Genomic DNA, 56,189 nt, shown 5'->3' on the forward strand with positions numbered 1-56,189 from the left:
AAATCCTCTTTGTGGAGTTCCCATTGGCTTTCGCCTGCATGTTCCCACGCCGCTACGTACATGTAGTTTTCGTCATCGCGAAGTGCCTCACCTTCTTCAGTTTGGTACTCTTCACGGAAGTGACCACCACACGATTCGTTGCGATTGAGGGCGTCGCGGCACATCAACTCACCCAATTCGATAAAGTCGGCCACGCGGCCAGCTTTGTCTAGTTCAGGGTTAAATTCATCGGCATCACCCATCACGCGCACATCAGACCAAAATTCCTTTTTCAATGCTTGGATTTCTGAGATAGCCTCTTTCAAACCAGCTTCGTTACGTGCCATACCGCACTTATCCCACATTATTTTCCCTAAACGCTTGTGGAATGCTTCTGGCGACGTTTTTCCTTGAATAGAAACAAGTTTCGTAATACGGTCTTTTACTTGTTTTTCAGCTTCCACAAACGCAGGGTGGTCAGTAGAAATCGCGTTGGTACGGATTTCGTTGGCCAAATAAGCCCCGATTGTGTAAGGAATAACGAAGTATCCATCGGCCAAACCTTGCATCAAGGCACTTGCACCGAGGCGGTTGGCACCGTGGTCAGAGAAGTTAGCTTCTCCCAACGCGTACAAACCTGGTACAGTTGTCATCAAATTATAGTCAACCCAAAGCCCACCCATGGTATAGTGAACCGCAGGGTAAATACGCATTGGCACTTCGTACGGATCCTCGCCTGTGATTTGTTTGTACATATCAAACAAGTTTCCGTATTTCTCTTTTACCACTGCCTTTCCTAATTCAGTGATTTTTTCAGCAGAAGCATCGTGGAGGTTCAATTTGTTTACTTCTCCTTTTCCGTAGCGCTGAATCGCCGCCGAATAGTCGAGATAAACCGCCATTTTCGACGTTCCTACGCCATAGCCAGCATCGCAACGCTCCTTGGCGGCACGCGAGGCAATGTCACGAGGTACGAGGTTACCAAAAGCAGGATAACGACGCTCCAAATAATAGTCGCGCTCGTCTTCTGGAATTTGGTCCGCAGGGCGGGTATCATTTTTCTTTTTAGGCACCCAAATACGACCATCGTTACGCAACGACTCTGACATCAACGTCAGTTTCGACTGGTGGTCGCCCGAAACAGGAATACAAGTTGGGTGGATTTGCGTAAAGCATGGGTTTCCGAAGAAAGCTCCTTTTTTGTGTGCTTTCCAAGCGGCGGTTACGTTAGAACCCATCGCGTTGGTTGAAAGGTAAAATACGTTTCCGTAGCCACCTGTACAAAGCAACACCGCATGACCGAAATGACGCTCTACTTCACCCGTTACGAGGTTACGAGCAATGATTCCACGGCATTTGCCATCAATCACTACTACGTCGAGCATTTCGTGACGCGAGTACATTTTTACCGTTCCCAATCCTACTTGGCGTTGAAGGCCCGAATAAGCCCCCAAAAGAAGCTGTTGGCCTGTTTGTCCTGCGGCGTAGAAAGTACGTTGTACTTGGGTACCACCAAACGAACGGTTTGACAACAAGCCACCGTACTCACGGGCAAAAGGTACACCTTGCGCTACGCATTGATCAATAATTGAAGCTGATACCTGCGCCAAGCGATAAACGTTTCCTTCGCGAGCGCGGTAGTCACCTCCTTTGATGGTATCATAAAACAAACGATAGGTAGAGTCCCCGTCGTTTTGGTAGTTTTTAGCAGCATTGATTCCCCCTTGGGCAGCGATTGAGTGCGCACGGCGGGCAGAATCTTGAAAACAAAAAGCTTTCACAGAATATCCTAGTTCGGCCAACGTCGCAGCAGCTGACGCTCCTGCCAAACCAGTTCCTACAACGATAATTTCTAGTTTCCGCTTGTTGGCGGGGTTGACGAGCGCTACCGTAGAGCGGTACTTTGTCCACTTACTTTCAAGCAGCCCATCGGGGATTTTGGCGTCCAATTTTGGTGATGTTGCCATATTTTCTAATTTGGAAATTGAGAAATTCGGTAATTTGAAAATGAGTTAATTGCGAGAACTTGATTGTGCTTCATTAGCACATTTTCAAATTCTCAAATGGGCACATTCATCATTACATGCTTTTGAAAAAGAAGTACAAAGGCATCAAAGCAAAACCAATTGGAATGAGGATACCAAATACCCCAACGCCCAAGAAATTGAGCAAAGGGTTGTACTTAGAGTGATTGATTCCCAACGTTTGGAAAGCACTCTTAAAGCCATGCACCAAGTGAAACGACACAGCAAACATAGAAAGCACGTAGAAAAGTACTAAAATTGGATTTTTGAACCCTTCCATTACACTACGGTACAAATCTTTCACGATTACCACGCGTGTTTGGTTTTCTTCACGTACAAATTCCTCCATTTTGCCTTTGATTTCACCTTCGAAAGGAGTTGCTACGACTTCACCAGTGACGAGGTTCTGCTCATACTGCGTGTAAGGCACGTATCCAAACTTGTATTCAAACCAGAAGTTTGACATGTGAACGACGATAAACACAAGCAAAATAGTACCAAGCAGCGCCATACTACGCGAAAACCACGAGCTATTTGCTTTTCCGTTGTAAACCACATAGCGCTGATTCCCACGCGCTTGGCGGTTTTGTTTTGCCAAATACAAACCTTCAAAGGCGTGCAACAAAATAAGTGCGTACAAACCGTACGAAACCGTTTTGATGAGGGGGTTGGTTGTCATAAAAACGGCATAGACATTGAAGGCCAAGCCGTCGTCATGTTTAAACAACTGTAAATTTCCACTCATGTGAACAATCAAAAAAGAGCATAAAAACAAGCCAGAAAGGGCCATTACCAACTTTTTTCCAATTGAGCTTGATAGTGTTTGAGTAACCCAAGACATATCTAAGTTTTTTAAATTAAAACGATGATTATTACTATTTTCAGCGGTCAAAAGTAGGTCTCAATTAATTTAGAAACAATCTAAAATTAAACTTTTTTTGCTAATTAGCAATAGTCATTTAAAGCACAAATTTGTAACTGAGTGTGTCATTTTTTTGTTTTAGCATCAAGCACAAAAAATACGTCTCTAAAAAAGAAAGCGGTGGAAAAAGCAATAAAATTTACACCATTTTCCTGAAATATTCGTTTTAAAAATACTATTTGCAGACCACTAGCTGCAATCGACACTGTACCCAATCATACCCCATAGTTACCCATGAGGAATTTGACACTACGTATTCTACTTCTTTGGTTGTGCATTTGTAGTGCATACTATTCTTATGCCACGCACGTTCGCGCGGGCGAGATTACGGCAAGTCGCATCTCCGACCGAGACCTTACTTATAGGCTAACCCTCACGACCTACCATGATGAAATTGGGGGACGAATGGCCAGCGAAGGCCAAAACGACGTGACGTTTTGTATTCGTCCTTTCAACGGAGGGGCAGGAACCACATTACTGGTTGAACGGACTGGACGAGCGCCCATCAACGTAGCAACTACGATAAACACTTTCAGTAAGCCGTTTACGTTTTCGTCGCCTGGGGTATATGTCATTTCGGTGGGTATCGAAAACCGCAACGATGGCGTAGTTAATATGTCTAACTCTGTCAATACGCCTTTTTATGTCGAAACAGTATTGGTCATCAATGCATCGCTCGGACTCAACCGAACGCCCGTCATGCTCAACCCTCCTTTGGATTCAGCACGTACTGGCCAAAAATTCTGCCATAACCCTGCGGCTTTTGATGCTGATGGCGATAGCCTTTCTTATCGTCTTTCTATTCCAAAACAAGGAACTCCTGGAACCTGTATCAACCGCAACGTCAATGGCTACCGTGACCCTGCTTTGGGGGTAGATCCTGATGCAAAAAACGAATTACAAAATGCCCCTGCTACCTTCACCATCGACCCCATTACGGGAGATTTGTGCTGGGATGCTCCTGCTAGGACAGGTATTTATAACGTTGCTTTTATTATTGAAGAATGGCGCGACGGCGTCAAAATCGGTGAGGTAGTCCGAGATATGCAAATTGTAGTAGCCGATGGCCCCAACCGAAGGCCACTGCTCGACCCCATTGCGAATGTGTGTGTAGAAGCAGGGCAAGTCGCCTCGCAAACAGCCCGTGCTACCGACCCCGACAATAATCGCCTGATATTTTCGGCATACGGAGGAGTTTTCAACTTAGACCCCCAAGGAAAACCTATTAGCCCTCCTTTGATTGCGACCGACTATGCCACATTTACCCCATCGGTGAGCCAATCGCAAGCCTCTCCTGCCGTAGGAACGTTTCGTTGGCTGACCAACTGTAGCCACGTTCGCGAAGCACCTTACGATGTCGTTATCAAAGTTGAAGATTTACCTGGACGTAATCAGATTCAATTGGCTTCGCTCGAATCGTTTGCTATTCGGGTTGTTGCACCCAGACCTTCTGGCCTTACAGCCACCCCATCCACGGGCGCAGCCGCAGGCTTTACGCTTACTTGGACTTCCTATCGTTGTCAGCTCCCTGGAGCTCAAATGGTCATTTATCGAAAAGAAGGTTGTTCGGGAGGAACATTCAGCGGATGTACCAACCCAGGTGACCCACTTGCTTTGGGCTATACTGAGGTGGGCCGAGTTCCTGTCAATGCTACTACTTTTACTGATGACAACAACGGTCTTGGTTTAAGAAGGGGTGGTGTTCAATACAGCTATCGTATTCGGGTAGCCTACGCACTTCCACAGGGCGGGTTCAGCCCCCTTTCGGACGAAACTTGCCTAGACTTACCCGCGCAAACACCTGTGCTCACCAACGTAACCGTGGATACAACCAGCACAAACCGAGGTGTTATTACGGTAAAATGGACTCGTCCGCCGTTTAAAGCAAGCGATGTCCCTGGCCCTTATCAATATCGCTTGTCGAGAGCAACAGGCTTGAATGGCACCGACTTTACCCTCATTGCGACTATCAATAGTAACTTAGACGCTACGGTTGACACCATTTATGTCGATCGTAACCTCAATACAGTTCAAAATGGATACCGCTACCGCTTGGAGTTTTTCCATACCCTCAACGGTACGCTCACGAGTCTCGGCGTTACGGAGGCTGCCAGCAGCGTTCGTTTATCCGTTGCTCCTGCCAACCAAGGTTTACGCCTCAACTGGCAAGCAGTAGTGCCTTGGCGCAACGAAAACCAACGTCACCGCGTGTATCGGGAAGTTAGAAATCGCCCAGGTACGTTCAACCTCATCGCGGAAGTGTCAGTGCAAAGTGCAAGCACCTTTACTTACACCGACGATGGCACCGACCGTTTTACGGCAGATGGCACACACACCATCAAACTCTCGACCGACTCTACCTATTGTTATCGCGTCGAGACGGTAGGCACTTACGATAGCCCTCGCATTAGAGTAGGGCAACTGTATAATTTCTCGCAAATTGTGTGTGCCGCTCCCGCCGACAGCACCAAACCTTGCCCACCTGTTTTGACCATTGATGCCCTCAATTGCGATAACCCTACAGGACTTGAATGTGCCTCTTCGGTAGTCAACAATACCCTCAACTGGACTTACCCAGTCAGCAACGCTAACAACCAAGAATGTGCACCTGCGGTTAGCTACAATGTTTATTTTACCCGTTATCCAGAAGACCCTTTTACAAAAATAGGACAAACTACTGCCCCAACAACCACTTTCCGACATACAGGGCTAGACTCCTACGCGGGCTGTTATTACGTGACGGCAGTCAGTCGTTTTGGTACCGAAAGTGCTAAGAGCAATACCGTTTGTAACGACAACTGTACATCACTAAGACTGCCAAACGTGTTTACGCCTAATGGCGACGGCAAAAACGACCTGTTTACTCCGCTTTCTTGTACGGCGTTCATCGAAACCATGACGTTTGTTGTATATAATCGTTGGGGAACGAAGATATTTGAAAGTAACAATCCAAATATCAATTGGGATGGCAAAACGTCGGATGGCCAAGACTTGCCTTCAGGAACCTATTACTACCAAGTAACAGTTACCTTCAAAACCTTACAAAAAACCAGCGAACCCCTCACTTTAAAAGGATGGATTCAGTTGATTAAATAGAAGCCTCGGTAGAGGCACAACATTTGTAGTAGCAGAAGGATATTTTTTGATTTTTGCTTCGGCGAAGCGTAACAAAGCAATAGGTTATGCTTCGCCGAAGCTACTTAAATAAGATGATGACGAAACCAAAGCTTTCAATTCGACACTCGTCATTCCCCCATTCGACACTCTTTTCCAATGGATATTATTTTCTTTGACGGAGTATGCAATTTTTGCAATGCAAGTGTCAATTTTATCATTGACCATGATTCGACACGTCGTTATCGTTTCGCATCACTTCAGTCCGAATTAGGGCAGAAAACGCTTCAAGAAAACGGTTATTCAACCGTTGAGCTAAACACTATCCTTCTGCTCCGCAGCGGAAAACTCTACCAGAAGTCAACAGCAGCCTTAGAAATTGCCCGTTACCTTACAGGCTGGTCATGGTTATATGGCTTTATTCTTCTTCCCCGCTTTATTCGAGACGCTTTCTATGGGCTTGTTGCCCGTAACCGCTACCAAATTTTTGGAAAATCAGAAAGTTGCCGCATTCCTACTCCCGAAGAACGCTCCTTGTTTATTGTTTGATAGTTTGGGGCAAGCCTTGTATGTTTGCACTCGCATTGCCCCATTCAACGATCAAACTAAACTCCCTCTTGGGGGCGGAGGGCTTCTAAAAATCAATGAAAGCATACGTATTTCCTGGCCAAGGTTCGCAGTTTAGCGGCATGGGCAAAGACCTCTACGAAAACAATGCTCAAGCACGCGCGCTCTTCGATAAAGCCAACGAAATTTTAGGATTTGAGATAACCAAGGTCATGTTTGAAGGAACCGACGAAGAACTCAAGCAAACCAATGTTACTCAACCTGCGATTTTCCTGCACTCCGTTATTTTAGCTTCGACTGTCGCCGATTTTGCCCCCGAGATGGTAGCAGGCCACTCGCTTGGCGAATTTTCTGCCTTGGTAGCAGCAGGTGCATTGTCGTTTGAAGATGCACTCCGATTGGTGGCACAACGCGCGGCCGCCATGCAGCGCGCCTGTGAGCTAACGCCATCGACCATGGCGGCCGTACTTGGGCTTGACGACGAAAAAATCGAGCAAATTTGCGCTTCGGTAGAAGGCGAAGTAGTCGTGGCGGCCAACTTCAACTGCCCAGGCCAAGTAGTTATCTCAGGCTCACACGAAGGAGTTCGTTTGGCTGGTGAAAAGCTCAAAGAAGCAGGAGCCAAGCGCGTGTTGCCACTTCCTGTAGGCGGAGCATTCCACTCACCGCTGATGGAACCTGCCCGCGAAGAATTGGCAGCGGCAATTGAAAACACGCAATTCAGCGAACCACGTTGCCCTATTTACCAAAACGTAAATGCCCAAGCCGCTACCGACGTCGCAACAATCAAAGCCAACCTCATTTCACAGCTCACGGCTCCAGTACGCTGGACGCAGTCGGTGAAAAACATGGTAGCAGATGGCGCAACCGAATTTGTGGAATGTGGCCCAGGTAAAGTTCTTCAAGGATTGGTTAAAAAAATCGCTCCTGAAGCGGCAACAGCGGCGGTTTAGTCAAAAAAAATATTCACACAAAACCACTGAATATCAAGCAAAAGGCGTTTTTTGAAAAATTTATTCTCATTTTTTTTCCAAAAAACGCTTGACACGTAACCAAGAAAGCCGTACTTTTGCACCACCAAAACGGAATTGGTGGATGGTGTAATGGTAACACAGAAGATTTTGGTTCTTTTATTCAGGGTTCGAGTCCTTGTCCGCCAACGAAACACTTTAAAACCCCTCAAATCAGCGAATTTGAGGGGTTTTTTCTTTCTAAAACTTCTCGAAAACTGAAAATCCAACCACCTTTTTCTAAAATTTCGCGAAAATGAAAACGACTGTAAGCCTCCTCAAAGGCTCTTACGTAAAGCAAAACGGCACCGTAGCGCTATACCTGTATATCTACGTTAATGGAGAAAAAGACCAACTTCCGCTAAATATCAGTTGGCCCAAAGATTTGGTAAGCGAAGAAGAAAATAAGGTACTACCTCGAAAAAAAAACGATAAAGAAGCCAATGATTACAACCTTATTATCACAGATCAAATAGCGAAGCTGAACGACATTTTCATCGTTTGCCGTTTGGCCGACAAACCACTTACGCTATCTGAAGTAAAAAAAGAATACCTGGAATACGAGAAACGTAAGGATTTTGTGGCCTATATGGAGAAAAAAATAAAGGAGCGTTTCTACAGAAAAAAAATTACGGAAGGTACCCGAAAATCACACAAAAACGCTTGGCTATGGCTGCGGGCGTACAAAAACACGATTAGTTACAACGACCTCACCAAAAAGCTGATTGAAAACTACGAAGCCTGGCTGCAAAAACAGACCAATAAACGAACCAACGATGACAAAAAGTTGGATAAAAATACCATCGCCAATCTCCTAAAATATGTACGCGCCTACATTAATCTAGCCATTAAAGACGGCATTTCTATCGACAACCCCTTTAAAAAAGCCGATGTAGTAACGAATCAGGATGAAAAGCAAATCGAACATTTGCTCCCAAATCAAGTGGCTGACTTGATGGATGTGTATGAGAATGAGAGCCTGCCAATGGGCGAAAAACTTACCTTGTGTCGCTTTTTGGTGGCGTGTACCCTTAGCCTACGTATTTCCGACATTCTGGCTTTCGATGAAAACAAAATAGAATATTACCGCGTAACTCGACGCCTGGCATTTCACCCACAAAAGCAGGTCGTGACAAAACGCCTTAAAACTATCTATGTCCCCATCGACCCGATTGCGATGGGCTACTTAGAAGACCTTATTTTCTTGCAAAATCAGGCCACGGCGCAAAATCTAAAAATATCGGAAGCCTACGGGCGAAAGGTATTAAAGAAACTATCGAAGCGTTATAAAATAAATATCGACGGCTACCACACGGGGCGCCACACGTTTGCTACAAATTATCTACGCGCTGGGGGAAAAGTACACGAATTACAGCAGATACTTGGCCACACAAATATTCAAACTACGATGCGGTATGTACACATTGTAGAAGACGATCAAGAATCTGCCATGCTTCAGCTTTCCAACTTCTATCAGGGCTTTAGAACAAATAAGCCCTGATAGAAGTTGGCTTGGAAATTAAACTTTTATTGACCTTAAATGTGCTATGTAAGTATCATAGGTAAGTTGAGCTCTCATCTTTGCGTTTTGAAGCTCTTCTTCTAACGCTTTAACCTTTGCCTCTAAGGCTTTTTCAGCCATCGACGCCTTTACGTAACTTTCAAGTAGTTACTCTGTGGTGGTTTTCATTGTTGTATTGTTTATTAGTTGACATAAATTTCATTGTAGTTCTCCATCATAATCATCAAGAACTCATGCTTTTGTTCTTCAAGCATTTCGCGCTGATGATTGTTGTAATTTTGGAGGCCATTAATTTCACGGTGGAGCCTGGCACGATCTTCGTTTAGCAGTATTCTAGTTTGCTTCAGTATATCTATTTGCTCCTCGTACTCTTTTAGTCGCCTATAAAGTACATCAATGGTCCCTTTGGCTTCTTGAAGTTCTTTCTTAACTTTGTCTAAGTTCTCCATTTCGGTATTTGTCTAGGTGAACGAGTTGGGGTAGCGTGCTGGTAACACGCTACCCTTTTTTGTTAGTTGTTGACAGACTCTTCTTCCATCATTTCTTCTACCAAAATCATCAGCGATTCTTTTTGGTCTTTGGTAAGTCGGTAAGATTGTTGCTGCTTCAATGTGTTAATTTCCTGCCAACGCACAAACTCAGGATTTTCCAATAAACGCATTTTTAGCCGACGGGCTTCTACTTCCAGCTCAGCACGCTCTTTTATGCTTTCTGTTAGGCTACGTACCTTAGCATGAAAGTGAGAATACAACGCATCGTAACATTCACGTTTGTACTGACGCAAATTCTCACGGGTCTCTTCGCTCATGGTGTTACTGTACTTAATGCTAAAAATCCAGCCGTAAATAAACTCCTCAGGCAAACAAGTAAATGCCCTTTTCTGCTTGTCAGATGGTAGCTGGGTTGTGTGTTCACACACCTCAGCTGCTAAATCTTCATCCTTTTTCAACTCTCTAATTTGCCAATCCGCATCTATTTGGAGGGCTTCACAAAGTGGGCGAATCAACACATAATTTACGCCATTATCTACCAAATAGTAAACAGGGCGATTTAAAACTAAAATCGACTTCAAAACTAACTTTTTCATAAATCATCTGTTGTTTAAGTGAACGATGTCACAAATATAAATTGTAAATAATCAAATAACCAAATATTATTTACAATATTATTTCAATCATAATTATAATAATCAAATAATATTTACATTTGCGACATAAATAATTTCACAAACTATGAAAAGAATAAGCGTTGATTTTGACGAAGAACTTTGGGGTAAGCTAATTTCGATTCAAGCCCAAGAATCAATCAAGACTCAAAAAAAAGTAAGCCTTTCTAAAATAATTACGGATATGGTAAAGATTGGCTTGGAGTCAAAAACAAAAAACCCCGCTGAGTAGCGGGGTTTTTCTTTACCAGTCTTTTTTCTCGAAAGATACATCAATACAATTTTGCTATCAAATTTACCCCGCAGCAGCTCCTTTAGAGGAATGCGGCCGCAAAAATATGCTATCAAAAAAAACAAGAACAACCTCCATCAGTGCCTGAGCCGCGTCGGTACCGATGGAGGTTGTTGAGAAAATGATAGCGTTTTTGATTAAAGTAGTACAGCTAAAATTTCGTTGGGGTGTTGAGATCCCATAAAAAACATTTTTTCGGTGAATGGTTCAGTCTCGGCCTTCTTGGCCTCGTAGATTATAGCCTTATCTAGCCTATTATCATACAACTGATAGAGCTCCTCGCCATCAATGGCTACCTCTTTGATTTTAAAAAAAAGTGGGGAGCGCTTAACCAGCTCTTGCCCACTTATTAGTTTATTGGTCATTTGAGTAGATTTGATTATAGGATTATTCTTCAATATTCTCAGGCCAGTTAAACCCGTAGTTTACGAGAATCACCCCCATTTGGTAGAAATACTTCTCTGGGATGCGACGCGCTCCTTTCGACTCTTTTGCCTTACGAATAGTGTCTTTCGGCATCCCTATTTCTGTCTCTAATCCGCGTACAGAAATGAGCGGGTGAGAGTTAAGAAAGGATAGAAAGTGATTTGAAAGGAAATCGCCTCCTTCGTCTTGTTGTTGTTTTTCCATATATTTGCCCTCGCGACGGAGGAATTTAAAAATGCTGTGTTCTTTTAACGAGAACTTAATCGTACCTGTCGTAATTGTTTAAATCCCCTTGACTGCAATCAAGGGGATTTTTTTATTTTGACATTTTCTTTTTTAGCAAATACGCTAATGCTACTGGAGGCAAAAAGCAGCTAACACCCTGAAAATCGCTCTGTTTTTTTATCTCAGAAAAGGGACGAATTCCCTCATAAAAACAAATGTCTCTTCCATGTTCCCTGATAAACGCTATGGCTTCTTTCCGAGATATTTCGACGTCAAAAACACTTAGGTAGTCGTCTATTCCATCATGAATCATTGAGACGATACACGAGAGAAATTTAACATACTGCTCAATTTTATCTCCATCGCTCGAGCCAGATATTTCGTCGTTTTGCTGGAACGCAGTCAGCCTAGGCAACTCTTTTTCGTAGTAATGCGCAGAATTGAAAAAAAACATGTCAGCCGTTTTCATTGTCGTAATTGTTTGATTTTTAAGTTTTCCCGCTGCAACGGGGTTGGTCACTCAACCAACGATACAAAGATAAGGGGTATTTTTTATTTGTCCTAATACTAGGACAATTATTTTTACAAAATCACACTATTTATTTTCATTCCAAACAAAAAAGCCCCCGCACTTGCAGGGGCTTTCGATAGCATTACGCCGCATCCTCCCTAATAAAATCTATAAAATCTCGGTACTTTTCAAATTCCGAATAATTAAACTGAATCGTTTGCCTTTGGTTGAGTTTGGCCGAAATCTCTTGCAACAGAGGTATAAGTACCTGCAAATCGCTCGTGTTTCCTCCAGTACCGCCCGTGGGCATTGGTTGTCCCTTGCGGTACATCTCTAACATAGATGCAATGTTGGCAATCACAGGGTTTTTCAGCATTGGATTGCTGATAATGTACTCTTTTCCCGCTTCACCAGCAATATAACTTCTCCTTCCAAGATTAAACAACGTTGGACCAGAGGTAAAACCTTGCGGCTGTCCGCTATTATCACCATATAAACTGCTAAAATCAGAAAAACCTCCAGTAGCTTTTTTTGCAAATGTCGGAGCGGAAGGAGTATCGCTACTAGAAATAATCGTTCTTGCTTTTGCAATATTGGTTGCTATTAAGGCTACATATCCCGCTATTTTTATGGCCATATCTATAGGTGTAAGGCTTGTAGAAGTTGCTGCCGCTACTGCTGCAGATATTGCTACACCAGAGTCAATAGCAATTTTTGCGAGTGCGACGGCCTTCTGAAACCCTGCCATTTCTTCTGTATTTGATGCTACCATGTCCAAAATAGCCCCAGAAGCATCTGCAAAAGAATATAACAAATCGGTTCTTTTTTGCGCAGACTCCTTGTCGTTTTCTTTCTTTAGAGCGTTTTGAGCAATATGATTTTTGGTTATCTGAGCTTCTATTTCAGTAGTTTCTTTCCCAAAAGCTTTCAGTAAATTCAACTGAGCTCCCAAGCGAGCCGCTTCATTGTCCAGTAAAGCAACATTCAAAAGCTCTTGACTTATGAGCTGATTTGCCTCTTTACCTTTCAAAAGATCCGCTTGTTCATCAAACACTTTATTGGTAAATGCCAGTGCATTGGCTAAATCGGTAGCTTTTTTATCAGCAGCCGCCTTCTGCAATTCCTCTTGTTTTTTTGCTATTTCACGTTCCACATTAAGTGTATCTTCTCCATACAACTCAGTAAACTCCTTTTTTTTCTGCAAAAAATCAAGCTCTTTTTGTAACCTTTGTTCTCGCAAATCATCCTCATTAAATTTTCCTTGCGCTGCTTTTTGCTCTATTTCTAAATAGTGCAAATCGTATTCATGAGTAAGGTCTTTTAGTAGGTTAGCCAAATTCGCTTTACGTTCTTTTTCTGCTTCATCATACACGTCATTCCAAGCCTCCATTTCGTCTTTTGTAGCCTCTATCCACGTTTTTGTGCTTACGCCAGGCGTTGTCGGAGCTTTCTTCTTTTTCTCCTTGCTTCCAGCGTCTCCACCTGTTTTTGGACTTCCATCGGTAGGTGGAAGTGGCGGTGGCGGTGTTTTTACGGGGCTTTGAGTTGTTGTTTTTTTGGTAGGAGTCTCCGTTTTTTTTGCGGGCTCTTCAAACCAAGAATTAACCCTGTCAATATTCTTTTGCCTATTTTTCATAAGGTTATCCATGTTAGCCGCTGGATTAATCTTAAACTGGCTACCAAAAAAGTTCATAACCTTCTTGCCGCTATTAATAAGCACGTCGAAATACCCAATCAACGTCGCCGTTTCGTTAATAACCACCACAACCGCCGCCGCCACTAACTTAAAAACCACCCCAATACCCTTGGTGACATCCATGGCCAGTTTGCCCGCATCTCCATAGCCTGTCATCGTAACCGTTAGCTCTCGAATGCTTACCAAAAGGTCGCCGATAACATCCACAATCCCAAAGACAATGTCCATAAAATTGTCGGAATCTTCAACCATTTCTCTAAGCGTAGTAAGCACCTCGGTAGCCCATTTATAAAGACCACGAAACGCCCCCGAAAGCTTCTCGCCGATGGCAACATAAAGTTGATTAACCGTAACGGAATACCGTTGTGCCTCGTAGTCTAAGGCCGACATATTTATTGCTGCCATTTTTTCGGCAGCGCCTTTATTCTCAATCTCTTTCGTCCATTTTTGCAACAATGGCATATTTTGAAGCAAAATATTGGCTCCAGCTACGTTTTCGGTATTAAACTGTTCAGTGATTTGTTTGACGCTCAAGTTCTTCTTTCCCAAGTTGTCTAGCGCTTTCATCAGCCCTACTACTTTCGGGTTGGTGTCGTCAGCACCTGCACCTAGTTTCAATAAAATAGCCCTAAGTTGCGTTCCTGCCATTTCGCCCGTCAAACCATTTTTCACAAATAGCTGAAGTACGGCGTTAGTTTCACCAAAGCTCACCCCCATTGTGTTTGCTGCAACCCCTGCGTATTTCATTCCATCCACGACCTGATTAAGTTCAGCAGCGCCGAGCGCAAACCCCTGAGACATCACATCTACAAAATGTTTGGCTTCTTGGGCATCTTTCCCGAATTGGTTGAGCATCATCGAAAGCGATTCCCCCGCATCAGGCAAATCGAGTTTTCCTGCCCTCGCAAACAGCATAGCGCTTTCCATCATCTCCTTCATGGCGTCGCTACTACCCACCAGCTCCGATTTTGCCGAGCCAATTTTTGTGGCAGCCTCTAAATACATCTCGGCAGTGTAGCCCATCTGTGGGCCTAGTTTTTTGGCTTGCTGTTCAAGGTCAGATAGCACTTCGTTGCTCATAAGCGTAGCCGACTGCAATCCTTTTGCGGCTTTTTCGTAGCTCATAAAAGCCGCTTTGGCCTGCTGGGCTATGCTTACTATTGCTCTTCCTGCTTGCTCAACGATATTTCCACCCAATACGCCCGCTGCAATCGTAGCCGACTGAGTTTTGAATTTATCCCATGCGCTTCTAACCTCTCCGATTGCCTGTTTTTGTCGGATATACTCCTCGGTTAGCGCCCTTTTTTTTGCAATAAGGTCTTTGTACAATGCAGGATTATCGGCCTCTTTCAAGGCTCGTAACTCCTTGGTAACGGCACTTACCGCCGTTCCTACCTCTTTTAGGCTTGTTTTCGCCCCTTCACCGTTGATAATTAGGGTGACGGTGCTCTTTACGTTATCGGTGTTTGGTTTTGCCATGGTGATTAGATATTGACGGTTACTTGAACATCGTCGGGGCTAATAAACTGCGCCGATAAGGCGGCCATTGCCTCGGCGGTAATTTCGGCCAATCGGTCTTTTTCAAAAACATATTGGGGAGAAAACCACGGTTTCGGTTTTCGTTTGTTTCCCGTCCCCGCACGGCCTTCAAAGAGCAATCTGCCCGTTTGGCGCTCCACGAGGGTAGTGCCCTTCCCTACACCCATATCGACGAATCGCCCGTAGAAATTGAAGGAAAGATTGGCGCTTACTACGCTGTTGCCCTTGCGGACGTTGAACCGAAAACTATCGTCCAAATCGCCTTCGTGGCCTATATTCATCGTGTCGATATTGCGCCGCAAACGCTCCACAAACACGGGCATAAACGCGCGCAAAATCTCCACGCTTTTGGCGGTGATTTGGACGTCGGGAATGACGTTATTAGGCACTCCAGGAATTACGTCGGATGCGCGGCTCAAGCCCCGCCAATTTCTTCTACTCATGGTTATGTTGGTACAACGAAATAATCTGGACTGGGTAACAAAGCCATAGTGATTTGCGTGGGTGGCTCTTGCTCGTTCTGGGCTTCGATGTAGTTCAACCAGTTGGCTTCGATAAGTAGTTCCGTGCCGTCCATGGTGGCGGTAAGTTCTTCTCTGCCTACGCCCATCGCGTCGTAGGTTGTTTTTTCGTAAAAAATCGTAAGCCCCGCCACGGCCTGTTTTTTGGATTGGTCTTGGCTGGTATAGGCGCGCACATAGACATCAATCAGGCTATCGTCTGTATGCAGCATAAATTCCATGCGTAGCCATACTATCGCATTAACGCCCGACGTATTGGGGCCAATCGCGCCTGGTAAGGTTGGATATGCGTACAGCTTCGCCTCTATCCAGCCATTTCGCCCAGGGAGTTTTGCCACGAGTTTTTCGATGAAAAATCGACTTAAAACCCTGTCACGTCCCCTAATACCTAGCTTTTTGGAAAGCGAAAGCCGCATAAACTCCGCCACTGGAAGCAGTAGCTTCAGCTGTGCGTTTCGGGTGTTTGCGAGAAAGGTGTAGAACGGCTTTTGGAAAACCTCGTAAACGCTCTTCAAATCGCGCGGATCGTCGGCAAGTGTGCCTATAATCGCCTGATTAAAATCATACCTCGAAGACGAAAGCATGGGGTACAACTCGCCGTTGGCATCTTTCTGCCATCCTCGGTACGTCATCAGCCGAATCGCAAAATCTTCCTTCAGCTCGGTGCCATCGAAGAACCCATCCGCCCCCGCGTACCGAAGCCCTTGGAAGTTACCAGGCTGTTTCGACACGGGCACAAGCCACGTGCCTAGTACGTCTTTCCCGCCCGCGTTGATTCTCACCCTTTTTCCCATCGCCACGGTGGCGACTTCGTCGGTGATGCTCTTGTCACCGTCGCCAATCGTTGCCGTCTCAAGGCGTTTGATTTCCTTGTCGATAAGGTCATCCCCCGCAAACTTGATGGTGTAACCTCGGTTTTTGGGTGGATCTAATACAATATCATCGGCGGTCGCCCACGTGCTTACGTCTATGGTATCGCCTGTGTTATTAATACCCACAAAGCTTTCTATCGTTACCTGCAAGTTCTTAGAACTTACGTCGATTTGCAGGCAAAAATGCTTTCTAATCGCCCTCAGAAAGTCTATTACTTTCATGCGGGGCAAGTGGTTGGCAATGGTCACAATCATGCCACTGTACGGGCGATCTAAGACCGATTCTAAGGCCACATTGTTGTAGATAACCCTGCGTCGAATCTCATCATCGGCCAGCCACGTGCTTTGCACCGATATACCCAACCACTCGAATATCTTCTCCATTACCCACGCCAAATACGGAAATGGTACCAGGTGATACCCCCACATATCGGCATTTACACTCGGGAAGCCTGGCAACGGGAATCTTACGCTGTAATTACCATCGACGAAGAAGCTCCCTGTTGTCTCCAGCATCCATTTTCCGTAATAGTTGACGTACGGTTGCCGCACAAAGCCACGGGCTTCGGGCTCAAAATCTTCCTCCAAAAATGCCTCGTTGTGGATTGGCGCAAATACCATCGGCTCGTTGCTGGGCATCGCATTGCAGAGCTGAAGTAACTTGGATTTTACTTCGTCAGCGGTTTTCCCGAGCGGGATTTGCTGCGTAAAAATATCCTGAAGGGTTTTGTTTCGCAGGTTCTTATTTACGAGGCTTTCGTCGAGTTTGAGATAGCCCGTTGCCTTATTCCCGTCTATTTTGTAGGACAAAAAACAGCTAGAAAAGAAGAAGTTGTAGAGCTGCACACTTACCTCCAGCTCCTCGTACAGGCGCTGCACTTTGTGGCGATGCTCTAAGAAAATGATGTTATTCGGCGACAAAGGAAACGTGATGGGGTACGTAAACGCCTTGCCCACGTCATCGTCAGCAAACAGCCAGCTGACCCATTCGATTTCGACTCCCGAATCGGGAGCAAGCTGTAATTCGTATCCGTTTCGGGTAATTCTTAGCATAATACTGCAATTTCCGCAGTATTACAGGACAAAAAAAGGAAACAAAAAACCTGTGTAACAGCGCTACACAGGTTTCCAACTAACCCATCAACTACAGCCATTTGGGGCGGAATATCTTGGCGGCCAGCCACATACCTAGCAAGACCGCAAACCCGACAATCGCCCAAATAAATTTCTTTTGCACGCTTTCGAGTGCTTCCACTTCTACGCGCTTCTGCTCAAGCTGCTTTTGCAGCTCTTCGTTTTGCTGCTTCAGCTTATAGTTATTCACTATCAGCGTCGTGTTCTCCGCCTCGTAGAGCTTCGATTTTTCAGCGAGCTTGGTGATGACAATCAAATCACCCCGATCGATGTCAATTTTTTGGGCGTGCGAGATACTGCAAACGACGACGTAAATCATCGTCAGAGATACCCCTATAAATACTGTCAATACGCGATTTTTCATAATTAAGAAATATTTGGTTGGTTTTGGTAACAGAATCAATTTTCGCAAAATCAGCCCGAAGGCCGTTGACCGCGCGGAGAATTTGGCGGTTGGTGGTGCAGGCCGTGGCGAGCAAAAGCAGGGCAAAAAATAGGGATTTCATATCGAAATGTAGTCTTGTTTTGGGGTTATTTTCGCTTTGGCCTGCGCAATGCTTAGGCCAAAAGTCTTCTGAAAATGCGGTAAATCGGTTTTGGGCTTGGCCCAATCTCCACCCCATTCCCACCCAAACGATTTAAAGATTTTTACGACTTCAATCCAGTCGGCAACGCCGTCCTTGTCGAAGTCGGCGACGCTGTCGAAGCTCACCATTTTGCCCGAAATATGCACGAGGCAAATATCAACCGCAAGGCCATAATTGTGCCACGAGTCTCCACCCCGCGCCCACGTTACCACGCGCCCTGGGCGGGTACGCCCCTGCGCAAACAGGTCATTTTGTTCCTGGAACGTTCGAAGCGTCCACGTAAGCCGTGGCTTCCATTCCCCTGTAAGCGCCTTCTCTGCTTGTTCGAGGATAGCAGTAAGCTCGGCACGCACTTTGGGATGCGCAAGCTGTATTCGATCTAAACTAATTTTGTCCATCGGTATTTGTGGGGTTAAGGTCCTGTACTCGACCCGAAGCATCGAAACGTTTTAAGTAGGCCAGAATCCAGCTCGGTATTAAGTTGGGCTTAATTGCCCCCACTTTTTCGAGAATCGAAATTGCTTCTCGAACCAGTATGGCCACGTAAAACATATTGTTAACCCACTGGAAGAAAGCCACTTCCCTGCCGTCTATCTTCAAGTGGGTTAGGACGTGACACATTATTAGGAATAGCGCGTAGATGATGTGTTTCTCGAAATACCCCGCAAATCCCTTACTCGAAAGTTGCTGATTTCTGAGGGCTAACCACACGCCTAAAATCGTGTCTATGTGGGTGATGATTAACAGGCTAATCACGAACTGCCAATCCGAAAACAGATATACGTTCACGATGTCCAGCACCGTTTTCAGTAAGCCCGTCAAGGCCATTGCGAAAATCAACGTGGGCTTGTGGCTGTAATAGTCAAAAAAATCGAGCATTTTTTTCATAATTGAAAGTGTTTCTAACGAGGGAAAGTAGGGTAATTAGAGTCATTTCGCTGCCTTCTCCACGTGATTTTGGTCTATTCGATTAAGTTGTTTCGCCACCCACGCCTCGAATTTTGAAAGCGTAAAAAGCTCCTTATTCTTCCCCAAAACTCTCGAAATAGAATCGTTTGGGTCGCCATATTGGTATCCGCGCTTACGTTTTCGGAATACGTCGTTTAGGAAATCCCCCCACGACACATTAATAACTACGTCGTAGATGTAGGCGAGATCAAAAAATAGTTCGCTAAGGCTGTCAATGAATACTCTACGCACGAAGGCGTAGAGTATTCCGACGGGGCACAATAAAAGTGCTACGTTGTAGGCGAGCAAGAACAATACCCACGCGATTGCAAGATTTAGGGCGCGTTTCATCCTAGTTCGACACTTTCTAGTTGCAAGTTAAACCCTTCCATACTCCCATAAAAAAGCGCGTTAAACGCCTCCAGCTGCGGGTTAATCGCCTCGATAATCACGGGGGTTCCGATGGCGCGGAACAAAGCATCCCACAAAACGTAAGGAATATCTTGCTCTTTTTCGTCCACCAAAATAGACGTTGCCATCGGGGCTTGGACTTCCACTTCCTGCTCCACAGGCTCGATTTCGCCCTCGGGCGTTACAAGCTGCGTTTCTTTCTTGCACCAATGGGTTGCTAGAAACTCGACCTTAATCCGCACGGTTTCGGCGGTAAGGTCTTGTATTTTTGTTATTCTCGCTCTCGTTACATTAAGTACGAGGCGAAAATCTTGAGGTTTGAGTGTCGCTAACATTATACGATATAAGGTATTAGTTCTACTGTTAAGATTGTCCCCACAGCTGCATTGTGCAGCAGGGTGTAATTTGTATCGGCAAGGTAAACACCATCACTCGGCGCGGTGGGTAGCGTTGCCGTGCCGTTCACGATTGCGAGCGTGAACGGGTACGGTCGGCGAATTGTGTAGGAAACTTGCGCTCCCGTGCCGAAGAAATTAATTTCCTGCCTAAGCAATTTTCTCCGAAGTTGCTCCATGTTCAAGAAAGCAACTTCGCCAAGGAAGCCATTTGGCTGCAATTGTTCGGACTTGTGCCCTGCTAAGTTCATGTCAATACGATGTTAGAGCTTGAAGTTGTGAGTCGGAAAGGGCATAAGGGTAGTAGTATAGGCGCTTGATATGCCCGTTCCAGTAGTGTTGACCATTTTTCGCGCCTATATACATGGCATTTATAAGCATGGCTGTGCTGTAATTACTCGTTGTTGCAACGTTAGACGCGTTAACGCATAGCCTTCTTCCAACACCAGACTGAAAGGCCATAGCGACCTTTTTCCAGTTTTCGGCAATATCTGTACCAGTAATACTAAAATAACTAGTACCATCGTTTGATTCGATAAGAGTAGGTCCAACGCGCCCAATTATCGCGTTAGACCCTGAGCTAATCACGACGCCAAAACTCTCGCGCCCACCTCGCGCTTCAACATAAAAAGTTCCCTGGTTTGCGTTATAGAAGCGAGAAAACGCACCCCCCACCACACTTGGCACATCTGCCGCGCGCGTTACTGTAGTGCTAGCTGTTGGAATGTAGGAAGTTGGGAAAGCGCCTTTTTCTAATTGTGCCCCCCACAAAAAGAACGTACCTGAATTTATTTCCGCGGCCCCTTCAGCTTCTGTGTCGATGCGACAATCGATCGAATTCTGCGTCGTGTAACCATTTACGGTAAGTGTTACACTGTAACGAGTCGGCACACTTGTCAGCATAAAAGTGGCGATAGATATATTAATTAGGGGGGACTTTATGAAGAGATATATGCTTATTTTAATCTGCGTGGGCGCCCACGCAAAAACGCTAAACGTATATTTATCTCCTTCTGCAAGTGTTAGATTAGTAGGGGGCGAGACGCGAATAAATTTATCTTCGCCCTCTTGAATATCTATCCTAATAGCAGAACTGCTAGCGTCGGGGGAGGTAATATTCTCGGTTATAGTTAATCCAGGCTTAAGACTGCGGGTTCCTAGATTATTGCTGTGCAATAGCAGATTTGTCCTACTCTCTTCACCCAACAAACCAAGGCACTCCCCTGTAAGCGGGTCGAAATCTATTCGAGGCACATTGGGCGCAGCTGTCCGCATTATACCTCTCGCATCGAAGTAGGTTGCGATGCTATTTCTTGCAAAGGTAATTTCTCTCGAAACACTTCGCGAGTTCGCGAAGTCTAGCATTAAGGTAGGGCGAACGCTAGGAAATCCTGTACTATTGCCTAGCGAAATCGCCTGCGCCGCCGCCGCACTTGCAGCAGCTTGTGTTTGCGATGCCGCCGCTTCGCCTGCTTTCGTTGTTGCAGTATTTGCGCTGGCGGCGGCTGCACTTGCCGATGCAGCAGCTTCGCCTGCCTTGTTAAGTGCCTGTTGCGCCGAAAGGGCAGCAGCATCCGCGTAGTCGTTTGCTAGTTCCTCAGAGGCATCTGCTGCACTTGCCGATGCAGCAGCTTCGACTGCTTTTATCGCAGCGATGTTTGCGGCGGTTTCGGCCGCCACCCGAGCCGAGTTAACAGCGCTATTCCACTGTGCTTCCGTTCCTGTATACCCATACTTATATATAGCAATCTCATAGGCACTATAGCCTCTGTATATACTCGCAAGCGTTGTATTCGAGGTAAGACCTGCCTCCGAAATATTTAGGGTAACGTTTAGGTCTATGACATCTTTCGTGCCCGCATCCTGCATCGCAAACGGGGACTCGAAGAAATATAGACCGTACGGTTTTGTGTGTTTTACGCGCAAAATCGTATCCGTAAGCGCGATTGTGAGCGGTATTCCCCCCGTAAAATTTCGGGTAACATTCGAGATAAGCTTAATAAGAAACACGCGCGGGTCGTCGGTAGCAACAACGCTTTCGTCTTCGAGCGAAGCCACCTCGCGGCCTTGCAATGCAGCAGTTATATTAATAATCCGCGCGGGGTCGTAGGTTTCGGGGAAGGTCACGCCGATGGTGACCGTGTCCCCCTTTATAAGGTCTGCCATTGCCCTAAATGTTATTAATTAGTTTCAAGTTAACCACCCCCGTCTCTGTGCCACCAGCTGTACTATTGTAATAGTTCAGCAACAATTCCCCCTGCCCAAAAACCATTGGCGCAAGCTGGAAAGTGTAGTTAGCGGCACTACTTCGATCGAGGCGCGTAACGGTTCCACTTCGCACTTCCTCTAAGAATTCGAGACAGGCTTCAGCTGCGTAGGCGGCTTGTGGTTCTGTCATCGACATCGCAAAGTGTATCCCCCGCCCGCCCTTCTTATACACCGCGCGGCATACGCGTTTGATGGCTTCTTTGTCGGGCATGGCGGTTGTAGAGACCTCACCCCAATGCCCAGGATCCATGCGGAACATATACATGTCCACATAGTCGAGCTCGCAATAGTAGTCTTTGTCTGCACCAAACGTTGGGACAAGACAGTCAAAGGCGCTGTATTTTTTGGAGTAATCACCATCCCATCCCATGTCGCCATCCGAATGGTAAAATCCATCCAACTGCGAGATAATCGGGTAATTGGAAGGCGAATTACCGTACCAGCCATTGGACTGCGCGCGGAAAAAATCCGCCACAAAATGGATAACGCGCACATTGCTATTTGCACTTTTGGCAGCGTTTCGGAAACCAATCACCACCTTTTCCATTTCCAGATTGGTGAATTTCGACCACGCAGTTCCCTTTTGGGTGGCGACCATATAGGCCACGCCCCAAACGCCATCCGCGTCCCAACTCGCAAATGGTATATTGGAACTGGCAGAACTTTCTCCCCACGGTGTTATACTACCATAGGTGTCGCTTAGGTATTTCCGCCAAGCGGCGACTGCCGTAGGCGAGAAATCGCCGTGGCTTTCGTAGTTATTTGGGCGGTCTGGGTCATCCCACAAATAGTTAAAAAACTCCTCTGTTTGCCCACAACTTAGCGACATATAATTTAGGCGACCAGGTGCGTTTTGGTTGAACCAGTTCACAATAGAATAGGCACAACCGTTTACGCGATTTCGGTAGGCTGTACTCGAAAATGAGCCAAGCCCATACACTCGATCCTCGAATTTTCCAGTTGCCCTTTTGCCGCCTTGAAAAACGACTACATCATCAACTGGGATAAATTGTTCTACTTTCCCGTCATGTCGAACCCCCCAAAAATCGATACAATATCGTGGCTTTTGTAAGCCCTTAGACGCATATATTGCGTCAATTTGTGCCATTCTGTTTGCCAATTTGTGGGTAGCATATACCCCTGGGTCTGTCTCGTATTCGTCCCAACGTACACACCAACGAATTTCTGTACAAGCAGCTGACAAGCCTCTAATTTTCCAAAGGAAATCATCCGAGTCGAAGTAGCCTGTCGTGTTCGTAAGGAAAATGAAATCGGCATTTTGAACTGCAGGTGGATTGCAGTTTCCTTCTTCGTTAAGCGTCTCTCGAAATTTCTCACGTAGCTGGTTATTAGCGGTGCGGCTTGTGCCATTGTAAGCTTCAGTAAATACGAACCCAAAAAAGTTCTTTCTTCTTGAGAGCCACATTATACAGCCTGTAGCGCTTGTGTGTGACACTTCATTATTATCTGTGTCAATATCAAGTCCAAAGCCATATCTCGTTTTCATTTCCAAACTCCCTAACATTTCCGTAGCGGCGCCAGTTTGGTCAGCTTCCATTGTTTCTATAGCCGCCTGACTAAGAATTCTAGTGTTATTATACACACCCTTTTTTAGCCACATCCGCATGAATTTCGTCCAGTCGGCAGCAGTAGTGACTAAGCCCGCATGAATCACTGGACTGGTAGGGTCAGGGAATGGAGGCATTGTATAGCCTGTGTTATTCATTCCAAGAGGCTGAAGGATTCGTGTTTGGCATAGAGTAATCCAACTCTGAGAGCTTGCGATTTCCGCCATTCGTGCAGCAACTGCCCAATGTACGCCCCCGTACTCGTACCTTGTCCCTGGCGTATGGAGCAATGGAACGTTTACCGCAATTTGGTTGACGACATCCTCTATTGTACTTCCAGTTTGACTTTCGTAGGCTTGGTCAGAGTTCGCTTTCAATCCTGATGTATGCGACATAAGCTGTGCAAGAGTAATATTGCCTTTTCCGTTTGCTTGCATCGCTGGAATTAGGCTACCTGCTGTTGTATTAAGGGAAAGTGCCCCTTCTTCAACAACCTTCATAATTACACTTGCCGCGAAGAATTTACTTAGCGAGGCTAAAGCAACTCGGGTATCATCTGCGTACGTTATATATCTCGAAAACAATATATTCGTACGAAATACGACAGCAGCAACTTTGTTGTTGTACCCCGAAATATTGCCATCAATTATAGCATTAATTTCGTCCATTTCTGCAGACGACAATACGTCATCACATGCGAGAGCCTTGCCAACCACAACAGAACTCCAAGCGGACGCATAATCACCAATAATAGCCCGAATTCTAAAATAGTAGTCAAAGTTACTCACCCAAGGCCCTGTATCATGAACTCTCTCTCCATTAGTGTATAATCCACCTTCAACAGGCGCAAAATCAACACCATTGACGGAATACTCAAGCTCAAAATTGTCTGGCATATTACCTTCGTAGGCCCATCCAATTCTTATTGTGCTAGAATTTGTCCCTTCTGCAGTTAGGTTCGTGGGAGTACTAGGCTTATTCTCCTGTTTATTGTTATGCACAATGTCGAATTCAAAGGGGTTACAATACCCCTCGCAAGTAGGGCATTGCGCTTTGAAATAGGCTTTCCCATCGTTTGTCACTGCGCCCAAATTAATTTCAAACAAGCTTGACATAGGCACGAGGCTACCGCTCTCGACATCTTTGCAACCTTGCTCCACATCCCACAAAATCTGGGAAACGTTAGCGCCGTGGAAGACCACCGTATAAATACTGCCTTCCTTATGTTTTATGGAGCTAATGCTCCATTGCGGACCGCAGGGGCCGCATAGTGGTAGTGTTGGCATGTTACCCTTCTAGGTCAATAAGGTGTTCGTAGATATTCGCGACTTCGGTAATGTAGTCGCCCTGTAGGCTGGTTTGCTGGCCATTTTCGGGGTTAACAACGTTCTCAAACCAATGTTGCGAAAGAACCGTATTTTGGTCTGGAAATAACGACCAAGGCAGTTTGCCAACGACCTCAATAGTCTTTTCTGCGGCGTTTTTGTACTGCGTCTCAAGGCGGGAGTTGGCATCAGCAATCTCTTGTTTCGTTTTCGCTTCGCCCATGGCTGCCTGTGCTTGTCTGACATCCGTAAGAGCGTCGTAGCGTTTAGCATCTATTTGCTCTTTCATCGCCTTTATTTCGAGTTTGAAATCCAAACTACCGCCTTTCATCGCGTATAGGCGAGTAACGGCGGGGAGAATTGTACTTCCCACAAGTGGTAGTTTAAGCACTGTTTTTACGGGTTCTGTTGTTTCAGTTTTTGTGTTTTTCGTTGCCATTTTGTATAGATATTAAGATTTATGAAGGTCCTGAGAAAGGTATGTTACAGCTGATTGATGTGCCATCCCTTAGAACGATTGTGATACTTAGCGTACCCGAACTATAACTGCCGTAGCAGCTACTTACGCCCTTTGGGTCTGTCTCGGTAATCGTTCTGTCTATATAATATCCATCATCGCGATTGAGGCGAATGAGGTGGTTGCCGTTAAGCAATTGCTGTGTAGCTATGTCGTATTGGTAAGATATAGGTAAGGTTACAGAGGCGTACCCCTGGCCCAAATTTCGTGTTTGAAAGCCTAGTGTAAGGTTTCGGCCAGAGATCGAAAACCAATGTGAGCTATATCCAAACGGGTCGTTTTCGCTTTGCAAGTATCGGCTATCGCTCTGGCTGCGCGTGTATATTGCGTCCCAAGTTGGGCGGTTATCTAAGGCAGGTTGCAAGCCCGTTATGTCGCTAATTGCGTGCGTATGTCCCCAAAGTGTTTTGCCATCCAAAGCACTTTGAAGCCCTGAAACATCGGGAATAGTATGCGTATGTCCAGCGTATGAGAATCCAGGTTTATTCGTGATATTATCCCAATGGACAGTACTTCCCCCTGAGGTAGTAAGCTGTCCTTGAGTGAAGTATCTGTCATCGTGATTGTGTCCCCAGGGAGTTTTTCCGTCTAATGCCGCCTGCAAGCCCGTCACATCACCAATTACGTGGGTATGTCCCCAAGGAGTTTTTCCGTCTAATGCTGTTTGCAAGCCAGAAATATCCCCGATTCCATGCCCGTGGATTCGGTCGGCGTATAGCAATGTGCTTAATGTTAGCACATTACCGCCGTTGTCGGTACCAAGCAGTGCTACAGGACTACCCGTCCAAGCAGTTGCCGAGTAGTAAGAATTAAATCGAAGTTTCCCATTTGAGTTCAACTCCATCAGGTAGCTAGCGCCGCCACCTGATCGAAAAAGTATTGGGGCTGAAGTCCCTGCATCGATATTAAGTGTACCCTGAGCCCGAATTGCGCGGCCACTTGGTACGTACATGGAGACGGCCGATGCGTCTCCATCTGAATAAATAGCACCACCTATAATACGCAACTGATACCCCCCTGAATCGTTACCCCCAACAGCTACCCTTCCAAAGATGTTTGTATCTCCGCCCACATTAAGTAGGCCAGTTGTATTGCTACTTGCAATATTTACAACGGTGCCATTATCTACAATTCGACTATCTCCCAAGGAGCCACTTCCCGTAAATTTCGGGACGTAATTAAGGGTACCACTACCCCCTATCTTTCCGCTCCAGGTACTTATGTCAGCTGTAGAAATAGCCTTCACGTAGCTTGGTACTGTAGGGTCTGTCTCTGTAAGCAGAAAGGCAGGAACACCCGTAACTTTTGCGTAGGGAACGGCCGAAATGCTCACCGTTGTACGGTTATTTGCCGAGCTGTCGGCGATCGCAAATTCTTGCGAAAAATTCAGGTTACTTCGCTGGTTCACAGGCAATGTATCTGCCTGTACAGTGGTGTAAGCTTGTAGCAAGAATGCAGGAACACCGCTTATTTGCGCCCAGGTATGCGTATGCCCTAAGAGTGAATAACGAGCATCGCCGCGCGCTGTAGTCCAATATAGATTTGTCCCTTCAGGAACATCTGTAGTACTCAAGCTCACTGCACCCGTTTTGCCGTTCACCGAAGTTACGGGAAAGGCAATAGAGGCGTTGGTTAATGCCGTAACACGCCCATAAGTGTCCACTGTAGGCACTGCCACTTGCGTGGAAGAACCTGCCGTTAATCCAGCGTGTACCGTAGCCAAGCCAACCGTCCAAGTGCGGTTAGAAATAAGGGATTGGCTACCGCCTGTTATGTCTATTTGTCCTGCCGCACCTAGAAACGAGAGCGTTCTAACGACAGGAACATATAGCCCTGCCAAATCGGGCTTATCAGTAATTTGCGCCCACGTGTGCGTATGTCCTAAGGGGGAATATCTCACATCGCCACGCGCATTTGTCCAATACAAATTCGTACCCTCTGGCACATCGGTGGTGCTTAGAGCTACCGCACCCGTTTTGCCGTTTACGGACGTAACGGGGAAGGCAATAGAGGCGTTAGTTAATGCAGTTACTCGACCATAAACGTCCACGGTCGGTACCGCCACCTGAGTCGTCGAGCCTGCCGTCAGCCCTGCGTGTATAGCTACCAGATCGACCGCCCAACTTCTATCCGCTGCGAGCGATTGCCTACCACCCGAAACAGCAATCCGCCCAGCGGTACCGCCCACGGTGAGATTACGCCCAATCGGTGCATATAAGCCCGCATGGGGGCCATAATTATATGCTGCATCCCACTGCGAAACTTTTGTGGGACTAATCGAAATCTTCCCAGTAATCGGGTCATACAACAGGGGCAAATCCGCCCCGAGTGATTGTGTCGTACCCGTCCAGTTGACGATAAAACCTTCGTCGGTCTGCACAACATTAGTACCAGTACCAGAAAGTACCTTGAATTTCGTATCGACCTGATTAGCAGAATATACTTCCACATCCTGATAACCGTTCCCTACGCCTCTTTTGTAGTAGGTAGGCACACGTACTTTCCCGTTAGAAAGTACATTTCCTGAAGTAGCCGAATACCAGCTACCCCACACTTTTGCCTCGCTTCTTTCGCGAAAAAACAAGGCGTCTGAGTTCACTGGATACCAGTATTGATGTACGACACAGCCCGCAATTTCGTTACGCAAAATACCTTTATTCTCGGTCGTTGGCGGCGATCCGATGCTGCCAGCCAAAAACTCAACGTGCGTATTTCCGTGCGTAAGCGTCGTATTGAAATTCACAACATCGACCCGCTTTCCGCGATTCATATAGGCATATTGGCGCACATGATCAGCCGAAAGAGTACGTAGTTTTGTGTCGTTTGCCTTTCCCTTATCGTAGGATCCTGGCACGGCTATTTCGCCAAATTTATACGTCTCGTTATTGCTAACGTAGTAGTTCCAAGATTCTGCAACACCCTCAATTACAATCAATTCTCCCACGCGCGATTCAACACAGCTTTCATCGCGCGTTTCATCGGCCACAAAGCGAATTTCTTTGGTATTTTCCGCCGTGACCCAAACCAAAAAATGCCCTTTTGATTGGAGATTCGGCGGGTTCTGTACACCGTCCCAACTTTCAGCATCGTAGCGCCAAGATCCTATACCCAATTCGACAACGTCGAAAGGAGCAACTATAACGCCCTGGTTGGCATAGGCAAATTCGCCCACATCGGCACGGAGGTCACGTGTCTCTTTCGAGGTGCCTTCTTGGTTAAGCGATATGTAGGTACGATTAGGCATTTAGCACGATTTCGTCGTCGATGTCCAACAATAATTCTGTTTCCGAAATAGCCACGCCCACAGGCTGCCATACGTGGCCACTCCCCTGCGCGGGACCAAAAAGAGAGATTCCGCCTGGCACGTTCGCGCTAAGAAAATAGCGTTTCCCTGCCTGTAATCCCGTAAAATGGGGGTTAATGCCTTCGTATCGTGGCACGAGTTCGCCACCAGCCGCCGCATTGCCTGTTACGAAAGCGTGTGCCTTCGTGCCTAGCGCCGTCGCGATGGCAGGCCGCATTTTAGGCGTGCCGTTGTCGTCGTAGATGTTAACCAACATGCCCGCCGCAAGCGACGAGCCCGCTTGCACGAAATCGCCCACGGGCGTGATGGTTTCGCCTCGTACTGCAGTAATTTTCAGGGAGGCAATTTGCCCTTGCGCTTTTCCATTGCTCACCCAAAAAACTACATAATGAGCCCCCGTAAAAGTTGGCACCCACGAGATAGCCACCGTGTTGGTATCTATCACCACTTGGCAGCCCGCAGGCGCGGCCACTAAGCTCACCGACGCGTTGCCCATCGAAAGTGAGAAGGTGGCGCGGGGAATGGATTTTGTATAGGTTGCGTAGCGTGTCGCCGTTTCGGCGGGTAGTGTGAGCGGGGCAGTAATGGCTAGGCCCAGAGCGGCGGTGAGCTGGGCTTCGGTGATGTAATCGCTAAGATCAACTGGCGTGCCATCTCCGAGTTCCATCCCCTCCAAAATACCCGAAATTGCTTCGCTTAGGTTGGCTTTTGTGCCATCGCCCAAAATAACTTGGTCGTTGGTCCCACCTCCAGAAATGAAGTTAGCAATTGCTTCCGCGACTGCGCCACCCGACACCGCATTGGTACTGCCTGCTACAACCGCGTTATCTACCACTACTCCCGTACTTTCCGTAGGAGGCTCTAAGCTGATCGTTCCGCTATTTTGGTAGCCAGGCGGAATAGTTTGGCCGTCTAAAAAGTCTGGCATTACAGTTGTCCGTCTTCGGTGAATAAGAATTTGTACTCAAAATCCCCAAAACATAGGGTATCGTCTTCGGCTGGCTCATCCCATTTCTGTGAAAGAATCCCGATTGGATATGCCGCCCCCGCCACAAAACGGTAGCGATAAGCCGAGATAAGAAAGTCGCGAAAAATGTTAAAATGAGACTTGCTATCAAGCTCAAAAAAGCACTTATACGACTGATGGAATTGCGCGTCGTACTGAAATTCTTCCGTGTCGCCTATTGAATAAGGAAACGGCAGGTTTTTGCTCACAGTCGCAAACGACAGGCTCGTTTGGCCGTCTTGTGCGCCCCATACCGTAAGGGTATCAACCGCCCCAAGTGAGTTTACGTAGGTGAAATACTTGCGGTACTGGTAAGTGTTGTCGTTTAAGATGTAGCGATATGTGTCGCTTATCACCGTTGCCCCTTTTTGCAGAAAAAGCTCGTAAGCAATCGGCGTTTTGCCGTTGTTTAGCTCGAAAACTCCGCACTGAACGGGTCCCGCTTCTACCAATAACTTTTCCCAAGCGCCCCACGTCATGATGAAACGGTTGTAGATTTCATTTGTATTGTCGTCGAAATACACCTTCATTTTCAACAACACATCGACCTGTACCGTCGATTGGTTGAGAAACGTTAGCCACTGTGGAGCGTCCTTAATAATAATGCGCGTGAGCTCGCCTAAGCGTAGCGCCTTGTATTTTCCTGAAGCAAAAAAACGACTTGGCACAAGGCTCAAACGCCCGTAACCGCTGCCCCCAAACGCCACGTAGCGCGTTGGCAAGGTGGTCATTTGTCCCAGCTGTACAGGGCTGCCGAAACCATCCGCAACCTGCAGGTAATAACCTCGAATAGAGCGCTTCGATTGTTGGTACACCATTCCAGCCCAGGCGGGCAACTCGGGCGTAAGGCACAAGTAAGGGTGCAAGATTTCGGCCACGTCGATGCTCACCCGACCCGCTTCGTCGGTGGGCAAGTTTTCCGAAAACACCATGTCGTAGGCATTGCCAGTGGTATTTCGCAAGAAAATCCGCACCAAAAGGCAGTGATTGAGCGCCCGCGTGCGGTCGGCAGCTTCTTGTATCCAACCTATCTTGCCCGACGTCCAGTCGAGCTTGCTGAAGTTGTATTTTTTACCCTTTTTCTTAGAAGTAAATACTAGCGAATGCTCTGACCCTACCATGGCGTAGCTCACCACGAAGTCATCCGAAAGAAATACATTCGATTGGAAATAAGGCACTAAGCTTTGTACGTAGCTTGCGCTGCCGTTGCCCGCTGGAAACTGTGCGCCTGACCCCGTTGGGCTAGTTTTCGCCGCAAAAGTCTGAACGCTGCCGTTCCATTTTAGGGGGATTTGCGTCTCTGCCGTCACTGCCGACGTAAACGAAACGTAATTGATAGCCTCCAGCCCCGCACTTTGCAAAAAGTTATCACTTTCCAAGTCGTAAACGATTGGGTCGAGCGATAAGCTAAGTTGCGAAGGCGATGAAATGACGGTTATCATGTCTCGAAATTACCCACATAACCGCCCCCCAAAAAGGAACAATAGCCTGCCTAAAACACAAAACCCCGCCAAAAGCAGGGTTTTGTAGTACGTTCGCGTTCCTATCCATCTCAAAAAAACAAGTGTTCTGGGTATCGCCACTTAAACGTGTACGCCCACCCGCTAAATGTATCTCCTATCACACCCAGACGCATACCATCAGCGTTGTCAATCACTTCGATTTGCTTCTCGCTCAAAACCCCCTCGTTAAGCGCGAAGGTGTCGCGCTTCATCTGCATTAGAATTGTGCGCGCCTTCGCTCGGCAGGAGCTTCGTGCCACACGAATCGACACAGGATTTCGAGTGTCAAACTTCGCGATGATGCTAAATGCTCCTGAAAGCACGCCAGGCATTGCATCATTCATATCAATCTGATCATCGAACGTGTCCAAAATCATCGAAAAGCCTTCAGGACTGAGCTTCGAGCGGATGGCATCATTAATTTCCGATAGCGAATCAATGAAATTATTCACGTAGAAATGTGGCTTGGGGGCATTGATAACGTGCCCGCAGTGTTGCTCTGCCATCCGCTCAAAATAAGCGAGGTAAAATTCGTCGATGCTATCAGCTATTAGCTCCATTGTGCTCTTTCAATTTTTCGATTTGTGCCAACGAATTATCTAGCATCTTTAACACGATGTAGATATTTTCTTTTTTCAGGGCATTGAATTTTAGGGGGTCATCCCCCGCCATGCCGATCGCCACATCCAGCCAATTGCCTTGTTTTTCGCTTTTGCTTTCTCCCGACTTAAAGACGTGAGGAAAACAAGTTGCCAACCACTGCCGACAGCCCTCGTAATTAAAGAAAATAGCGTCTTTTAGCTCGCTAAACTTCTCAAACTGCCGAAAATGCTTGCTATTTTGGTCAATTTTATCGCTATCAAACTCCTTTTTTTTGCCGTAAATCGGCCTTTTGCAGTACAAAACTGCCATCATTTTGGCCAAATTACTTTGCGTGTAGTACAGCTCACTGTACCAAAATTGCTCAAAAGTCAAGTTAGATAGCTTATCGTCAGGCCCTTCAAACCTGATGGGGAGCGAAGACAAATACCTAATAAGCCATTTTGAGGGCGCTTGCCCCTCAAAAACCCAATTGCAGGTTTGTAACAAGGCTACACCTTGCTCAGTTACCTGGTCTTGTTCTTCCTCCTCCAAAATATTCAGATGTCGCATTTTATTTAGGCTAAAAAACGTCTGTGAAATCCGCTCTTTTAGCCCATACACTACCCGAAACAACATGAATATTACGGCAGCGTTAGTCTGCGCTTTTTGCCGTAGCCTCACGAGCTGGACAAACTGCCTGCTGGTGCATTCGTCATACGAAGAAGGCCCTTCGTAGCTATGTTTTTTTTTGCCGATTAAGATTGCAATTGTATTCATTAGAATAGTACCGTGCCTTTTATGGCAATCATTTTACTGGAAACGACGGGTACTTCTACCCCGTTAATTCTGTTAATTAAGCCCGATAGTACACCCCAAAAAAGGCGCTCTTTCTCTTTCAAAACCCCCAACGCTTTGGCCACCTGCTGATCGGTCGGCGGCGTGTAATACTTATAGGTATTACTGAACATTGAACCATAATTCACTCGCAAGCCACCAGCGTTGATTTCAACCGCCAATTGAAGCTGGAAAGCTTCGATGAGCGTGCGATATACCAGCCATTTTTTTGCAGCCCACAATAAATCTTTTTTGTCGGGATCATTACTACTTATAATCTCAGAAAACAACTCGTCACCGACTGTTTTTCTAAGCGTATCCTCCTGAAAATTGGACAAAATAGGCCGCAATGCGTAGTAGGTAAGTTGGCTATTGAAAATCTGGTATATGCTGCTGAATTGTTTTGCATTGGGCACAATCAACCGAGTATTTTCAGTATGCTCAGGACTCTCCGCGTAAGTTGGATAGTCTTCTGAGTTACTTTCCAGAAAATCTATTAGCACTTCCAAGGCATTGAAGCCCATCGTTAATGCCGCCTGTTCGATGTTGGCCACCTGATAGGCATAAGCCGCCGTTCTGTCTGCCGATTTTCCTACCGTGGTAATGCCTACATCACTGATTTGCACCTCGCCAAAAGGCAGGTACTTAACTAGCGCAAGCGGCGCCACCACACGCCGACACAGTGTAAGCAATTCCCCACCTTGCGAAACCGATTCCAGTACTTGGCTGTACAGCTCGCGCGAAATATGCTGCGACAATGTTGTCGTTTCGACTTCGACCAAAAACGGTTCGATATTCTCGATTGAAAACGAAACATTGGCAGGAATACACCCCCGAAAATCGTTATTGTTGCTGAAAATAGACATTAGGTAGTAACGGTTTTTGTCCCTGAACCCGTGTCAAGGGTCGTCAGGATGGTATCACGGAACTTGAATCTTAGCCCTGGATAACGCTCCTTCCAGCCGTTGTATTCGGCCACGAAATCGAGTGGCTCCAGTAGCATGTCGCGGTAAGGACTCATGCGAGCAAGGTGCATCAGCCACGCTTCCCGCTTGTCAGAGCCGCCCGAATGCGCGCCCATGTTTTTTCCACCCGCAAAACCTACGATGGTAGGGTCAAGGCCAAGCGCATAAAAGATGTTGGCCGCCGCCTCTAAGTTGTCATCTATGTACTTCCCATCTTTTTGTGAGTCGGTCATCCGCTCGATCGAGATGTATTCCATGTATTCGCCATTCGTACCTGATTCCTGATTCCAAACTTTCGGGAATATTACTGACGAACCAGCGTTTTCAACGTCAGTAAGCGAGGCATTCATTTGAACGAGCCACTCTTTTTGTTTGGCGATTTGTTCTTCTGGTTTCAATTTTTCCCAAGTTTCTTCGCCAAACAACATTGGCCAATAGCGCGGGTCAACTTTCCACACCCAAATAATATCCATTTGGTTTTTCATCAGAAATTTCTTGAACTGTGGGATTGCTTGCCGCACCTCAAGCCATCCACTTTCACGGATAGAATTATGATGAGCCATTTGGTAGAACATTTTGCCAGGCGTAGGGTAACTCATCGGGTAGATGTAGCTGTACACACTACCATTTTTTACCCAATCAATCACGTCGTACTGATAAGGGTCAATCGCCAATCGTTTCGAGACTAAAGGGTCTTTTTCTGATAGATTTGGCCAGTTGGCAGAAATGTACACATGGTCGCTTTTGCCCGTTTTTTCGTTCTGAATAGACCATCGGCAGTGCGCGGCCTCTTGGTGTACCATGTGCGTAATTATCGAACGGTCACGGCTAAGAACAAACTCAGGAAAGACGTTAAAGAACCAGACCATATCGTTGGCACACTCCAACATAAACCGCCGAAACCCGCGATTTTCCACAAAATTTCTAATGTCTTTGTCCTGTACGTAAGTGTAAATGTCATTCCCTTTGTCATCCACATCAGTTACGTTCACGGCCATAATGCCGTTCCCTACGAGCTTCGATGCCAAAATATCCAAAGACTGCGGAATAATCGGGTCGCGATTGTAGTCCTTAATGACGTTGTTTGGGAAATTGTTATCATCCCCCCACCAAATAATATCCCCAATAAAAATATCAGGCCCCCAGTTTCGCACGATTGGCATTACTGGCGGCTGTGCAGGCATAAGACCACTAGAAGCCTTGCTACTTTTCTCTAGTCGAACCAGAGATTTTGCGCCTGGCAAAACTGCTACGTTCGCAGTTGGCGTATTGAAAAAGTGAACACTCATGCGACTGGCTTATCGTTTACGTATAAGATTAGGTCACTGTGTACATAAATGGGATGCAGTGGGCCTTTGAGTAGTACCATGCGGTTCTCGGCACGGCCTACGCGTTTTTGGCTCGCAAGCTCTGCCGAGTTAAGCGTCACAACTCGCCCCCCTGTTTTGCGCTTGGCATCGTATTCGATGTAAACGATGCTAAAGGGCTTCGACCGCCCCGACGCGTACGTTTGCCGCATTATTTCGATGGCAGCGCCCAGCTTTATGTAATCAGTCTTCATAAAGCTCGAAGTTATTTTACCTATTCCACGCCAAAAAGGAATAGTATATTTATACGTATCAAAAAAACGAAGATGAGTACAGATGACGCCTTTGAAGCGCTTGTAAAAAGCCGATACGCCTGGGGAAAAGCAGGATTTCCAGAGCGTAACCGATATAGATTTTTATTTATGTTTCGACGAAAAAAAAATATACGTCAAGATACTAAAATCAAGTATCTCAAGCGTGCTGGCTTTATCCTTAAAACTGAGCCGACTTGGGAGTCGCCGTTTTAAGTTGTACCTTTGTAGAACATTGTGCCAAACGGCATGATTTAAACAGTAATTGACTCGAAACCCCTTGGTCTTGCCGATGGGTTTTTTATTTTTATTAGTTTTTAAACTCGCCGTGGTACTCGTAACGCATATCGTCGCACCATTGACCTATGGCGTCGCGCATAGTATTTTCCAGAAACTCAATGGTATTGATTTTGCTTTGAATCTCGGCCTTGAGGCGCGCGTTTTCTTGCGTGACCAAGTTACGGTAGTCGTGCATCAAATCGACCACTTTCTTTTTTTCTTCAATTTCGTCCAGAAGGCGATGTACCATTTGTCGCCATTCTTCATTATCTTTGTCTAAGTTCTGCATCACAGTAACTGTTTTAAGTGAATTACTGGCTAGCGTGTTCTCAGCACGCTAGCCTTTTTTGTTAGTTTAGATTTTCTTTCTCAAACATCGTAAGCTGGCTTTGCATATTTTTCTTAATGCGCTTACCCATCTCGCTGGCTTTCGATTGTAACTCTATCATCTCGGCATACTCAGGATTTTCGGCCATGAGCTTATCATGGATTTGCTGACGGCGTAGCTCCGCTTCAGCTTTTTCTTTCAAATCGGTACGAGTAGAACCAAACATAAGTTTGTCGATGGTGATATACACCCACAATTCAAAATCTGAATCTAACCAAGCCGCAAATTTCAAAGCTAATACACGGTGCATCCATGTGCCAGAACGTTGTTTGGAAACGTACAAATCTTCCTCTTTTTGGATGCCTAAAAAGTGAGAATTCTCACTTTTTAGGCACGAAGAAATAAAGCGTTGAGTGTCTTCATTTCTCATAAAAGCAACGACTTGCTTATCATAAATCTTTGCCATTTCAGTGGCATTGACCATGATGTTTGTAGAGCTTAAATCAAACTCTACTTGCTGACCATTGAACTCAAAAACCTGATGTGCTTGCATATTAATTGATATGTTTATATTTGACGATACAAATATATCAAAATAAAAAAATAGCATCCAAATATTAGCTGATATATTTATATCAACTATATTTGAGCAATTAATCACTTTAATACCATGGGCATCAAAATACAATTAGATACGCCAACCGAAATCCATTCTAAGATTAAAAGGATTCAACTTGAACGAGAGGAGAAAGGAGAAAAGGTAAGTTTAAGAGATCTCTATTATGAACTACTTCGAAAAGGATTGGAAGAACTTGAAAAGAAAAACCCCGCTGAGTAAGCGGGGTTTTTCTTTTAGTACCTGTAATTAAGACTAAACAGCCTCAATTACAGGTACTTGCATTATCAAAAAGCTAAAAAAAGGGAGATATAAAGCAAAAAAAACCACAAACGTCTATTATTCAAGTCGTTATGATGGCTTTTTTTTTGCAAAGTATCTATGTTACACAAACGAGCCAGCAACTCACTGACAAAAGTCGCAATTGCAGGGGGGTACATCGTCACGATATATGATAGACTACAAACAAAGTAGTCTAGTTCATAAACACAACGTTAAACTTGAGTCCGTGCTTGTTGAGATTGTGTTTGGTTTCACCTACTAGGAGGGTGTCCACAGCGTCGGTAAAGTGGGTGGTTTCGCGCTGGTCGATGGTAGAGAGCTTGCGTTCGTCGGTCTTATCTTTCTCATAGCGTTGTGTACCTTGTTTCAATCGGGCTAACCTCATAGCTGTTAGTAGATAAACACAGTTCAACCGATTGAATATAGTTTCAGGGGTATGCTCATCACCACCACGCAACGACCGACCCCACATTTCGTATCGTCTCATTGGGCTGGTGGTCTTCCCTATGTACACACGTTCCACTTTCCAACCTTCCTTGGTTAGTGCGCTCTCGACATCATCGGCGTAGGTTACTTTCGTTTGGGCATTTGTCCCTATCGCTGTGTGGTCGTAATAGAACTTCACCCTTTTCGTTTTGAACGTTCGGTAGTAGTGACAGAACTGTTCTAACAAGTCCCCTAGACGTTGTGGGTGCTTAACGTACAGGGCATTTTGTACCCTTAGTTTCTTTCCGAATTTCTGCCCTACTACTAAACAGCTGATACTTGCGCCAAAATCCATCCCTATACTAAGTGGGCGTGAATGGTCTAAGTCCGCATCTTTTCGACAATCATCCAGCTCCTTCAGTTGCTCGAATGGTACGCTGTCGATAAGGCTGTAATTGGTAGCCCCTAGTATGTAAGAATGTGACTTTTTCAGGTCAGGATAAAAAGCATCCGCTGTAAGAAAAGGGCGGATGTTCAGAATTGAGGTCTTGAATACGAAATCGGGTAGCGTTCGGTAGAGCCTTACAATATTGGCTTTTCCGAAACCATCCACGTTGTCGTGTCCTTTCGGCTCATAGTACCAGAATGTAACGGCTCTAAGTTGGTCCCAAAGCGCTTGCAGGTTGGCAATTTCTTTCAAAATTCCCTTACGACGGACGGGCGCAACCGTTAGCAGCTCTTCCGATTTCTCCCATATTTCCAACTGAATATCTAGCAACAATTGCACGTTTTCCGTGTCGCTTAACGCGTCTTGCTCTAATATCCACATCGACTCCTTTTCGGTGGGCATATCGGTTGTGTACGCCTCGGAGTGGAACAATGGGCAATCGGGGAATAGGTATTCATCCCCACGGTTTGCGGCTGCAATTTCACTGTCCAAGCTCGCTTTGTCGAGTAGTTTTAACTCATCACCGATTACCCCGTGCAGGGTCATGGAGTTGGCAGAGCCTTCGCGGTCTTGGGAGATAAGGCTAAGTACAGACCCGTTTTTGAAGTATAGGGTATGCTCAGATTTGAGCGAACCCACGTAAGGGGCTGGAATGCCAAGTCGCTTGGGTGGGCGCTCTCGAATCCAAAAGTCTTCGTTGCGCTTCCATCCGTAACTCTCGAAGCCCTTAACAATAGCGGGAAGGACGTTTTCGAGCAATTTGGCATACGACACCCCTACCAACGCAATACGGCAACGTGGCATTTTGGTAATGCAATCAATCGCCCGTTTGGCTAGTATCTTTTCTGACTTCCCTGTACCACGTGGCATCACCATCATCGAGCGTTTCGCGTCGATGGAATAGAATTTATGCTGGCTCTCGGTTGCGTGGGTTTGGTTGACTTCGATATTACCAGGAATCGTAACATCTCCACCATGCCCGCCGAGCATGAGCGCCACGCTAGGGTTATCCGTGAGGAATTTCTCCCAGTCCAAGCTCTTCACTATCGTCGTCATCTTGTTGTAAGGCGGTTATGTCTAGGATTTCTTCATACTGATTTTCTTGTTTTTTCTTCGCAGCTTCTAACGCAGCCATCACATCACCCGTCAGATTTGCCCGTTTTTGGGCACCAATCAATGCAGGATTATGATTAATCACGTTGATGATAAGCACGTTACGCGGTGGTTCCGATTGCTCCTTATCAAATCCGTTCAGCTTGATTAAATTCTTATGCTCCTTCGATGCCGCGTCTCGGTCTTTCGGCGTCCCTGAAAGCTCACATTTCTCAATGTTACGCTTAATAGATTGCTCTAGCCAGCGTCGTTCGTATTCCATATCGAATACGCTTGTTCTCACAGTCAACGCCTTGGCGAGCTGTAGCGCCTTGATGGCCGTTGGGCGGCTGCATTCCTTCTCCTTCATAATCCGATTCACAATCACGTAATCGGGCTTAGTACGGAGCGTGCGTTTTTGCAACAGCATTACCGCGCAACTAACCCTTTCGGCTAGGTCGATAATTGCAGGCGGTAATTCGTAATTCTCGACCGTTTCAGCCCGCACGAGCTGTTCAAGTTCGTCGTTAAGTCCTTGCTCTATTAAGTTCATATCTCAGAATCTCGCTGTTTTTCTACGTACTTCCTTGCCATTTCTTGGGCGGGGCTGCTACCCTGATTCGCCAGCTTAATCACGCTTTTTCTAAGCGTTGCTTCAGCTACGTAAGCCCCTTTGTAGTATCGTTTGTGGATGTCGCTAGACTCGTCTTCTAACGCATCCATAAAGTCGTCATAATCCATTTCTATGATGATAGCGATGGCTTTGGGCGTCATAAATAGCCCTGCCAACACTTCAATTTCTTCAAGTACGTTTTGCGTAATCTCCATGGCCTTCGATGGTGGGAATAATCCAGTTTTTATGAAAATTGGCGGTTTGATGGCTTACTTTTATGCTGCCCGATTCGATGCGTACGTTGTTGGTGTAGTTGCTGCTGGCGTTAATTACGACCGCCCATTGGTCGTTCTCCAGAACCGTCACTTTGGCATGGCAATGCGCTACCGTCACCGCCTCGAAATGCTCCTTCACGTAGGCGCATACCTCTGGGTATCGAACCTTAATTCGGTAATCAAACAGGCAATGCACCGACGTAAGTACCCCTGCCAAACGAGCTTCTACCAATTGCCTAGCGGCTGTCTCGGTCATGCTCCACGTCGCCATTGTCATTTCTGCGGGGCCAATTTGTGCCAAAACCCAAAATACGAGCTCGTGCGTACTCCAATCCGCCATGCTTACGTACTCTATATTTTGGCCTGTTTCGAGGGTTGGAAAAATATCTTCTATCTTATCCCTTACCGTCGATTTGACGTAGAAGTCATAGAATTTTTCAACGATCGCCGACGATTTGGCGACGATGGGCGTGGGGGTTTCGTCTTCAGGAATTGTTCTGAATAGCATTTATCTTCTTTTCGAGGTCAAAAAGTTCACTTTTCCAGGCTTCGAGTTTGGCGGGGTCGGTAGTGCCACGACTTACGTAACTACGAAGGTTATTTCGTCGCTTGACCAAATCCGCGATGTTGGAAATGGCCACTTCCTGGCTTTCGGGCAAGAACTTATTCGCCCCCCAAAAGGACTCTATTCCCTCTATTTCGTCGAGTCGCGGGTTAATTCCCTGCATGATGGTTTTGGCAATGTTGTGCAGTTCGTCACCTTCAGTAACCCCACTTTCGTAGAGAACGCGGGCACGCTCTTTGAGCGCAAACCGACGATCCATCAAGGCCCTGGCTTCTTGCTTTCCAGTCTTAATTTCATCGGGGGTTTCTGTTTCTTCCTGTTCAACCTCTAACGATAGCGCGTCTTTGATTTTCATCAGCTCCTTATGTAGCATCGTTTTTCGATAGGCTTCCCCGCCCGCTTTCAGGTAGTCGATGAGAAATTTTGAGGTGGAAAAACGCTCAAAAAGCTGAACCCCATCCCAGTATATCGGCTGTTTTAACCAGGCGTCGATAGCTTCAACTATTTCTTTTTTTTTCATGTTTTTGGTAAAAAAAAAGCCCTGATATTACACAGAGCTTTTTCATTTTTAGGGGGTAATTACTTGTTCGACAAGATATATGGAAACGCGGGGCCTTGTTTAAGTAAAAACTCTAGATCCGCATCACTGAGGTCGGAAAGGTTGTAGTCACGCCCTTGGTAGTGAACTACGGTTGGCTCTCCTGGCTTCTCTTTTACGCCCACAATTTTGTAGGGGCGCTTCGTCGTCTTAGGCTCTTGAGGTACGTCTGCCATTAGGTCGCTGGGGTTAAAGGTACAGCCGCATCATAGATATATTTCCAAGGCTGGTAAGATACTATTTTCCCCATGTACCCTTTCCCGTCACCTGTAACAACCTGGGTAGAGTAATCTACCTGAAGCACGGCTGGGTTTGTTTCGGTACCAACCTGATTAATAATACCTTCCTTGTCTGGAAGTAGAGCGATGAAACGATCAAACTGCGTTTCATTCGCCATATAGGTTTGCTTTTTGCTATCACCTGGAATGAATACTTGTGCGGTTATCTCCCAGCCGCCACCGTCCAAATTCCCTAAGTGTTTGTATTCAAGAGACCCCTTCTCTTTCGAGACGTATATTTTTGAAAATTTTTTGCCTGTTTTGCACACATGAGGCTCAACAATGGCATACTTATCTTCTGGGTTGGTGGGGTTAGTAGCAGGAACTTTGAATGTTGCTATGTCTGCAACTGAGCAGATATAGGCAATTTCCTGCAAACCGCCCATCATGCTTTTACCCGTGCCCCAATCTGGGACAAAATCGCCATATGTAGCCATTATTCTTCGGTTTGAATTTCCTCAATCGCGCCTGACTTCATTTCTACTAGCTGGGCTAGTAAGGTTTCGTTCTCCAACACATCTTTCGATGTATAGATCGTCCCTTTCCAGTTAAATGCTGGCATCGTTGGGCGGTATTTCTTGCCGCCTAATGTTGCAATTTGCGGTTTAGGGAGCGATTCGGCTTGCTTCGCCAATTCTGCTTCGAGGGTTGCAATTACAATCGTTTTCGCATCACTTTCGACCTGTAAATTCGTCAGCTCTGTGTCTAATGTGGTATTTGCCAACTGTAACTCTTTTAGTCTTTCGAGCATAGAAGAATTTTTCGACAAAAGCCCTTGCAAATCACTGTTCAGAGAAAGATTTTCGGCCTTTAGTGCCTCTAACTCTTTTTTAAGAGCGAGGTTTTCGGTCTTTACGGATACCAATTCTCCTGAGTTTGTATCGGTAGTATCTTGCTGTTTTCCTGCCATGTTGTTAAAATTTTGGGACGGAACGGGTACCCATCACCGCCCCTTTTCGCCTTTAGTATTTGTATCGGAAGCGGGGCCTACGTTGTTGCCAATTTCAGCCCCTTACAAGTGTTATCAGATTAAGCACGTTCGTTACAGAACATGTACTGAGGGTCGGCAATCTGGAAAGCTAAGATGGATTTCATCGAAGCCTCGTAGCCGTGGTGACCTTCGATAATCGTACCAATGGAATTGAAATTACTCAACACATTTGTACCCATCACCAAGTTTTTGCGTCCGTTTTGGGAAATGTTAACGATAATACGCTCACTGCCCGATAACCACGTCACGGCCTTAATGCGCGCCTTCCCGTTCGATTTCCAGATGTAACCTGAGGTATTACCCTCGTTTTGGGTCACGTCTTTTGCGTAGGGATACTTCGCCAAAAGCGCCGTGTTGCGTTTCTGCAAGGTATTGTCCGAACACAAAATCTCGATGCTTATACCCTTCGCCATACGTACTTTTTCGGGAATGCTGAAATACAACTGTTCGTCGATTTGGTCGAAACCATCCGTGTCCGTAATCGCGCCCAAATTGACGGGGACTACTCGCCCAGCCGTGATTTCTTCGGCTAAGATGGTACCCCAACCTTTCACCACACATCGTGCGTTAACATCTTCCCATTTCGCAGGATGCGAATCAGGCGTTTGCCCTGCCGTGGTGGCTCCGATACACTTATAGAAGTTCTTATTGTACTTCATCAGCGTGCCTACCGTGTAGGCCGTACCGCCAGCGTAATCCGACACGTCTTCAGGGTTGACCCCCATGTACGAATACGTGTCAATTTCGTCAGCGGTTTTCATCGACTGTTCTTCCCAGAAGTATTGAGCGAATCCGCCAGGGTATTCCTTCGCATTTTCAGAAAGTTGCTCAGAGAAAAACGTATCGCGTAATTCCTCGGGAATGATGTTTAGCATCTTCATACCGATTTTTGGCTCAATCGTGCGAGCTTTGAATCTCCCCTGAAGACGCTCTGGCGCATTCTTGATAGAAATATCCAGAGGTCGCCACCCTTTTTCGGCTTCGTAGTTCCACATATTGCGTGGAGCGGTAAGGTTTCGGATGACGGTGGCGTCATTTTGCATCGAAACCTCGTTGTAAATCTTGCGAATAATGCCTTGCTGGTATTGCCCAGCGTAATTGGCTATCGCGGTAATTTCTGCACTTGCTGGCATTGTTTTGCGCTGTTAATAGGTGACAAATTAGAGTTTAGAAGCGGCCATCTGGGCTTTCGCCTGCTTGATGTCTTCATCGACTTGCGACCAGAACGGATTCTCAGCGCCACCCCCACCGCCTTCTGACGTAATCGTCGTGATGGGTGTTGTAGGCTCCGCCCCTGGTAGTTTCGACAAGCGAGCTACTTCCGCTTGCGAAGCTGTAAGTTGCGTTTGGAGAGTTGCGATTTTGGCCTTTTCGGCGTTAAGTTCCGTCGTTAAGGTGGTTACCTTCCCCGTTTCAGCGGCAAGCTGAGTACGCAAGGTTTCAGCCTCGGTATTCACAGCACTCGCTTGGCCGACATCTTGTAACGCTTGCGCGATACCGCCCAAGCCATTGGCGCTCAATTCTGCAACTACTTGACTAAGCTCTTCAGCTGTCAGGTTGGTCGCTTCTTTTCCCTTCAAATTGCACAGATTAGGCAACTTGATAAATCCGAGTAAACTCATATAGCAATTTGGTTTTGATTAGCCCAATTAATAAAATTCAAGGTATCTTGGATGGTACCAATCCCATCAATCAGCCCTATTTCGAGGGCTTCAAGCCCCGTCAGGGTTGCCCCCTCAAAGGCGTCTTTGAGCTTCGGAGTCTCGACCCAGCGCCCCAAACGATTGATATAGACGCGCGTCATGAAATCAGCCGCACGCTTGGTGACGTACTGCGTCAAGGGTTTGTAATTGCCCTTCTCAGCTTCGCGTATGTCGTAGTTTTTTTGGCGAGACTGAGGCGCGTAAATGTCCACTTGCTCAATCCCGTTGGCCTCCATCATTTTGCGGAAGTTGCTGTACGTCACGTACGCCCCTATACTGCCGATTCGGCTATAATCGCCACTCGCAACGATGTAATCGCACTGCGACGCAATTAGCATACCACCGCTTTGGCAGTCGCCAAACTCCACAAATGCCGCGACGGGCTTGTTTCGACGATACACGGCATCGTGTATCATGTAGGCCGCATCTTCCATCCCACCAGGGCAGTCCATTTTGATGGCAACGCCCTTGCATTTCGGGTCGTTGTAGGCACATTCTAACTGCATAACCGTCTTATCCGCGCCGCATGGATGCCCCTTTTCGTCGGTCATAGACGTTTTGAAAAGCACTCCTTTCAGTGGCACGATGGCGATGTACTCCCCCGTCGCACGCTCGGCACCTTTTTGGGTGTATTGCTCAGATTCGCCCGCGTCATCTAACTGTATTTCGGCATTAGCTAACACTTGCGCAACGAGTGCGTCCATGTTAGACCTAGCCAAAAACCAGTTGCTACCGATAATATTATGTGCCTGAATACTTACCTTCATGTCCCAAATTTTTCACTTTAACGCCACCCCTAAAAGGAATTTTAACTACGCAAACGGGTAAAAACCCGCTGGAAAACTAACCTTGCCTGTGAATTCTATCATGTACCCGCGTTTGCCGCCCATCTCCACCTCGTTGTTGAAATCGGCGAGCATTTCCAGCCCCTGTTCGGGACGTCCCACCACAATCTTTTTGCCCAACTGGTCGGTAATGCGCAAATAGAAACGCGGGTAGGCCATCCACTGAAGTTGACTCCGAAACGTGTCTGAATCGTTGGGCAAAAAGGCGATTGCCCTCACATCGTAATACACCCGCCCACGGCTGCGTTGTTGTTTCTCCGAAAACCCAATCGTGCCAGGCGTACCATACACCCCGTACCAGCGCCACCCTGGGCGAAAAAACAGGGCTTGCGAAAAACGCCCGCCAATCGGCTCGTTCCATCCCAAAACAGCCCCAACGGGCGTCCATTCTATTTTCTGGACACTGGCGGGATTTAGTTCGTTGATTCGGAGTAGGTCGTTAATCATGTCTCAAATTTTCTCCGATTCATTCACCCCAAAAAGGAACAGTAGGCCCGTAAACGAGAAAAGCCCCGCAATTGCAGGGCTTTTCTTTATTGGTAGTTTAAAGCAATTAAGGCTTTAATGCTTTTATTTGGTCTATTAACTCTAATGGAATATGCACCAAATCTTCACGTGTATATTCACCATTAACGTACATTGTTTTGCATATTGAAATATGATCAACGTGTCGAAAAACTTGATTTTTATACAAGATTTCACTTCCAAATTTTGTCTTGGTTTTCTCCCACGTAATCTCAGATTGACTTATCTCTAAGTTTCTCATTTGAACGATGCTAATAATTCAAACAATTCTTCTTTGTGACCTTGTGGATGAGACAAATACAGTTCTGCAATCGTATGCGGGTATGTCCTTTCCTCAAAATGAAGCTTATTGTATGGATAGAATATAAGGCTATTGAGCAAAAAATCAGTGCTTTGCACCCTTACTACGTCGCCAATCAGTTCATTTATTTTTGAATACAAATCGCTAGGGCATACACATACCAAGTTATTTGATTCAAACGTAATGCCCAGAACTTCCTTTATGAACGCGATTTTTTCTTCGTTGAAGGCCCGCATTGGTGATTGACCAAGTGTGTGGGCGATTGAATCTAATAGTTCTTTCATCTTAAAGCCGTTTATCTCATTTTCCATTTTGCTAGTATTTTACGACGGTATTGCTGAGTATGATTATATCACCCAACTATAACCCCTTCAACCGTTTATAATTCTCCAATCCACCTGCAACGCTTATTTGCGACATTAATGAGGAGCATTCTATTTTAATGACCTCTATAATTTCGCCTTGATTGGCTAGTTCCATGATTTTAGGAGCAAAAAAATCAAGCCATTCGGGGGGAATCATAGCTGACCTTATTATCTCTAACGCTTCCATTTCGGTTAATACTGATTCAATCGAAAATTTACGGATGGCGATTGAATCTAATAGTTCTTTCATGTTAAAGACGTTTATCTCATTTTCCATTTTGCTAGTATTTTACGACGGTATTGCTGAGTATGATTATACCACCCAATTTTTTTTGCTCTGCTGCGTACATGACTCAAAGATAGGTGGAATTTGAAGGCAAAATACTCAATCATTGCCTTTCGACTGTATTTCTGCTTTTTCATACATTAGTAGAACACCAACCTTTTGCTATTGCATACTCTTTTATGCTTTCAGGAGTTGCCGAAATCCCTAATTTTTTACTGATAGCAGCCATACCCTGACCAAACCTTCTAGGGAGTTCGGCGCCAGCCATACAGCATCCCCAAGCAGATAGAGCATCCGCACACAATTCTCTTTCATCAACTGATTCATCTAATAAACCAGTATGAAACACATCAGCAAATATGTAATTCATCATTTCTAAAGTTTAGTGTCAAAAATCCGTTTCAAAGCTACTTGGGCGGTACCGATGGTTTTTTTCAATTCTTCGATTTGTTCCTCGGTTTCTTGTCTCCATTTGTAGTATCGATTCATCTCTTTTTCGCGGTTCGCATTTACATCCGCAAGCTCTTTTTGCAATTTCGCAAAGCTTACGATAATGTGTTCAATCGTCGATTGTCCTGTTTTCAGACCGTGGGTTTTCATTACATCGTTCATAATACCCACTATTTCGGGTTTATCATCTAACCCTCTTAGGGTGATGGTTCTAAATTCTTTTTCTGCTATCATTTTTTTGAGTGGTTGAGATGGGCCCAGCTGGGAGCGGGCGTTGATGGGAGCTGTGTTCTGTTTTTTTGATAGCAAATGTTTCGCATCGATTTCCCTGAAGCTGCTCGCTGCGGGCAACATTTGCTATCAAAAAGTTTTACCACCAGCATTCGTCTTGTTCTTCGTTATTGTCTTTGTGGTGTTCTTTATTGCCTTCGGGCAATGCCTTCCCACTTTCCGCAATCGCTTTGTCTATTTCTTCTCTCAGCCCATATATTTTCAATGGGCGCCCCTCAAGCTGATCCATCACGATTTTGCAGGTTTGTTCATCCGTGGGCGTAATATCGTAGATAGCACTTGGGTTGTACATCTTGGTATATGCCTGTCTGACCTCCGTTTCTGGTACCGATACCAGGACAAACGATGCGCCGCCAAGGCTGTAACTAGATACGCGGCCTGCAATCTTGGAATGGCCAAAAAGGCTGATAACTGCCCAAAAGTCTTGAATTTCTTCTTTCTGTGTGTTCATTTTTTAGTGTGTTTGAAGTTTTCAAATGATTTTTTAAGACCGTGAATTACGACAAAAGATTCGTAGGCTTGTTTCTCTTTCTCGGCTCGTTCGAGCTTGGCTTCGAGCTGAGTTACTTCTTTGCTTTTGCCGACGTATTTTCGATAGAGCGCCTGTAAGTCGGCGCTCATGTCTTCGACCATTTGCATGTGGGTTTTGAGGTGTGCCGCCAAAAGCCTGGCTTTTACTGCGAGCGGCAAAAGATTGAAGTCCATATCAATCAGCATTATCGTTATCTTTTTTGGCTTTAACCAGATCGATCACCATTTGCCCTTGCTTCACCTGTGCTACGGCAATATCTACCAGTCTATCCGCTATCTCCGACATCGACTGAGCCTGTGGAATGGCGGCGGGGTTACGCTTCACTTCCTGCATTTGCTCTATTAGGAGCGCCCCTACAGGTGTAAGGTCTATAATACCCTTCGGGATTTTGTATTCGGCTACTTCGGTTGACATAGTCTTTTTAGGTTAATAATGGAACGTTTTGTTTCGATTAATTCGGGGGTTTCTAACAACACCTTTTTGACTTCTTCTCGGTTAGGCATTTTGCCTTTCCCAAGCATCGTGGACGCCACAAATCCATCTGATAGGTTAAGTGACGGCGAATTTTTCAGGTAGTTTTGGCGCTTAGTTACCAGTTCTAGGTTTTCGAGTCGAAAATCTAACCGATTTCCGTTTCGGTGCCTGATAATCATCCCCTTGGGGATTTCTCCGTAATACGAGGCAAACACGTGGTGGGAATATGGTATCCATTTTTTTCGCGCCAAACGGTACATAACAATTGGTCGGCCTGTTACCTGTTCCCATCTAATAGTTATCGCTCCGTCGTACTTTTCATTGTGTGGGATATTACTTGGCTTAAAACGGCTTGTTCCTGACCCAAGTAGTAATCCCTTCATCCCTTTGTTCCAGGCTGGGCGATGCCCAAATTTTCCCGCGTTTGGAAGGCTGTTAATGTGCTTCCAAAACTCCTTAGATTTTTTGAGCCTCATTCGCTGTGCCATGCCTATCACCTGACTTTCTTGCCTACCGAGCATTTCGGCCAGCTCATCATTTTTGGTGTTTGGGTAATGTTCTCGAAAAAACTCTATTTCTTCTGGACTCCAAAACCCTCTAAAATCGCGGTCTTTTTGAAGTCCTAAGCGCTTCGCTCTCGATTGAATCGCGACTTGGGTCATACCCATCATTTCCGCGATTTCTGCCGATTTGTGCCGTGGCCACAACTCCCGTAGCCTGGCATCTAGTTCGTCATTCCAAACTTTGTTCATTTTACTGGTATTTTGGCTAACCACATACCTTTTTTCTTATCTGCGAATCCTTTGTAAGTTGCTCCAGTAAGGGGGCTTCTCCCAACGTCAATCATGGGAAGCAATTGAGCTATAATTTGAGCGAATTGATATAAATCACATCCAAATTTTTCTTTCAATGACTCATCTATTTTTTTCGTATCTGCGTCGATTTTTTCGTAGTTTAAACCAGTTAGATAACAAGCCAGTTCTTCTACATCCATCACAGTAACTTTTGCCTTTTTTTTGCTTGACTTAGCCATTTTGCCCTCCTTTCTCCACACAAGTAAGCTGGGCTACCAAATAGATTTTCTTCGTGTCATCATCGTCATTATAGACGAGATTGACAAACTTGCGAACGGGGTCAGAGGCTCCCATGCTCGTAACTGTTACAGATATACGTTTCCTTTCTGCCTTATTGTTTCCTGTAACTTCAGAGGCATAAGAATCTACCAAGACTCTTAATTCATCGGCACTTAATCGGCAGTCATAGGCAAGGCTTCGCATTTTCTTAATGAGTAGCGAAACACTCAGATTTGGGATGCCATGCTCAGCAATGAGCTGAAACGAGCATTGTGTTAGTTGTGACATAATTTGATGGTTAATTGGTTTCACGTTCTTTTTTTGTCAACACTCTACCTGTTCTAATCGTAGGGCGATAGATGTACCCCTTTGCAAGCCAATCTTTTAGCTCCTTCGCAGTGGCTTGCTCGGTCGATAGCTGCGGTCCTGGCTTAATTACCAGTAGGTCTATCTGCGTCAGCGCCCGATTAAGGCCGAACCAAAGCATCGTTACGACCCATATTTCTTCACTTTCAGCCCGCCGATACACGTCACTAATTTTAGGCTCAAGCATTGTATTTTTTTGAGGTGATTCGGTCTCATTCATTAGCTACTTTTTTTGATTGAATTTCGTAAACACACAAAACGCCTTCCTACGCTTCCTACGCTTCCTACGTTCCTACGTTCTCCTACGTGTTCCTACGTTGTCCTACGTTCTTCCTACGTTATTTCTTTTTTTTATTATTATTAACTTTCTTATTATCAATACAATAGAAAGGAATAGTAGCAAAGAAAAGAACGTAGGAACACGTAGGAAGCAAAAACACGATTTTGAAACTAAAAAAAATGCGTTTTTTGCTAATATCTGATTGTCAGCACATTACATTTTTCCCTAAAAAGGAATATGTCCAGCTGGTTGCGAAGGCGTTTGGCCTTCACCGTAGGGTAACGTAGGAACACTACCCTCATTTTCGCCTTTGTATTTCATCGACGATACTATTTCCTCGATTTTTACCCCGATTTTGTCCAGGCTAAACACCATACAGGAAGTTACACTTTTCCAATTTCCTGCAAAACGGTGGTTCGCCTTCGACTCCACAAACGCATCGCTATCTTTCAACTTGTCTTGCAAGGTGGTTCGGTTCAACCCAGCCTTGCGATAAATCCGAAAGTGATGCTCTAAGTACAGCGGATGAATGAGCGAAAAACGCAGGTAAAACAGGTTATCTCTAATCTCAAACTGATTACCATCGGCTATCACCTTCGTACTGATTAGATGCTCCAGCACTCCCCAGAAGTTCGAGACCGCACCGCCCACGGCACGTTTCGAGCTTTGCTGGCGCAAAGTCTCACGTAGAAACTTCGCCATTTCAAAATAATTAAACGGCCACGGTACCACGGGAGCAAGGGCCTTGTAGCAGGTCAAAAGCACCGCGTAGTTAGAAAACATACGGTCGGGGGCCTTCACATCCTTGCAAAACACCCGAAACGAATCGAAGGTATTTCGGAACATCGCCCTGAACTGCTTGTCCAACATTTCGCGGTGTCGTAGCAGCTCCCCCGTCACAGTCGTGATGCCCTTTTCGTTCATTCGCATCAGGCGGTCGTAGTTGTCGCGTTGCTCTTTCGAGCGCTCATTCGAGTTCATTTCCAGCACGATAAGCCGTTGCAACAATGGATCATCATCGGCAGGGTAAAAGTTGCCGTCTATCACCACGCCGCTATTAATCGGCACCGTTTCCGTACCAAATTTAGTATCCATCGACGCCCTTTCGTACCCAAAGCGGTCGTAAAAACCCGATAGGGTCTTAATCACCGAGATGTCCACGTCGCTCGTAAACTCGTTGAAATACACCATTGCATCCACGTACTGCGCCAACTTTCTGATTTTTGCCTTATCCGTGTTCGCCTTTTCCGAAATCTTGATGGGCGGTTGGGGTTTGCCCCACCAGGCTTGCAACGATTCGACCAACGTACCCTTTCCAGACCCCCCTTCGCCGTACAGAAACATCAGTGGAAAACGATTCATGTACGCAAAGATGTCCGAGCTGAACAAACAGGCCGTGGCGTAGAGCATCATAGCCGCGCCGTTCATGCCAAAAGTTTGGTAGAAAAGCGGTGCCCATTTCTGGAAACTCACCTTTGATTTGCCATCGTACCAGAATTTGCGCTCGTTTTGGTACTGATATTCGTCGGGCGGATTGGCATAAGGAATGTAGAAGCTCTCCTTCGAGTCTTCCACAATTCCGTACTTATCCACAGGCCGAAACGTCCCGTCAAAAATCCCATTGGCAAACACAAAAAATTTGGAGCGTCGGTACCAGCCCAAAGTCTCGATTTGGAAACCTGGCTTTTCTTCATCGTAGAGCTTCCTAAGTACCTTTTGCAGGTCGGGAGACTTCCCCCAAAACGAGAAATTTCCCTGCATCGCCGCAAAATCCACAAACTTTTGCAAGCTCGTAAGCTGGTTAGTTTCACTGTCGGCAATCGCCTCACGGTTACGATCATTTACGAGCAAAACCACGCGTTTGGCGGTTCGCCCACGGTGAATGTGGTACAGGATTCTGATGGTGAAATTGCTGATTTGGGTGTATTTAACCTCCTTGCCTATATACTCAATATTGGCTCGGTAGATACCCGTAGCCTTGCCTTCTCGCTCCACCATAATAATCCCATACTCGTGCGTATCATCTACCAGTTTTTTGGTTTGCTCCACCCCGTCGGGCATCGCATAATACCACGACCAATCCCTGTCAGACTCATCAGCTCCCTCGGCTACAGCAGTCGGAAGAACTTTTACTTTTTTCTCCTTTTTAGGCTTAGGTGCATGGTTTAGCGCTGTAGTTTTGGCTTGCTCCTTGACTTGTATTTTGTTTTTGATACTGGCTAAAAGATCCATCACCTATTGTTTTTTTACGTTCTTCCAAAATGGAATAGAGTTGATTTAGTCCGTTTTCCCAGTCTTGTTTATAGACGCGACTGGTTAATTCTTCCATGGACTCCAACCAAGCTTTTTGGTAGAATCCAAGCATGTTCAATTTTAGGCTATCCATTTCGATTGTGGACAGCATTTTTTCCCGAAATACCTCCAAAGCTGTTTCAGATGCTTCGAGGAAAGCGACAATGATGGCTAAGCCGTGTTGGTGGTTATCTACTTGCCAAGTGAGGCGTTTAACCTCGTCTAGCATCGCAGGATTATCGAAGGCTTTCTCTCTTGCCTGGTCCAACTTTCCCTGTAACTTTTCTTGATATTCGACCTGTTTACGTAGCCAATACATTACATCGTTACGGGCTTGGTCAAAGTTTTCCAGCAGGATGATTTCTCGGTATTCGGCTAAAAAGTCATCCTTGATCATGTGAAGTGCTATGAAGTACTACTTCAATTCCTATGCAAGACTCCTCGAAGCTATGTGCTTCAATACAGGCATTATGAAAAACTTCACGTTGGTAATCCCCAGAAACGAACTTAACTATTGTCTTTTTTTTAGGGAATCTATAGGTTACTTTAAAAAGTCTCATTGTATTAAATGTCGAAAAAGGTTAATAAATAGTTGAGTCTTAGCGCTTCCTGCTGGTAGCTCCACGTCAAGTTGGGATAACAAAATCGGCGTGGCAGGTCGCGGATGGCATCGTGCAAAATTCGTCGGCAGGCCCCGCGCTGGGGCTCGCTGAAAAACTTAAATTTCCCACTTCTAACAGCGTCTTCTACGCTGTTCACATCGAATGGTGTCGCAATGCGCAACACATTATTACGCTGCTTCATAGAGTGTAGCATATAATACCAGGTTACGTTTCACTTTTCCGCACATCATGTACGCAGATTCAAAAAATTGAGGGTTGATTTTCGACGCAACTTCCGCCACTTCCACCATCATATCATCGTACCAATTGACGATACGAAGAAGAACGTCCATTTCTGCTTGACTAAAAATGATATAGGTACTACCTATCGTTTTGGTGCGATAGATACGCTCCAAGGCATCCCCTAAAACCTGATGGGATTGAGTATCTACTACATGATTGTAGTCGCTGTGCTGCATGATGGTGTATGCCATGCAGTAGAGCATTCCCCACTCGTCGCCGCGCTGCCATACTTTCTTACACATTGTCGTCAAGTTGTTGAATGTTAATGATATAATTCTCAACTGTGCGTTTAGCGATGTTATCAGTAGGAGCGTGCGCAAGCTCTACGCGCCTATCGTTTAGCATTGCCCAGGGGCAGTACCAGCCATTTAGGTAATTTACACCTCCCAAAATATAGGAGGTTGTCTCATTTACAAGCACTTGCTTGTTCTCTGAGAATTTCCAAGTTGTGTTAGCAGTCATGATTAAACAGTTTACTTTTTTAATTTAAATCTTAGTAAAAATGGTAACATGGCTATACAGCCAATAATTAAAACCAAGTGAGGTAGATGAAACCTCACGAAAAAAATCACTTTTTGTAGCGTCTCCATTCCTCAGGGCGTTTATTCGTGTAAGTGCGCATTACGCGCTCAAACGGAAGCACATCTTCCGTCAATCCATGTTCTGTGCAAAAAGCCTCGTAGCCCTTAATTAGCTCTTTGGCGTCGGCCATTCGTGCGTGTACTTCGATGCGAAGTTGCGCTTCTGCAATCTCGTTGAACAGGAATGTTTCAAGCTCGTTCAGAAGTTCACGTCTTCTAGTCCAGTGGACATCTACCTCGGTTACGATAGGCAGGATGTTCGGATAGAATACTACTTTCCGACTCGCGGATATGTAGCAGGTCGCTTTTTCAACAGTAAGGGTTTTTTTCAGCCAAGTGTGTACAGGCCCTTCCGACAATGTAAGTATCCGAGTTTGACTTTTGGTCAAATAAGAATAGACAAGGTCTGTTACTTGGATGGTTCTCATTTTTGAACTAGACTTTTAGACTTCCAGCGTTGGAAGACGGTTTTAGCTATGGGCTTCGGTACGTTGATCATTTCTTCTAAGGCGATTACCACCTCCCTCGTTTTTTGTAAGCCCGCTCTCCCTCTTTTCACCGCGAACATTACCATCGTTGATTCATATGAATCAAAACTAGAATTGTGTTCAACCAAAGTCTTCATCCAGTTTTTAGGGCATTTCGGTAAGACTTCCTTAAACCGTTTACGCCAGTAATTGGTATCGAATTCGTCACTTTCTGACCGTTTACTCATATTGTTTTGCTTTTTGGTCATTGTCTGTGCATTTTTGTCTGTGCGTTTTTGTCGAGACAAATATAGTTCGGCTTAACACATATCGCAAGTGTTTAACACATATTTTTACACATCATGACGCAATTTGGAAAGAATCTAAACAGACTTTTAACAGAAAAAAAAATAAGCCAGAAGGAGTTGGCGGAATTGGTAGGAGTAAGACAATCAACCGTTTCGGATTGGCTTACAAAGGGCGCGAAGCCAAGGAAGGATGAAATATTACAAAAGTTAGCTTCTGTATTACAAGTAACAGTTGCTCAACTGTTTGAGGAGCAAATAAAAAAAGAAGGGGTTGTGTACAGAGGGGAAGAAGTTATAATGTCAAAAAAACTATATGAAGCCAGAGAAGCAGAGATAGAATATCTCCGAAAAATAATTACTCTTCAAAACGATAATGCGAAGCTTAAAAATATTGAAGATGTTTCTGTCAAGACACAACTAGACACCACGCATTAAAGACTAAGTTATATGCTATTTAACGAGAGAAACTAACTTTTTGTTTCAAAAAAGTGGAAGGCTATAGTTTTTTCTAAAACCTTTCCAAAATACACACATAAGTACCTGATAATGAGCATCGGTTAAAGTCCTTGTCCGCCAACCGAAGCCTCTCAAGCAATTGAGAGGCTTTTTTGTTTATTAACCTGCTTCTAGCTGTGGGCAAAAAACAAAAAGCCCCGACGAAAAAGCATCGGGGCTACTAAGGTATAAAAACGGAAACCTAATTTTACTTCAACTTCATTGCCAGCGTAATGCTGTTGCCCACCATGCCTGTGCTACGCATATAATGCCCATAACGCACCTCAATGGTATTCCAATGTTTGATTCCAAACATACCACCTGGCGGCGCAAACCGAAGCCCCATGCCTACGAAATGGCTAGTAAAACCCGAAATATCATAGTCGCTGGTATAATACGTTTCGGTGACCTGGTGCTGGGCGTACGGTTTGAAGTAACGCACGGCGGTTTGGTTGCTAAACCGATAAAACGGACTAACTGAGAAAAACGGCGTCGCTTTGTACGAAGCTTCTACGTTAACAGTATGCGCCGTCATTCCCCAATCGTCGTTGTAGAACCGATAAAACCCCCGCAAAATAAGGCGGTCGCCTGCAAAGTAGCTGATACGTGCTCCCACGGGTAGTTTGAAACGACTTCCAGGTAGTTTTTCTACCGTATGTGAACCATTCGTAAAATATACTCGGTGATATGGCGTACTGAGCAGTCCCTGTTGAAAAGAAGGCTCTACCGTAAAGAGTACTTGCAAACGTTTATTGATAACCTGCGAAAGCGACAGCGCTAAATTGTACGAATTTCGTGGTTTGTAAGCCACAGGATCACGGTCTCCTTCGGCCGCAGAGCCATAGCCCGATGGGCGTAGTTCGGAGGGAAGAATCGCCGTCCAAGTATCAAAAAATGCCCCTGCTTTTAGGCTAAACTCACGGTTATTGTCTTTCGATGACTTAGAAAAACTAAGGTTTATCCCGTGCGATTGATAGTCGTATTCGGTCGAATAAGAATAACTTATGCCCCTCGTGGTATGCGTAGCATCGTCTTTTACGCTCCACGAAAGCGACGGATAAACGTGCGTATCGCTGCGCGAGGCCGACGAAACCGTCAACGGGTCGATATTATCGGAGGAAGCGGAAGTATAATGGTCGATGTTGAAATCGGCCACGATGCTGTGTTGGCGGCTTTTTCGGTCAATAAACGACAATTTCAAATCAATCGAATTGGCAAAATCGCCTAATTTTTCGGTACCTATTCCCCCCGTCACGGCTGAGTTATTCCCATCTTGTCCGTAATAGCTACTGACCAAGTTTACTTCGTCGATTCTGAGTTTACGCTTTTCGTAGGTGTCTTTTTCGGATTGGGCATAGCCTCCCCGAAGCAGCCCCGCGAGCAGCCCTACACTGATGATGATTTTTTTCATTAAAATTTACGATGAAAGATACATAGGTAGAAAATACGCTAGTTACAACCACAGCCACCGCCGCTTTTGCCACCATTGGCTCCTGAAGCTCCCTCCCGA

66 protein-coding genes and 1 tRNA gene (2 of these 67 only partly in view) are annotated in these 56,189 nt (G+C 45.7%); 7 read left to right on the plus strand and 60 right to left on the minus strand.

What is annotated here, in order from left to right; all coding sequences use genetic code 11:
- Together K339_RS0101030 and K339_RS0101035 are read right to left on the minus strand one after the other, a co-directional pair.
- Positions 1–1,946, minus strand: partial view of a fumarate reductase/succinate dehydrogenase flavoprotein subunit gene (locus K339_RS0101030; protein ID WP_028521938.1) — the 5' portion only. It extends 43 nt beyond the left edge of the window; only the first 1,946 of its 1,989 coding nucleotides appear in the window; it begins with the start codon at positions 1,944–1,946; its stop codon lies beyond the left edge, outside the window.
- 112 nt (positions 1,947–2,058) lie between these two features.
- The gene (locus K339_RS0101035) at positions 2,059–2,844 is read right to left on the minus strand and encodes a succinate dehydrogenase cytochrome b subunit (RefSeq protein WP_028521939.1); all 786 of its coding nucleotides are present in this window, start codon (positions 2,842–2,844) and stop codon (positions 2,059–2,061) included.
- A gap of 315 nt (positions 2,845–3,159) precedes the next feature.
- On the opposite strand from K339_RS0101035, the gene K339_RS0101040 reads away from it, so the two are divergent.
- The 5 genes from K339_RS0101040 to K339_RS0101065 all read left to right on the plus strand — a co-directional run bounded on the left by K339_RS0101040 (position 3,160) and on the right by K339_RS0101065 (position 9,117).
- Complete coding sequence (locus tag K339_RS0101040) at positions 3,160–6,021, plus strand: T9SS C-terminal target domain-containing protein (RefSeq protein WP_028521940.1); 2,862 nt, start codon at positions 3,160–3,162, stop codon at positions 6,019–6,021.
- 177 nt (positions 6,022–6,198) lie between these two features.
- The gene (locus K339_RS0101045; RefSeq protein WP_037298796.1) at positions 6,199–6,588 is read left to right on the plus strand and encodes a thiol-disulfide oxidoreductase DCC family protein; all 390 of its coding nucleotides are present in this window, start codon (positions 6,199–6,201) and stop codon (positions 6,586–6,588) included.
- 95 nt (positions 6,589–6,683) lie between these two features.
- Positions 6,684–7,559: an ACP S-malonyltransferase gene (fabD, locus tag K339_RS0101050; RefSeq protein WP_028521942.1), complete on the plus strand. Its 876-nt coding sequence runs from the start codon at positions 6,684–6,686 to the stop codon at positions 7,557–7,559.
- Positions 7,560–7,695: 136 nt separating this feature from the next.
- Positions 7,696–7,766: transfer RNA gene (locus K339_RS0101060), tRNA-Gln, on the plus strand.
- Between the two features lie 106 nt (positions 7,767–7,872).
- The gene (locus K339_RS0101065) at positions 7,873–9,117 is read left to right on the plus strand and encodes a site-specific integrase (protein ID WP_028521943.1); all 1,245 of its coding nucleotides are present in this window, start codon (positions 7,873–7,875) and stop codon (positions 9,115–9,117) included.
- Between the two features lie 203 nt (positions 9,118–9,320).
- Here K339_RS0101065 and K339_RS0101075 read toward each other — a convergent pair whose 3' ends face one another.
- Both K339_RS0101075 and K339_RS0101080 read right to left on the minus strand, forming a co-directional pair.
- Positions 9,321–9,587 (minus strand): hypothetical protein, encoded by a 267-nt coding sequence (locus K339_RS0101075; RefSeq protein ID WP_028521944.1) that lies wholly within the window; start codon positions 9,585–9,587, stop codon positions 9,321–9,323.
- A gap of 62 nt (positions 9,588–9,649) precedes the next feature.
- Complete coding sequence (locus tag K339_RS0101080) at positions 9,650–10,225, minus strand: phage antirepressor N-terminal domain-containing protein (RefSeq protein ID WP_028521945.1); 576 nt, start codon at positions 10,223–10,225, stop codon at positions 9,650–9,652.
- A gap of 145 nt (positions 10,226–10,370) precedes the next feature.
- On the opposite strand from K339_RS0101080, the gene K339_RS36920 reads away from it, so the two are divergent.
- Complete coding sequence (locus K339_RS36920) at positions 10,371–10,535, plus strand: hypothetical protein (RefSeq protein ID WP_157607435.1); 165 nt, start codon at positions 10,371–10,373, stop codon at positions 10,533–10,535.
- A 197-nt stretch (positions 10,536–10,732) separates the two neighbouring features.
- Here K339_RS36920 and K339_RS0101090 read toward each other — a convergent pair whose 3' ends face one another.
- The 54 genes from K339_RS0101090 to K339_RS0101380 form a co-directional block, all read right to left on the minus strand.
- Positions 10,733–10,960 (minus strand): hypothetical protein, encoded by a 228-nt coding sequence (locus K339_RS0101090; RefSeq protein ID WP_157607436.1) that lies wholly within the window; start codon positions 10,958–10,960, stop codon positions 10,733–10,735.
- Positions 10,961–10,982: 22 nt separating this feature from the next.
- Positions 10,983–11,225 carry a hypothetical protein gene (locus K339_RS0101095; RefSeq protein ID WP_028521947.1) on the minus strand — a complete coding sequence of 81 codons (243 nt, stop codon included), beginning with the start codon at positions 11,223–11,225 and terminating at the stop codon, positions 10,983–10,985.
- 112 nt (positions 11,226–11,337) lie between these two features.
- Positions 11,338–11,715 (minus strand): hypothetical protein, encoded by a 378-nt coding sequence (locus K339_RS0101100; protein ID WP_157607437.1) that lies wholly within the window; start codon positions 11,713–11,715, stop codon positions 11,338–11,340.
- 184 nt (positions 11,716–11,899) lie between these two features.
- Positions 11,900–14,932, minus strand: a complete 3,033-nt coding sequence (locus K339_RS0101105; protein WP_028521949.1) for a phage tail tape measure protein — start codon at positions 14,930–14,932, stop codon at positions 11,900–11,902.
- A 5-nt stretch (positions 14,933–14,937) separates the two neighbouring features.
- Complete coding sequence (locus K339_RS0101110; protein WP_028521950.1) at positions 14,938–15,435, minus strand: hypothetical protein; 498 nt, start codon at positions 15,433–15,435, stop codon at positions 14,938–14,940.
- 2 nt (positions 15,436–15,437) lie between these two features.
- Positions 15,438–17,438 (minus strand): hypothetical protein, encoded by a 2,001-nt coding sequence (locus K339_RS0101115; protein WP_028521951.1) that lies wholly within the window; start codon positions 17,436–17,438, stop codon positions 15,438–15,440.
- 91 nt (positions 17,439–17,529) lie between these two features.
- Complete coding sequence (locus K339_RS0101120) at positions 17,530–17,883, minus strand: hypothetical protein (protein ID WP_028521952.1); 354 nt, start codon at positions 17,881–17,883, stop codon at positions 17,530–17,532.
- A 138-nt stretch (positions 17,884–18,021) separates the two neighbouring features.
- The gene (locus tag K339_RS0101130; RefSeq protein WP_028521953.1) at positions 18,022–18,504 is read right to left on the minus strand and encodes a M15 family metallopeptidase; all 483 of its coding nucleotides are present in this window, start codon (positions 18,502–18,504) and stop codon (positions 18,022–18,024) included.
- Positions 18,491–18,994 (minus strand): phage holin family protein, encoded by a 504-nt coding sequence (locus K339_RS0101135; protein ID WP_028521954.1) that lies wholly within the window; start codon positions 18,992–18,994, stop codon positions 18,491–18,493. Before K339_RS0101135 ends, K339_RS0101130 begins: the two co-directional genes overlap by 14 nt.
- Before the next feature lie 42 nt (positions 18,995–19,036).
- On the minus strand, positions 19,037–19,405 hold the full coding sequence (locus K339_RS0101140; RefSeq protein WP_028521955.1) for a hypothetical protein: 369 nt from the start codon (positions 19,403–19,405) through the stop codon (positions 19,037–19,039).
- On the minus strand, positions 19,402–19,800 hold the full coding sequence (locus K339_RS0101145; protein WP_028521956.1) for a hypothetical protein: 399 nt from the start codon (positions 19,798–19,800) through the stop codon (positions 19,402–19,404). Before K339_RS0101145 ends, K339_RS0101140 begins: the two co-directional genes overlap by 4 nt.
- A complete protein-coding gene (locus K339_RS0101150) occupies positions 19,800–20,111 on the minus strand; it encodes a hypothetical protein (protein WP_028521957.1) in 312 nt (103 codons plus the stop codon). Before K339_RS0101150 ends, K339_RS0101145 begins: the two co-directional genes overlap by 1 nt.
- Position 20,112: 1 nt before the next feature.
- A complete protein-coding gene (locus tag K339_RS0101155; protein ID WP_028521958.1) occupies positions 20,113–22,026 on the minus strand; it encodes a phage head spike fiber domain-containing protein in 1,914 nt (637 codons plus the stop codon).
- 4 nt (positions 22,027–22,030) lie between these two features.
- Positions 22,031–24,982 carry a serine hydrolase gene (locus K339_RS0101160; protein ID WP_028521959.1) on the minus strand — a complete coding sequence of 984 codons (2,952 nt, stop codon included), beginning with the start codon at positions 24,980–24,982 and terminating at the stop codon, positions 22,031–22,033.
- A gap of 1 nt (position 24,983) precedes the next feature.
- A complete protein-coding gene (locus K339_RS0101165) occupies positions 24,984–25,460 on the minus strand; it encodes a hypothetical protein (RefSeq protein ID WP_028521960.1) in 477 nt (158 codons plus the stop codon).
- Between the two features lie 19 nt (positions 25,461–25,479).
- The gene (locus tag K339_RS0101170; RefSeq protein ID WP_028521961.1) at positions 25,480–28,782 is read right to left on the minus strand and encodes a phage tail fiber repeat family protein; all 3,303 of its coding nucleotides are present in this window, start codon (positions 28,780–28,782) and stop codon (positions 25,480–25,482) included.
- On the minus strand, positions 28,775–29,770 hold the full coding sequence (locus K339_RS0101175) for a hypothetical protein (protein WP_028521962.1): 996 nt from the start codon (positions 29,768–29,770) through the stop codon (positions 28,775–28,777). Before K339_RS0101175 ends, K339_RS0101170 begins: the two co-directional genes overlap by 8 nt.
- Entirely contained in the window at positions 29,770–31,290 is a 1,521-nt protein-coding gene (locus tag K339_RS0101180) for a hypothetical protein (RefSeq protein ID WP_028521963.1), read from the minus strand. The genes K339_RS0101175 and K339_RS0101180 overlap by 1 nt, the downstream gene beginning before the upstream one ends.
- Before the next feature lie 110 nt (positions 31,291–31,400).
- Positions 31,401–31,910 (minus strand): hypothetical protein, encoded by a 510-nt coding sequence (locus tag K339_RS0101185; RefSeq protein WP_028521964.1) that lies wholly within the window; start codon positions 31,908–31,910, stop codon positions 31,401–31,403.
- Positions 31,894–32,709, minus strand: a complete 816-nt coding sequence (locus K339_RS0101190) for a hypothetical protein (RefSeq protein ID WP_028521965.1) — start codon at positions 32,707–32,709, stop codon at positions 31,894–31,896. Before K339_RS0101190 ends, K339_RS0101185 begins: the two co-directional genes overlap by 17 nt.
- Positions 32,709–33,632, minus strand: a complete 924-nt coding sequence (locus tag K339_RS0101195) for a DUF6712 family protein (RefSeq protein WP_028521966.1) — start codon at positions 33,630–33,632, stop codon at positions 32,709–32,711. The genes K339_RS0101190 and K339_RS0101195 overlap by 1 nt, the downstream gene beginning before the upstream one ends.
- Positions 33,632–35,020, minus strand: coding sequence for a hypothetical protein (locus K339_RS0101200; RefSeq protein ID WP_028521967.1), 1,389 nt, complete (start codon positions 35,018–35,020; stop codon positions 33,632–33,634). The genes K339_RS0101195 and K339_RS0101200 overlap by 1 nt, the downstream gene beginning before the upstream one ends.
- Complete coding sequence (locus tag K339_RS0101205; RefSeq protein ID WP_028521968.1) at positions 35,017–35,292, minus strand: hypothetical protein; 276 nt, start codon at positions 35,290–35,292, stop codon at positions 35,017–35,019. Before K339_RS0101205 ends, K339_RS0101200 begins: the two co-directional genes overlap by 4 nt.
- Positions 35,293–35,659: 367 nt before the next feature.
- Positions 35,660–35,917 carry a hypothetical protein gene (locus K339_RS0101215; RefSeq protein WP_028521970.1) on the minus strand — a complete coding sequence of 86 codons (258 nt, stop codon included), beginning with the start codon at positions 35,915–35,917 and terminating at the stop codon, positions 35,660–35,662.
- A 61-nt stretch (positions 35,918–35,978) separates the two neighbouring features.
- Entirely contained in the window at positions 35,979–36,509 is a 531-nt protein-coding gene (locus tag K339_RS0101220; protein WP_028521971.1) for a KilA-N domain-containing protein, read from the minus strand.
- Between the two features lie 538 nt (positions 36,510–37,047).
- Complete coding sequence (locus K339_RS0101235) at positions 37,048–38,784, minus strand: hypothetical protein (RefSeq protein ID WP_157607440.1); 1,737 nt, start codon at positions 38,782–38,784, stop codon at positions 37,048–37,050.
- A complete protein-coding gene (locus K339_RS0101240) occupies positions 38,735–39,373 on the minus strand; it encodes a hypothetical protein (RefSeq protein WP_028521973.1) in 639 nt (212 codons plus the stop codon). The genes K339_RS0101235 and K339_RS0101240 overlap by 50 nt, the downstream gene beginning before the upstream one ends.
- Positions 39,370–39,648, minus strand: coding sequence for a hypothetical protein (locus tag K339_RS0101245; protein ID WP_028521974.1), 279 nt, complete (start codon positions 39,646–39,648; stop codon positions 39,370–39,372). The genes K339_RS0101240 and K339_RS0101245 overlap by 4 nt, the downstream gene beginning before the upstream one ends.
- Positions 39,623–40,216 (minus strand): hypothetical protein, encoded by a 594-nt coding sequence (locus K339_RS0101250; RefSeq protein WP_028521975.1) that lies wholly within the window; start codon positions 40,214–40,216, stop codon positions 39,623–39,625. The genes K339_RS0101245 and K339_RS0101250 overlap by 26 nt, the downstream gene beginning before the upstream one ends.
- Complete coding sequence (locus K339_RS0101255) at positions 40,194–40,793, minus strand: hypothetical protein (RefSeq protein ID WP_028521976.1); 600 nt, start codon at positions 40,791–40,793, stop codon at positions 40,194–40,196. Before K339_RS0101255 ends, K339_RS0101250 begins: the two co-directional genes overlap by 23 nt.
- 59 nt (positions 40,794–40,852) lie before the next feature.
- A complete protein-coding gene (locus K339_RS0101260; RefSeq protein ID WP_028521977.1) occupies positions 40,853–41,047 on the minus strand; it encodes a hypothetical protein in 195 nt (64 codons plus the stop codon).
- Positions 41,047–41,586: a hypothetical protein gene (locus K339_RS0101265; protein ID WP_028521978.1), complete on the minus strand. Its 540-nt coding sequence runs from the start codon at positions 41,584–41,586 to the stop codon at positions 41,047–41,049. Before K339_RS0101265 ends, K339_RS0101260 begins: the two co-directional genes overlap by 1 nt.
- The gene (locus K339_RS0101270) at positions 41,586–42,059 is read right to left on the minus strand and encodes a hypothetical protein (protein WP_028521979.1); all 474 of its coding nucleotides are present in this window, start codon (positions 42,057–42,059) and stop codon (positions 41,586–41,588) included. Before K339_RS0101270 ends, K339_RS0101265 begins: the two co-directional genes overlap by 1 nt.
- A 119-nt stretch (positions 42,060–42,178) precedes the next feature.
- Complete coding sequence (locus K339_RS0101275) at positions 42,179–43,273, minus strand: carbohydrate-binding protein (protein WP_028521980.1); 1,095 nt, start codon at positions 43,271–43,273, stop codon at positions 42,179–42,181.
- Positions 43,274–43,300: 27 nt separating this feature from the next.
- Positions 43,301–43,762: a hypothetical protein gene (locus tag K339_RS0101280; protein WP_028521981.1), complete on the minus strand. Its 462-nt coding sequence runs from the start codon at positions 43,760–43,762 to the stop codon at positions 43,301–43,303.
- Positions 43,759–44,547, minus strand: coding sequence for a S49 family peptidase (locus K339_RS35650; protein WP_051397725.1), 789 nt, complete (start codon positions 44,545–44,547; stop codon positions 43,759–43,761). The genes K339_RS0101280 and K339_RS35650 overlap by 4 nt, the downstream gene beginning before the upstream one ends.
- A 108-nt stretch (positions 44,548–44,655) precedes the next feature.
- Entirely contained in the window at positions 44,656–45,135 is a 480-nt protein-coding gene (locus K339_RS0101290) for a hypothetical protein (protein ID WP_028521982.1), read from the minus strand.
- Between the two features lie 315 nt (positions 45,136–45,450).
- Positions 45,451–45,798, minus strand: coding sequence for a hypothetical protein (locus K339_RS0101300; RefSeq protein ID WP_028521984.1), 348 nt, complete (start codon positions 45,796–45,798; stop codon positions 45,451–45,453).
- Between the two features lie 76 nt (positions 45,799–45,874).
- Positions 45,875–46,129 (minus strand): hypothetical protein, encoded by a 255-nt coding sequence (locus K339_RS0101305; RefSeq protein ID WP_028521985.1) that lies wholly within the window; start codon positions 46,127–46,129, stop codon positions 45,875–45,877.
- Positions 46,130–46,298: 169 nt separating this feature from the next.
- A complete protein-coding gene (locus K339_RS0101310) occupies positions 46,299–46,538 on the minus strand; it encodes a hypothetical protein (protein WP_028521986.1) in 240 nt (79 codons plus the stop codon).
- Positions 46,539–46,540: 2 nt separating this feature from the next.
- Positions 46,541–46,849 (minus strand): hypothetical protein, encoded by a 309-nt coding sequence (locus K339_RS0101315; protein ID WP_157607441.1) that lies wholly within the window; start codon positions 46,847–46,849, stop codon positions 46,541–46,543.
- Positions 46,850–46,985: 136 nt separating this feature from the next.
- The gene (locus tag K339_RS0101320) at positions 46,986–47,357 is read right to left on the minus strand and encodes a hypothetical protein (protein WP_028521988.1); all 372 of its coding nucleotides are present in this window, start codon (positions 47,355–47,357) and stop codon (positions 46,986–46,988) included.
- Positions 47,354–47,611, minus strand: a complete 258-nt coding sequence (locus K339_RS0101325; protein ID WP_037298815.1) for a hypothetical protein — start codon at positions 47,609–47,611, stop codon at positions 47,354–47,356. The genes K339_RS0101320 and K339_RS0101325 overlap by 4 nt, the downstream gene beginning before the upstream one ends.
- 1 nt (position 47,612) lies before the next feature.
- Complete coding sequence (locus K339_RS0101330; protein ID WP_028521990.1) at positions 47,613–47,852, minus strand: hypothetical protein; 240 nt, start codon at positions 47,850–47,852, stop codon at positions 47,613–47,615.
- Entirely contained in the window at positions 47,837–48,664 is an 828-nt protein-coding gene (locus K339_RS35655) for an HNH endonuclease signature motif containing protein (protein ID WP_028521991.1), read from the minus strand. Before K339_RS35655 ends, K339_RS0101330 begins: the two co-directional genes overlap by 16 nt.
- A complete protein-coding gene (locus K339_RS32280; RefSeq protein WP_037298818.1) occupies positions 48,661–48,945 on the minus strand; it encodes a hypothetical protein in 285 nt (94 codons plus the stop codon). The genes K339_RS35655 and K339_RS32280 overlap by 4 nt, the downstream gene beginning before the upstream one ends.
- The gene (locus K339_RS32285; protein ID WP_037298821.1) at positions 48,938–49,273 is read right to left on the minus strand and encodes a hypothetical protein; all 336 of its coding nucleotides are present in this window, start codon (positions 49,271–49,273) and stop codon (positions 48,938–48,940) included. Before K339_RS32285 ends, K339_RS32280 begins: the two co-directional genes overlap by 8 nt.
- 10 nt (positions 49,274–49,283) lie before the next feature.
- Positions 49,284–49,571 carry a hypothetical protein gene (locus tag K339_RS0101350; protein ID WP_028521993.1) on the minus strand — a complete coding sequence of 96 codons (288 nt, stop codon included), beginning with the start codon at positions 49,569–49,571 and terminating at the stop codon, positions 49,284–49,286.
- Positions 49,572–49,856: 285 nt separating this feature from the next.
- The gene (locus tag K339_RS0101355; protein WP_028521994.1) at positions 49,857–51,863 is read right to left on the minus strand and encodes a hypothetical protein; all 2,007 of its coding nucleotides are present in this window, start codon (positions 51,861–51,863) and stop codon (positions 49,857–49,859) included.
- Complete coding sequence (locus K339_RS0101360) at positions 51,784–52,320, minus strand: hypothetical protein (protein WP_028521995.1); 537 nt, start codon at positions 52,318–52,320, stop codon at positions 51,784–51,786. The genes K339_RS0101355 and K339_RS0101360 overlap by 80 nt, the downstream gene beginning before the upstream one ends.
- A 167-nt stretch (positions 52,321–52,487) precedes the next feature.
- On the minus strand, positions 52,488–52,727 hold the full coding sequence (locus K339_RS36930; protein WP_157607442.1) for a hypothetical protein: 240 nt from the start codon (positions 52,725–52,727) through the stop codon (positions 52,488–52,490).
- Positions 52,714–53,070 (minus strand): hypothetical protein, encoded by a 357-nt coding sequence (locus K339_RS0101370; protein ID WP_028521996.1) that lies wholly within the window; start codon positions 53,068–53,070, stop codon positions 52,714–52,716. The genes K339_RS36930 and K339_RS0101370 overlap by 14 nt, the downstream gene beginning before the upstream one ends.
- On the minus strand, positions 53,063–53,290 hold the full coding sequence (locus K339_RS0101375) for a hypothetical protein (protein WP_028521997.1): 228 nt from the start codon (positions 53,288–53,290) through the stop codon (positions 53,063–53,065). Before K339_RS0101375 ends, K339_RS0101370 begins: the two co-directional genes overlap by 8 nt.
- Before the next feature lie 106 nt (positions 53,291–53,396).
- A complete protein-coding gene (locus tag K339_RS0101380; RefSeq protein ID WP_028521998.1) occupies positions 53,397–53,837 on the minus strand; it encodes a hypothetical protein in 441 nt (146 codons plus the stop codon).
- Between the two features lie 401 nt (positions 53,838–54,238).
- Between K339_RS0101380 and K339_RS35660 the strand changes: the two genes are divergently transcribed.
- Positions 54,239–54,619, plus strand: a complete 381-nt coding sequence (locus K339_RS35660) for a helix-turn-helix domain-containing protein (RefSeq protein WP_051397726.1) — start codon at positions 54,239–54,241, stop codon at positions 54,617–54,619.
- 268 nt (positions 54,620–54,887) lie between these two features.
- Here K339_RS35660 and K339_RS0101395 read toward each other — a convergent pair whose 3' ends face one another.
- Together K339_RS0101395 and K339_RS0101400 are read right to left on the minus strand one after the other, a co-directional pair.
- A complete protein-coding gene (locus K339_RS0101395) occupies positions 54,888–56,090 on the minus strand; it encodes a DUF3570 domain-containing protein (RefSeq protein ID WP_028522000.1) in 1,203 nt (400 codons plus the stop codon).
- A gap of 38 nt (positions 56,091–56,128) precedes the next feature.
- A protein-coding gene (locus tag K339_RS0101400) for a DUF4266 domain-containing protein (protein ID WP_037298928.1) crosses the window boundary here: on the minus strand, positions 56,129–56,189 show its end. It continues 161 nt past the right edge of the window; the window shows 61 of its 222 coding nt (coding positions 162–222); the start codon falls outside the window, past its right edge; its stop codon occupies positions 56,129–56,131.

The sequence above is a fragment of the Runella limosa DSM 17973 genome (assembly GCF_000482465.1).
GTDB classification, from domain to species: Bacteria; Bacteroidota; Bacteroidia; order Cytophagales; family Spirosomataceae; genus Runella; species Runella limosa.

Coding starts and splice junctions, on each gene's coding strand:
- K339_RS0101080 (WP_028521945.1), bottom strand. CDS start 10,225: ATGAAAAAGTTAGTTTTGAAGTCGATTTTAGTTTTAAATCGCCCTGTT.
- K339_RS0101160 (WP_028521959.1), bottom strand. CDS start 24,982: ATGCCAACACTACCACTATGCGGCCCCTGCGGTCCGCAATGGAGCATT.
- K339_RS35660 (WP_051397726.1), top strand. CDS start 54,239: ATGACGCAATTTGGAAAGAATCTAAACAGACTTTTAACAGAAAAAAAA.
- K339_RS0101350 (WP_028521993.1), bottom strand. CDS start 49,571: ATGAATGAGACCGAATCACCTCAAAAAAATACAATGCTTGAGCCTAAA.
- K339_RS0101235 (WP_157607440.1), bottom strand. CDS start 38,784: ATGACGACGATAGTGAAGAGCTTGGACTGGGAGAAATTCCTCACGGAT.
- K339_RS0101040 (WP_028521940.1), top strand. CDS start 3,160: ATGAGGAATTTGACACTACGTATTCTACTTCTTTGGTTGTGCATTTGT.
- K339_RS0101370 (WP_028521996.1), bottom strand. CDS start 53,070: ATGTGTAAGAAAGTATGGCAGCGCGGCGACGAGTGGGGAATGCTCTAC.
- K339_RS0101200 (WP_028521967.1), bottom strand. CDS start 35,020: ATGAGTGTTCACTTTTTCAATACGCCAACTGCGAACGTAGCAGTTTTG.
- K339_RS0101355 (WP_028521994.1), bottom strand. CDS start 51,863: ATGGATCTTTTAGCCAGTATCAAAAACAAAATACAAGTCAAGGAGCAA.
- K339_RS0101130 (WP_028521953.1), bottom strand. CDS start 18,504: ATGGACAAAATTAGTTTAGATCGAATACAGCTTGCGCATCCCAAAGTG.
- K339_RS0101310 (WP_028521986.1), bottom strand. CDS start 46,538: ATGATGAATTACATATTTGCTGATGTGTTTCATACTGGTTTATTAGAT.
- K339_RS32280 (WP_037298818.1), bottom strand. CDS start 48,945: ATGGCTAAGTCAAGCAAAAAAAAGGCAAAAGTTACTGTGATGGATGTA.
- K339_RS0101100 (WP_157607437.1), bottom strand. CDS start 11,715: ATGAAAACGGCTGACATGTTTTTTTTCAATTCTGCGCATTACTACGAA.
- K339_RS0101255 (WP_028521976.1), bottom strand. CDS start 40,793: ATGAAAAAAAAAGAAATAGTTGAAGCTATCGACGCCTGGTTAAAACAG.
- K339_RS0101215 (WP_028521970.1), bottom strand. CDS start 35,917: ATGCAGAACTTAGACAAAGATAATGAAGAATGGCGACAAATGGTACAT.
- K339_RS0101180 (WP_028521963.1), bottom strand. CDS start 31,290: ATGATAACCGTCATTTCATCGCCTTCGCAACTTAGCTTATCGCTCGAC.
- K339_RS0101280 (WP_028521981.1), bottom strand. CDS start 43,762: ATGAGTTTACTCGGATTTATCAAGTTGCCTAATCTGTGCAATTTGAAG.
- K339_RS0101265 (WP_028521978.1), bottom strand. CDS start 41,586: ATGGCTACATATGGCGATTTTGTCCCAGATTGGGGCACGGGTAAAAGC.
- K339_RS0101260 (WP_028521977.1), bottom strand. CDS start 41,047: ATGGCAGACGTACCTCAAGAGCCTAAGACGACGAAGCGCCCCTACAAA.
- K339_RS0101155 (WP_028521958.1), bottom strand. CDS start 22,026: ATGGCAGACCTTATAAAGGGGGACACGGTCACCATCGGCGTGACCTTC.
- K339_RS0101205 (WP_028521968.1), bottom strand. CDS start 35,292: ATGAAGACTGATTACATAAAGCTGGGCGCTGCCATCGAAATAATGCGG.
- K339_RS0101245 (WP_028521974.1), bottom strand. CDS start 39,648: ATGGAGATTACGCAAAACGTACTTGAAGAAATTGAAGTGTTGGCAGGG.
- K339_RS36930 (WP_157607442.1), bottom strand. CDS start 52,727: ATGAAGCAGCGTAATAATGTGTTGCGCATTGCGACACCATTCGATGTG.
- K339_RS0101320 (WP_028521988.1), bottom strand. CDS start 47,357: ATGAACACACAGAAAGAAGAAATTCAAGACTTTTGGGCAGTTATCAGC.
- K339_RS0101195 (WP_028521966.1), bottom strand. CDS start 33,632: ATGTCTATTTTCAGCAACAATAACGATTTTCGGGGGTGTATTCCTGCC.
- K339_RS35650 (WP_051397725.1), bottom strand. CDS start 44,547: ATGGACGCACTCGTTGCGCAAGTGTTAGCTAATGCCGAAATACAGTTA.
- K339_RS0101190 (WP_028521965.1), bottom strand. CDS start 32,709: ATGAATACAATTGCAATCTTAATCGGCAAAAAAAAACATAGCTACGAA.
- K339_RS0101165 (WP_028521960.1), bottom strand. CDS start 25,460: ATGGCAACGAAAAACACAAAAACTGAAACAACAGAACCCGTAAAAACA.
- K339_RS0101105 (WP_028521949.1), bottom strand. CDS start 14,932: ATGGCAAAACCAAACACCGATAACGTAAAGAGCACCGTCACCCTAATT.
- K339_RS0101240 (WP_028521973.1), bottom strand. CDS start 39,373: ATGAACTTAATAGAGCAAGGACTTAACGACGAACTTGAACAGCTCGTG.
- K339_RS0101305 (WP_028521985.1), bottom strand. CDS start 46,129: ATGAAAGAACTATTAGATTCAATCGCCATCCGTAAATTTTCGATTGAA.
- K339_RS0101145 (WP_028521956.1), bottom strand. CDS start 19,800: ATGTTAGCGACACTCAAACCTCAAGATTTTCGCCTCGTACTTAATGTA.
- K339_RS0101290 (WP_028521982.1), bottom strand. CDS start 45,135: ATGATTAACGACCTACTCCGAATCAACGAACTAAATCCCGCCAGTGTC.
- K339_RS0101185 (WP_028521964.1), bottom strand. CDS start 31,910: ATGGAGCTAATAGCTGATAGCATCGACGAATTTTACCTCGCTTATTTT.
- K339_RS32285 (WP_037298821.1), bottom strand. CDS start 49,273: ATGTCACAACTAACACAATGCTCGTTTCAGCTCATTGCTGAGCATGGC.
- K339_RS0101170 (WP_028521961.1), bottom strand. CDS start 28,782: ATGCCTAATCGTACCTACATATCGCTTAACCAAGAAGGCACCTCGAAA.
- K339_RS0101045 (WP_037298796.1), top strand. CDS start 6,199: ATGGATATTATTTTCTTTGACGGAGTATGCAATTTTTGCAATGCAAGT.
- K339_RS0101175 (WP_028521962.1), bottom strand. CDS start 29,770: ATGCCAGACTTTTTAGACGGCCAAACTATTCCGCCTGGCTACCAAAAT.
- K339_RS0101065 (WP_028521943.1), top strand. CDS start 7,873: ATGAAAACGACTGTAAGCCTCCTCAAAGGCTCTTACGTAAAGCAAAAC.
- K339_RS35655 (WP_028521991.1), bottom strand. CDS start 48,664: ATGAACAAAGTTTGGAATGACGAACTAGATGCCAGGCTACGGGAGTTG.
- K339_RS0101090 (WP_157607436.1), bottom strand. CDS start 10,960: ATGACCAATAAACTAATAAGTGGGCAAGAGCTGGTTAAGCGCTCCCCA.
- K339_RS0101120 (WP_028521952.1), bottom strand. CDS start 17,883: ATGAAAAATCGCGTATTGACAGTATTTATAGGGGTATCTCTGACGATG.
- K339_RS0101135 (WP_028521954.1), bottom strand. CDS start 18,994: ATGAAAAAAATGCTCGATTTTTTTGACTATTACAGCCACAAGCCCACG.
- K339_RS36920 (WP_157607435.1), top strand. CDS start 10,371: ATGAAAAGAATAAGCGTTGATTTTGACGAAGAACTTTGGGGTAAGCTA.
- K339_RS0101250 (WP_028521975.1), bottom strand. CDS start 40,216: ATGCTATTCAGAACAATTCCTGAAGACGAAACCCCCACGCCCATCGTC.
- K339_RS0101275 (WP_028521980.1), bottom strand. CDS start 43,273: ATGCCAGCAAGTGCAGAAATTACCGCGATAGCCAATTACGCTGGGCAA.
- K339_RS0101035 (WP_028521939.1), bottom strand. CDS start 2,844: ATGTCTTGGGTTACTCAAACACTATCAAGCTCAATTGGAAAAAAGTTG.
- K339_RS0101270 (WP_028521979.1), bottom strand. CDS start 42,059: ATGGCAGGAAAACAGCAAGATACTACCGATACAAACTCAGGAGAATTG.
- K339_RS0101220 (WP_028521971.1), bottom strand. CDS start 36,509: ATGCAAGCACATCAGGTTTTTGAGTTCAATGGTCAGCAAGTAGAGTTT.
- K339_RS0101095 (WP_028521947.1), bottom strand. CDS start 11,225: ATGGAAAAACAACAACAAGACGAAGGAGGCGATTTCCTTTCAAATCAC.
- K339_RS0101110 (WP_028521950.1), bottom strand. CDS start 15,435: ATGAGTAGAAGAAATTGGCGGGGCTTGAGCCGCGCATCCGACGTAATT.
- K339_RS0101325 (WP_037298815.1), bottom strand. CDS start 47,611: ATGGACTTCAATCTTTTGCCGCTCGCAGTAAAAGCCAGGCTTTTGGCG.
- K339_RS0101330 (WP_028521990.1), bottom strand. CDS start 47,852: ATGTCAACCGAAGTAGCCGAATACAAAATCCCGAAGGGTATTATAGAC.
- K339_RS0101380 (WP_028521998.1), bottom strand. CDS start 53,837: ATGAGAACCATCCAAGTAACAGACCTTGTCTATTCTTATTTGACCAAA.
- K339_RS0101360 (WP_028521995.1), bottom strand. CDS start 52,320: ATGATCAAGGATGACTTTTTAGCCGAATACCGAGAAATCATCCTGCTG.
- K339_RS0101315 (WP_157607441.1), bottom strand. CDS start 46,849: ATGATAGCAGAAAAAGAATTTAGAACCATCACCCTAAGAGGGTTAGAT.
- K339_RS0101140 (WP_028521955.1), bottom strand. CDS start 19,405: ATGAAACGCGCCCTAAATCTTGCAATCGCGTGGGTATTGTTCTTGCTC.
- K339_RS0101150 (WP_028521957.1), bottom strand. CDS start 20,111: ATGAACTTAGCAGGGCACAAGTCCGAACAATTGCAGCCAAATGGCTTC.
- K339_RS0101075 (WP_028521944.1), bottom strand. CDS start 9,587: ATGGAGAACTTAGACAAAGTTAAGAAAGAACTTCAAGAAGCCAAAGGG.
- K339_RS0101395 (WP_028522000.1), bottom strand. CDS start 56,090: ATGAAAAAAATCATCATCAGTGTAGGGCTGCTCGCGGGGCTGCTTCGG.
- fabD (WP_028521942.1), top strand. CDS start 6,684: ATGAAAGCATACGTATTTCCTGGCCAAGGTTCGCAGTTTAGCGGCATG.
- K339_RS0101300 (WP_028521984.1), bottom strand. CDS start 45,798: ATGAAAGAACTATTAGATTCAATCGCCCACACACTTGGTCAATCACCA.
- K339_RS0101375 (WP_028521997.1), bottom strand. CDS start 53,290: ATGACTGCTAACACAACTTGGAAATTCTCAGAGAACAAGCAAGTGCTT.
- K339_RS0101115 (WP_028521951.1), bottom strand. CDS start 17,438: ATGCTAAGAATTACCCGAAACGGATACGAATTACAGCTTGCTCCCGAT.